Source organism: Rhodococcoides kroppenstedtii, assembly GCF_900111805.1.
Lineage (GTDB): Bacteria > Actinomycetota > Actinomycetes > Mycobacteriales > Mycobacteriaceae > Rhodococcoides > Rhodococcoides kroppenstedtii.
On record NZ_FOJN01000008.1, the window covers coordinates 115,344 to 173,014 of the forward strand.

Consider the following 57,671-nt stretch of genomic DNA (forward strand, 5'->3'; position numbering starts at 1 on the left):
GCAAGCTCGATCGGGGTGCGCTGCTCGCCAGGGTGCGCGACGCGGTGCCCACGACGGCGCCCGACGCCGCGAGCCTGCCGGCCGAAGAACCGTCCCCGGACGAAGTCACCGCCGCGCTCCAGTCGCACATCGGCACCGTGCTCGGCGAGACCGTCGGGCCGGACGACGACTTCTTCGCGCGCGGCGGAGACAGCATCCTCGCGATCCGGGTGGTGAACCTCGCGCGCGCCGCCGGCCTCGAGCTGTCACCGCGGCAGATCTTCGACCTGCGGACTCCGCGCGCACTCGCGGCGGCGATCGGCGACGGCCCCACCGAGGCTCCCGCGCCCGCTGTCGAGAGCGCGGTGGGCAGCGTGCGCAGTCTGCCTGTGGTGCACCGACTCTCCGAGTGGTCCGGCACCACCGACCGGTTCTGCCAGGCCGCGCTGCTGGTGGTGCCGCCCACCGCGGAGACCACCGTCACGGCCGTGATCGACGCGCTGGTGCAGCATCACGACAGCCTCCGTCTGCGCCGCGTGCGGCACGCTCCGGGCGTGTGGACCACCGAGGTGCGCGCCGAGGGCGTGCCGTCGTTCCACCGGGTCGACGCTCGCGGTCTCGACGACGGGGCGCTGCGCGAGGCCGTGGGACGCGAATCCGACCGTGCCACCGACGCTCTCGATCCGGACGGCGGGGCCGTCCTGTCGGTCGTGTGGTTCGACCGCGGCGACGATCCCGGCCGCCTTCTGCTGGTCGCCCACCACCTCGCCGTCGACGGTGTCTCGTGGTCGATCCTCGTCGATGACCTCGCCGTGGCCTGGGTGGCGGTCGAATCCGGTGACGCTTCCGTCCTGTCATCGGTCCGGACGTCGCTCCGCGAGTTCTCCCGACGCGTCGACGAGGACGCGCACAGTCCGCAGCGGCTCGCCGAACTGCCCTACTGGCAGGCGGTGACGGCGCCGGGCGCAGCCCTCGTCCCACCTGATATGACTGCCGATGCCACCGACGCCACCGTCGCGCACGGCGACACCCTCCGCGTGCGCGTCCCCGTCGACCTCACGTCGGCTGCGCTGGGTCCCGTCGCGGACCTGGTGCGGGGCGACGCGACGGACGTGATCGTCGCCGCGCTGCGGGTAGCGGTGTCCCGTTGGGGCGCGGACCGCGACGTGCTGATCGACCTCGAGCGCCACGGACGCCACGACGCGTTGGGCGACCTGTCCCGCACCACCGGCTGGTTCACCTCGATCGCCCCCGTCCGGACCACGCATCACGACGGCGTCGTGGCCACGCTGGCGGACGTGAAGGACCGGCTGCGTGCGGCGCCCGACGGCGGCCTCGGCTACGGCATGCTGCGCTACGGAAACGCCCGCACCGCAGGTGTTCTCGCGGGCGGCGAACGGTCCCAGATCCTGGTGAACCACCTGGGCCGGGTTCCCGCGCCCGGTACCGGGCCGTTCGAACCGGCGCCGGAATCGGACGCCTTGCGCACCGAACCGGACTCGGACATGGGCGGGCCGTATCGGCTGATCGTCAATACCGCGGTCGAGCCCGGTGCCGGCGGTGCAGAGCTCGTGGCCTCGCTGGCGTGGTCGGCGTCGCACCTGTCGCGCCGGGACGTCGACACGATCGTCGACGGATGGATGGGCGCGCTGCGCGATCTCGCCACTGCCGCAGCGTCGTCCGCGCCCGTCCTCACCCGTAGCGATGCGCCGCTGATCGACCTCACCGACGACGATCTGTCCGCCGTGGCGGACGTTCTCCCGAGCGGAGTGGAGACCGTCTGGCCGTTGACGCCGCTGCAGGAGGGGCTGTACTTCGAGGCCCTCACGGCGCCCGGGCAGGACGTCTACACCGCCCAGTTCGTGCTGGACTTCGACCATCGGGTCGACCTCGATCGCCTGCGCCGCGCGGCGGACGGTCTGGTCCGCCGCCACCCGACGCTGCGGACTGCCTTCGTGTCCCTGCCCTCGGGCGCGCCCGCGCAGGTGGTGGCCGTGCCCGACGCCGTGGTCGTCCCGATCACTGTGGTGGAGGCGGCATCCGACGGCGAGGTGAACGCCGCGCTGGCCGACGATCGGCGTACTCCGTTCGACCTCACGACGCCGACGCTGTGGCGGCTGCTGCTGGTGCGCCGGCCCGACGGCACTGATGCCCTCGCGGTCAACCGCCAGTTCCTGGTGTGGGACGGCTGGTCCAACGGTCTGGTGGTCGCCGAGCTGCTCGCTCGGTACGCCGATCCCGCGTCCGTCCCGACCACCCCGGACACCGCGTTCGCGCGGTACCTGGGATGGCTGGCCGATCGTGACGTGGACGGCGCCCGAGCGGCGTGGGCGCGGGCGATGGCGGGGCTCGACGAGCCCACGCTGCTCGCCCGGCCGGGAACCGCAGCGGGACCGGACCTTCCGGCGCGTCGCCGCGTGGAGTTCGATCGTCACGAGACGTCGACGCTGCGGGACGCGCTGCGCACCCACGGCGTCACCCTCAACGCCGTGGTGACCGCCGCGGTGGCACTGGCACTCTCGCGCAGCACCGGACGCGACGACGTGACGTTCGGCATCACCGTCGCCGGTCGTCCGACCGACGTGCCCGGCCTCGACACGGCGCCGGGCATGTTCCTCACCACGGTGCCGGCGCGGGTGACCCTGGACCCGGCGCAGACGCTGATCGGCCTCGCGCGGACCGTGCAGGACCAGCGGTGGGCACTGGCCGATCACGACCACCTCGGCCTGGCGGAGATCGGCGCGGCCACGGGCCATCGCACGTTGTTCGACACCCTGTGCGTGGTGCAGAACTTCACCGACGGCGACGAGGCGACGTCGTTGGGCGGTCAGGGGGTTCGCGGCGGCGACAGCATCGACCACACCACCTACCCGATCACCGTGGTGGTGACGCCGGGTTCGGCGATGGCGGTCACCGTCGAGTACCGCCCGGAGATGGTCGACGACGCTCGGGCGCTGCGCGTGGCCGACGACGTCGTGGCGGTGCTGCGCGCCGCGGCGAGGGAGGCCGAGCGTCCTGTCGTCGGACTGCTCGCCGACCCGACGTCGCCGGTCCGCGTGGCGGAGACGGTTCCGGATGTCACCGTCACCGAGATGCTCCTGGAGACGGCGCAGCGTCGACCCGACGCCGTCGCCCTGGTCTCGGGGGAGGTGTCCCTGACCTACCGCGAGCTCGCGGCTCGAATCGAGACACTGGCCCGCGTGCTCCGTGACCGCGGGGTGGGACCGGAACAGGTGGTGGCACTGGCGATTCCCCGCAGCGTCGACACCGTGGTGGCGCTGTTCGCAGTGTTGCGGACCGGCGCGGCCTACCTGCCGCTCGAGCTCGACCACCCGGACGCGCGGTTGAATGCCGTGATGGACGACGCCGACCCGCAGTGCCTGATCGTGGGTCCGAGCGTCGCGTCGCGGTTCGCCGGTCGCAGCGCAGTCCTCGTCCTCGACTGGGCCGCGGACCCGTTGGCGTCGGCGGCACAGACGGTGTCGAGCGGCAGGAGCGTCGACAGCACGGGGTTCGCCCCGGGGCGGCCGGGCCGGCTGGACCACCCGGCGTACGTCATCTACACGTCCGGGTCGACGGGTCGGCCGAAGGGCGTCGTGACCCCGTACCGCGGGCTGACCAACATGCAGCTGAACCACCGACGCGAGATCTTCGATCCCGTGACCCGGGCGGCGGGCGGTCGCACCCTGCGCATCGCGCACACGGTGTCGTTCGCCTTCGACATGTCGTGGGAGGAGTTGCTCTGGCTCGTCGAGGGACACGAGGTGCACGTCGCGGACGAGACGCTGCGACGTGACGCGGATGCCCTGGTGGCGTACGGCGATCGCCACGGCATCGACGTCGTCAACGTCACGCCCACCTACGCCTCGATCCTGCTCGAGCGGGGACTGCTGGACGGGTATCGGCCCGCGTTGGTCCTGCTCGGCGGCGAAGCCGTCGGCGACGACGTGTGGTCGGCTCTGCGCGCCGCGGACGGCGTGCTCGGCTACAACCTCTACGGACCCACCGAGTACACGATCAACACCCTCGGCGGGGGCACCGAGGACAGCGCGACCCCCACGGTCGGCCTGCCCATTCGCGCCACCGACGCCGTGATTCTCGACGGGTGGCTGCGGCCCGTGCCGGACGGCGTGGCCGGCGAGTTGTACGTCGCCGGAGCGGGTCTCGCGCGCGGTTACGCGAACCGGGCCGCACTCACGGCGGACCGATTCGTCGCCGGCCCGAACGGAACGCGGCGCTACCGCACGGGTGACCTGGTCCGTCGTCGCACCGATGGGTCCGGGCTGCTGGACTACCTCGGCCGCACCGACGACCAGGTGAAGATCCGTGGACACCGGGTGGAGATCGGCGAGGTGGCGTCCGCGGTCGCGGCTGTGCCGGGCGTACGGCGCAGCGCCGTCGTCGTCGGCACCGGTCCGGGTGGCCTGGCCCGGCTGATCGCCTACGTCGACGCTCCTCGGGCTGTGGACGTCCGGGACGCCTGTGCCCGCACTCTGCCGGACTATCTCGTGCCCACCGTCGTGCGGACCGACGAGTTCCCCATGACGGTGAACGGCAAGCTCGACGTGGCGGCGCTGCCGGCGCCGGAGGAGGACGAGGCGCCGATCACCCTGCCCCGCACCGAGACCGAGCGGGTGTTGGTCGACATCGTCTCGGACGTCCTCGGCGTCCCGATCGGCGTGACGGACGACTTCTTCGCCCGTGGCGGTCATTCGCTGCTCGCCACCCGCGTGATCGGCCGTGCGCGGACCGCTCTCGGGTGCGAGCTGGCGGTGCGCGACCTGTTCGACGCCCCCACCGTGGCCCGGCTCGCCGCCGTCGCCGAGAACCGGTTCGGGTCCGCGCGGCCCGCCCTTGCGCCACGCGAGCGGCCCGAGCACATCCCGATGTCGGCCGCGCAGCGGCGACTGTGGTTGGCGCACAACCTCGATCCACGCTCGACCGAGTACCACTTCCCGCTCGTGATCCCGCTGGACGGGGCGGTGGACGCCCCGGCGTTGACCGGCGCCCTGGCCGACGTGACCCAGCGTCACGAGGCGCTCCGGACGGTGTTCGACGAGGTCGACGGACTGCCGGTGCAACGCATCCTCACCGACGTGCAGCCCGCTGTGCGCGTGGTCGAGGCCGCCGAGGGTGCGGAGGTAGCGGACGCGATCGCGGATGCGCTCCGCGCACCCTTCGATCTCCGTCGCGAGATCCCGTTGCGCGCCTGCGTCGTTCGCACCGAGGAGGCCACCGTCCTGGTGGTCGTCCTGCACCACATCACCACGGACGAGTGGTCCGACCGCCCGTTCCTGGCCGATCTGCTCGCGGCCTACACCGCCCGCCTGGCCGGTGAACCGTCGCCGCTGGTGCCGCTGCCGGTGCAGTACGCCGACTACACCCTGTGGCACGCGGAGCTGCTGGGCGACGCCCGCGACGAGCGGTCCCTCGCCGCCCGCCAACTGCGCTTCTGGCGCGACACGCTGGCAGGCGCACCCGATCTCGAGGTGCCCACCGATCGACCCCGTCCGCCCCGGCCGAGTCACGCCGGAGCGGTCGTGCAGGTCGACGTCGAGCCCGCCGTGGTCCGCGGCCTGCGCGGCGTGGCGCGATCGACCGAGGCGAGTGTCTTCATGGCGCTGCACGCCGCGGCGGCCGTGTTGATGCGGGCCGTGACGGGGTCGTCGGACGTGGTGCTCGGTGCGCCGGTGGCCGGCCGGGACGAGGAGGCGTTGACGGAGCTCGTCGGGTTCTTCGTCAACACCCTGGCGCTGCGAACCGAGGTCACCGGGTCGGCGTCGCTCGCCGACACCCTCCGCACCGTGCGGGATGCGGATCTGGCGGCGTTCGCTCACGCGGACGTGCCGTTCGACGAGGTGGTCGCCCACCTGGCGCCCGAGCGCAGTGCGGCACGACACCCGCTGTTCCAGGTCATGGTCAGTCATCACACCGGTCCGCTCGTCTCACTCGCCGGAGGCGACCAGGGGGCCGCAGCCGATCGGCTGCCCGAGACGCCGGCGAAGTTCGACGTGGTGTTCAACGCCACCGAGGACACCGCGGGCGAACGGCTCACGCTCCAGCTGGAATACGCCACCGACCTGTACGACGCGGCGACGGCCCGCACGCTCGTGGATCGCTTCCTTCTCGTGCTGGCCGCGCTGGCGCGGACACCGGAGATGCGGGTCGACGATCTCGACCTGTTCCTGCCGGGGGAGCGGCACCGGGTGGTGTCCGAATTCAACGACACCGCACGGGAGGTGCCGGAGGAGACCCTCTACGCGTCGTACCGCCGGTGGGTGTCGGCGACCCCCGACGCGGTGGCCGTGGCGGACGAGCACGAGACCGTCACCTACGCCGAGCTGCACGCGCGGGTCGTCGGTCTCGCGGCGCATCTACGCGAGCGGGGCATCGGTGGCGAGGACATCGTCGGCATCGGCGTGCCGCGGTCGGTGGGCACCGTCGTCGCCATGCTCGCCGTTCTCGCCGTCGGTGCGGCGTACCTGCCGCTGGACGGCCGGCATCCCGTCGACCGTCTCGAGTTCATGCTGGACGATTCCGGGGCGGCGATGCTGCTCACCACCGAGAAGGCGTCCGGATCGATGCCCGGTGGCGTTCCGCATCTCGCGATCGACGCTCTGCCGGAACGGGATTCGGTGGACGAACCGGACGGCCCGGCCGCGCTGGACTCGGCCGCGTACGTCATCTACACCTCCGGGTCCACGGGGCGCCCGAAGGGCGTCGTCGTTCCGCACGAGGGCATCTCGTCGTTGGTGGCGACGGCCGAGGACCGGATGCGGCTGACGACGGGCTCGGTGGTGCTGCAGTTCGCGTCCATCGGGTTCGACGTGGCCGTCTTCGAACTGGCCATGGCTCTGTGCACGGGTTCTCGGCTGGTCGTGGTGCCCGACGACGCGCGGGTCGCGGGCCCGGAGCTGACGGAATTCTGTGCCCGCCATGCGGTGACGCACGCGATTCTGCCGCCGTCGCTGATGGCGGCCCTGCCGCCGGACTGCCTGCTGCCCGAGGACTGCACGGTGCTCGTGGGCACGGAAACCGTGCCGCCGGCGGTGATCTCGGCCTGGTCGGAGCGGCTGAACCTGCTCGCGGCGTACGGACTCACCGAGGCCACCGTCAACAACACGCTGTGGCAGGCGCGGCCGGGCTGGACCGCCGCGGTGCCGATCGGCGTCCCGGACCCCAACGAGCAGGCCTACGTGCTCGATGCACGGCTGCGCCCCGTGCCCATCGGGGTGGCAGGCGAGTTGTACATCGCCGGACGGGGACTCGCGCGCGGTTACCTCGGACGGCCGGATCTCACGGCGCACGGGTTCGTCGCCGATCCGCACGGCGCCGGTCGGATGTACCGCACCGGGGACCGTGCCCGGTGGCGCACGGACGGATCGCTCGACTTCCTCGGCCGCGCCGACGATCAGCTCAAGGTCCGCGGTTTCCGCATCGAGCCCGGTGAGGTGATGGCGGCTCTGGCGTCGGCGGACGGCGTCGACCAGACGGCCGTGATCGCCGTGGGCGACGGCCCTGCCACCCGGTTGGTCGGCTACGTGACCGGGGCGGACGGGCTGCGCGGCGAGGACGTCCGCGCCCACGCGGCGACCGCGCTGCCGGACTACATGGTGCCCAGTGTGGTGATGGTGCTGCCGGGATCGCTGCCGTTGACCCCCAACGGCAAGCTCGACCGCGCGGCGCTCCCGGACCCCGATCTCGGGGGCCTGCTGGGCGGTCGACCGCCGCGGACGGAGACCGAGCGCGTGGTACTCGCGGCTGCCGCGGAGGTGCTGGGGCTCGCGGATCGTCCCGGCGGTGCGGAACTCGGCATCGACGACGATTTCTTCGACGTCGGTGGACATTCCATGGCCGCCATGGGATGGGTGTCCGCCCTTCGATCGCGGCTCGGGGTCGAGGTGACCGTGCGCGACGTGTTCGACGCACCCACCGCGGCGGCGTTGGCGGAACGACTGACAGGGCGGTCGGCGTCGACGGCGCCGATGTTGACGCCACGGACGGATCGACCGGTCCGTGTGCCGCTCGCACCGATGCAGGAAGCCGTGCTGCCGCACGACGTCTCAGCGGCGCCCGCGCATCACGCCCTGCTGGTCGACCCCGGTGACCGGACCGGGGACGAGCTCGCCGCGGCGTTGGCAGCCGTCGCCGCCCGTCACGAGCCGCTGCGATCGGTGATCGCGCCCGACGCGGCGTCGGTCGTGCCCGCGTATCCGGTGGCCCTGGAGCGGGTCGTCGTCTCCGGCGACCTCGGCAGACGAGCGTTCGAGATCGCGCAGGAACCACTCGACCTGACGGCGCGGCCCGGCCTGCGGGCGGTCCTGCTCGACGACGCGGACCGTCGCGCCCTGCTGCTGGTCATGCACTACGCCGCGGTGGACGAGTGGTCGGTGGTCCCGCTGCTCACGGAGATGTTCGCGGGGACCGGCGACGACCTGCCGCTGACGTACTCCGACGTCGCGCAGTGGGCGGTGGACCGTCGCGCCGCGGCGGACGGCGCCACGCGCTACTGGCGTGAGCATCTCGCGGACGCGCCATCGCCGACCCTGCCGATCACGTTCGGCGACAACGGAACCGACGCGGTCCTCGTCGACGTCGACGCCGAGTTGCGGGCGTCGCTCGACCGGGTCGCCGCGGCCGCCGGAACGGGACTGGCCTCGGTGATGCACGCGGCGTTCGCGCTCGCGGTGGCCGACGCGGGCGGCGGCGAGGACGTCACCGTGGCAACGCTGGTGGCCGGCCGCGACGACGCCCGCACGCATCCGATGGTGGGCGGGTTCGCGGACCGGGTCCCCCTGCGGGTGAACGCCATCGGCGATCTGGCCGAGGTCACCCGAGCGGTGCGCGACGCGACCATCGACGCGCTCGATCGACCGGGCCCGTCGTACCGGGACATCGTGGACGCGGCCGGCCGACCGGACCTCCTGCGGCCGCCGCTCGCGATGGTGCACCACCGCGTCGCCGATCTCGGCGGCGTGTCGGTACTCCCGATTCCGGTGGGCCGACCCGATGCGGACCTCACGCTGAGCGTGCACGAACCACCCACGGGCTCAGCCTTGTTCGTCCAGTTGGTCGTTCCGGGCGGAACGGACAGCAAGGCGATCGGTCGGTTCGTGGACCTGCTCACGGCCCGGCTCGAGGAGGCTCGCACGCCCTAGTGGGAAAGGCAAGGCTACGCTAAGCTCGCCGGGTGCAATCGCAGCCGAAGGGGTGGACACATGACGGGTGACGACACGCTGGACGTGGTCGGTATCGGCTTCGGCCCGGCCAACCTCGCGTTGGCCATCGCGATCGAGGAACACAACCGGTCCTGCGCCCCCGGCGAGCAGGTGCGCGCGGTCTTCGTCGAGCGGCAGGATGCCTTCGGGTGGCATCCCGGCATGCTGCTCGAGGGCGCGACCATGCAGATCGCCTTCCCGAAGGACCTCGCGACGTTCCGCAACCCGAGCAGCGAGTACACCTTCTTCCAGTACCTGTTCGCGCGCGGCCGGTTGGTCGACTTCGTCAACCACCAGACGTTCTTCCCCACCCGGCTCGAGTTCCACGACTACCTGTCGTGGGCGGCAGACCGCGTGGACGCCGACGTGCGTTACGGCACGTCCGTCACCGCAGTGCGGCGCGTCGGCGACGAGCTCGTCGTGCAGTGCGACGACGGCCGGGTCCTCCATACCCGCAACGTCGCGGTCGGGGCCGGCCTGCAGCAGCGGGTGCCCGAGTGGGCGACTCTCTCGGCGCGGTGCTTCCACAATCACGACTTCCTCGGCCGGATGGCCGAGCTGCCCCGCCCCACGCACGGACGCTTCGCGGTGCTCGGCGCCGGGCAGTCCGCGGCCGAGGTGGTGCAGTACCTCCACGCGCACCACCCGCACGCGGAGGTGCACAGCATCTTCGCGCGGTACGGCTACAGCCCGGCGGACGACAGCCCCTACGCCAACCGCATCTTCGATCCCGAGGCGGTCGACGAGTTGCACCGCGCCCCGGCCGACGAGCGCGCCCGGCTGCTGGCGCTGCATCGCAGCACCAACTACTCGGTGGTGGATCTCGACCTCATCGAGGAGCTCTACCGCACCGAGTACGCCGAACGGGTGAGCGGGCACCGCAGGCTGTTCATGCGCCGCGCGTCCACGATCGACGCCGCCGTCGAGACCGCCGACGGCATCGAGGTCACCGTGCGGGACGGCATCGACGGCATCGCCGACACCCTCGTCTGCGACGCCCTGGTGCTCGCCACCGGATTCCGACCGTCGCCGCTGCGTCCCCTGCTCGGCGACCTGGCTCCCGACGACGACGCGCCGCGCGTCGTCACGCGGGACTACCGGCTGGTCGCAGATGAGGACGGTGACGACGACGGTCGTACCGCCGTCTACCTCCAGGGCGGCACGGAATCGACGCACGGGATCACGTCGTCCCTGCTCTCCAACGTCGCGGTGCGGTCCGGTGAAATTCTCCACTCCGTCCTCGTGCGACGTGGCGGGTCGGCGACGCTTGCTAGGGTCGACCGGACCGCAGACCGTCGGGATCGCCCGGCGCCGACTTTTGCAGTGAGCGAGGCAAGATGAGCACCAACCCGTTCGACGACGAAGACGGACGCTTCTACGTTCTGGTCAACGACGAGGATCAGCATTCCCTGTGGCCGACGTTCGCCGAGGTTCCGCAGGGCTGGCGCGTGGTGTTCGGCGAGGAGAGCCGCAAGGCGTGCCTCGAGTACGTCGAGCAGAACTGGACCGACATGCGCCCCCGCAGCCTGCGCGAGGCCATGGAGGAGGACGCGCGTCAGCGCGCGGAGAACCCCTCCAGCTGATCCGTCAGCGCTCTCCGTCCCACCGGCCGTCCATGGGTTTCCGGTTGCGGATGGGCAGCAGCGATCGCACGGCGTCCGGGCGCTTGATCCGTCGAGCGTCCGGACGCACCACTTTCAGAGACGGGCGACGCAGCGATCCGGCCCGCTCGACGATGCGCGGCCGGCGCAGCGTCCGCGCCCCCCATTCCCCCAGGGTGACTCCACCCGCCAGCGCACCGCCCGTTCCCAGCGCGGCCAGCAGGGCGCTCATGCCCAGCAGCGTCTGATCGCCGAGGAGGGCGAACAGCCCTCGGTAGACCGAGAGGCCGGGCAGCAGCGGCGTGATGCCCGCGACGGCCACGATCAGCGGCGGAATCAGCGCGCGACGGGCGAGCAGACCGCCGACGAAGCCGACCACCGTCGCGGCGATCGCGCTCGAGAGCACGGGGCCGAACCCCACCTGCTGCGCGATCAGGAAGAACAACGCGCCCGCGAATCCGCCGGCGAACGCCGCGGAGAGACCCCGCTGCTCCGCATAGCAGGCCAGGGCATAGAACGCCGACGCCACGGCACCCGCGAGCACCTTCGTCGGCACCTCGGTGATGTCCGGGGGAGCGACGTTGCTCAGCACGGGAAGCTCCGCGCCGAGCAGGGCGGCGAGCCGGAGCGTCGTCGCGACGCCCGCGATGATGCCGCCGGTCATCATGAGGAGTTCGAAGAACCGGGCCGCCGCGGTGATGGGAGCGCCGGTGATGGCGTCCTGCACCGAGCCCACCAGTGACAGACCCGAGAGCAGCACGGTCACTCCGGCCGCGATGATCTGCGACGGGGAGATCGAGATGCCCAGCTCGGCCTGATACGAGTAGAGCGTGATCGCCGGCGCCGAGGCGATGAACCCGCCCACCACCTGCTGGAAGAAGAACGGAAGCCCGGCGCGGTTGAGGACGCGGCCGACCCGGTCGATCACCATCGTGGTGAGGAAGCTGACCACGGCCACCAGCACTCCACCGCCGAGCAGCACCGAGATCGCCGCCGCCATCCCCGCCCAGGCGAGCGTGGCGATCCACCGGTTGTAGGGGTGGGGGGCGGTGATGATGTCGTCGAGTTCTGCCAGGGCGTCCGACGGTGTCGGTACCTGTAGGCGAATCTTGCGCGCGAGGCCGTCGACGGCGGCCAGGCGGGTGAAGTCCATCGACCGGTAGTGGACGATGCGCATGGTGCTCGCCGGCGGCAACGTGGGGCCGCGGTAGGCGCTGATGGTGATCGAGTTGTACGTGACGTCCACGTCGCAGCGGTTCAACCCGTACGTCGCGGCGACGAACTGCACCTGGGCCGCGGTGTCGATGGCGCCGGTGCCCGCCGCAAGCGTCACCTCGCCGACACGGACGGCGAGGTCGAGAACCTCGGCCACGGACGCGTCGTCCGTGAGATCGATGGGCTTGAGCGGGCTCGGAGCGCCCGCCGGGGTGTCGACGATGGCCCGTCGTTCGCCGGTCATCCGGCGCAATGTCGACGTCAGGCCCTGCAGGAACGTCATGCCTCTCTCTCGGCCGTCGAAGGGGTGTGCGGGGGTGATCGCTGAAGGTGCTCTTGCTTGGAGAAGGTACCGGCCCCGCCTGTGTGTTCCCTGGTCCGGGGCGTCGTCTCGGCGCCCGCCGTGACCCGCTCGACGGGGCGGGCTCGGTGACGGTTTCCGGTGCGAAACCCGGACCTGGTACCGAAATGGCTCGGGCCGTTGTTCCGTGTGCTTGAATCCCGAACACGAGACTGTGGTGCGGGTGCAACAGCGCGCCCGTCGGGCGCCCGCGAGGAGAACTGGTGGCGGCGTGAGCGCACTGAGGGACTGGTGGTCGGCGGCGCCCGACTACGAGTGGATCCGCGATTACCATCGCGCCCACCCACTGCTGCGTCGGGCGCCATATGTCACGGCGGCCGGGTGTTTCCTCGTCGCGATCATCGCGGTCGTCCTGGTGTTCTCGCCCGTGGCCAACGGGGCGACCGTGCAGTTGCTGATCGCTGCGGTGAGCGCCGTCGGAGCCGGGTGCTGGTGGGCGCGGGGGACGTTCCCGAGCCGTCGCGGCTCGCTCGCCTTCATCGTCTACGCCGGCGTCGCCATCCCCGTCGGCATTCTGTCCACGCCGCCGAGCACCCTCAGTCTCTACGCGGTCGCGATCATGGTGACCGTCGGCAACTACGTCACCGCAATGCACGACGCGCGGGTGTTCGTGGCGCAGGAGGCGTGGTCGCTCCTCGTGTCCGTGGTGGTCTTCGCCCGAGTGCTGTCCGCCGGTGTCGCACCGGCCCCGGAGGTGGTCGCCACATTCGTCCTGGTACTCGGTTTGCTCTTCACCGCGTCGACTCTCAACCACGTCTTCCTCACGGCGCTGCGGAACGACGCCTCCCGCGCCCTGTTCGACCAGCTGACCGGTCTTCGCAATCGACGAGGGATGCATTCCGCCGTCGAGGCCCTGATGAGGGACCACCGTCCGTCCCACCTGTCCGTCCTTTGCCTGGACCTCGACGCGTTCAAGTCCGTCAACGACCGCTTCGGCCACGCCGTCGGCGACGACGTTCTGCGCGCCACCGCCGCGCGGATCGAGGAACTCAGCCCACCCGGCGCCGTCTCCGCGCGACTGGGCGGCGAGGAGTTCGCCGTCGTGGTGCCCGGCGACGACGCCCGAGCCTTCGCGCGGTCCCTGGTCACCGAGATCCACCGGACGAACGACCGGGCCCCGGTGACGGCGTCCGTCGGCGTCGCCGTCGAGGACGTCGCCGGGTGGGAAGGCCTCTGTCCCACCATGCTCGGCCGACTGCTCGACCGCGCGGACCTCGCCATGTACCGCGCCAAGCGGGACGGGGGCAACAACGTCGTGGTCGACGGGACAGGTGCGACGGACGGGCCGTTATGATGGCCGCGTCCGGTTCGCCGGGCGCGCCTCCTTAGCTCAGTGGTAGAGCACTCGCCTTGTAAGCGAAAGGTCGTCAGTTCAATCCTGACAGGGGGCTCAAATTGCGCGGCTGTCCGAGAAGGACCAGGACCGACGTCTCGAGCTCACCGGAAACTCTCCGCATCAGCAGGTCACGCCAAGGGGCACGGGACGACAGTGGGCACATCACGATGGTAAGCGCCACCTCCAGCTGCTGTCGGCGCTCGGTCCACGTCGAGGGTCCGGTGGACGGTGCGGTCGATCATCGCCGAGGCGATGGTGGCTTCGCCGAACACGTCTCCCCAGCGGGCGAACGGCGAGTCGATCCTCCAGCGGCACCCTCATCGGCAGCACGCAGGGTCCAGGACGGCGCGAAGCGCGTCGAGCGCCTCGGGGCGCGCCGAGTAGTAGACGTTCATGCCCCGGCGTTCGGAGGCCACCATGCCCGCCCGACGCAGTTGCCCGAGGTGGTGGCTGACGGTCGACTCGGCGAGTTCCAGCGCGCCGGCGAGGTCGCACGTGCACATCGCCCCTGCGGTGTCGGTGAGCAGCAAGGACATCAACCGGATGCGCATCGGGTCCGCGAGCGCTTTCAGTCGTACGGCCACCTCGAGCGCGGCATGTTCGTCCATCGGCGCAGCGGAGACGGGTTCGCAGCACACCGGCGTGGTGGTGTCGATGATCGGCAACGTCTTGGGCACGGTCCCGACTCTACAACCTCCTTGACATATATCGAAGACGTGGCGCACCCTATGACGGACAACTATTCGACATATGTCGCAACCCTGGAGGTTCGGATGTCCCGTGCTCAGCTCGCCCTCGACGTCGACGACATCGACACCGCGATCACGTTCTACAGCAAGCTCTTCGGCGTGGCGCCGGCGAAGGTCAAGCCCGGCTACGCCAACTTCGCCATCACCGAACCGCCCTTGAAGCTGGTGCTGATCGAGAACCCCGGCCAGGGCGGCACCATCAACCATCTCGGCGTCGAGGTCGACTCGTCGGGCCGGGTGCACGAGGAGATTGCCCGCCTGACCGGCGAGGGGTTGTTCACCGACGAGGAGATCGGCACCACCTGCTGTTTCGCCACCCAGGACAAGGTGTGGGTGACGGGACCCGGTGGGGAGCGCTGGGAGATCTACACCGTTCTCGCGGACTCCGACACCTTCGGTTCGCAGCCGATCCCGGCGCCCGCACCCAGCGTTCGCGCCGATGCGGCCCCCGCAGGGGCGACGAACACCACCTGCTGCTGACACCGGTCGGCGTCCGCACGGTGCATCGCGCACCCGACACTGGCTACCGCTCAGGTCAGGGTCGAGGTGAGGTGCTCCACCGCATATCGTGCGGTGCGGCCGACGCCGATGAGTGTCGCGGATGCGGGGCCGGTCCAGTCGCCGTAGCCGAGGAAGACCATGGTGGGTTCGCCGGCGGCGTGCAGCCCGTCCATCGCGATGCCGCCGTCAGCGGTGGGCAGGTGCAACGGACGGAGATGTCGTAGCGCCGGCCGGAATCCGGTGCACCACACCACCGCATCGATCCGTTCGACGCCGCCGTCGTCGGTGACGACACCGTCGGTCGTGAGTGCGGCGAACATCGTGCGCGCCCGCAGGGCGCCGCGATCACGGGCGTCCCGCACCGACGGCACCATGACGACATCGCCCAGCCCGGCCACACCGCCGGTGTCGTCACCGGCGGCGAGTGCGCGGGCGCGCCGGGTGGCGACGTCGAACAGCACACGACCGTCGACGTCGTCGGGCAGGAACCGCGGCGGCCGGGTGGTGAACCACAGTGTGTCGGCGACGGTGGAGATCTCGGCGAGAATTTGCGCGGCGGAGTTGCCGCCCCCGACGACGGCGACCCGGCGCCCGGTGACGGTGCCGGGCCCGTCGTACTGCGCGGTGTGAATCTGGCGGCCCCGGAACGATCGCATGCCGGGGTAGGTGGGCCAGAACGGCCGGGACCAGGTGCCGGTCGCGTTGATCACCGCCTCGGCCGACCAGGATCCCGCTGTGGTGTCGATCCGGTACCCGGAACCGTTGCGGCGCACCGCGGTCACGGAGACCGGTCGCCGCACCGGCAGCTCGTAGCGTTGTTCGTACGCGCTCAGGTAACCCACGACGTGCGATCCGGGTGGGAACTCCTGTGACGACGGGGGCATCGGCCACCCGGGCAACCGGGAGTGCGCGGCGGGGGAGAACAGATGCAACGACGGCCAGTGGTCCCGCCAGGACCCACCAGCGGCCGGCTGGTCGTCGAGAATCGTGTACTCGAGGCCTGCTCGGCGTAAGTAGTACCCGGCGGCGAGGCCTGCCTGACCGCCGCCGATGACCACCACCCGGGTTCGGGCGGTGGTCATCGGGTTCGTGCCGTCGGTGTGCGGTGCGGTGATGGCGTCAGTCCCTCAGGCGGGCAGCGAGTTCGTCGACGCGGGCGGCGATGTCGTCGCGCACCAGGCGCATTCGCTCGATGCCCTCGATCCCCCGCGTCGAGGGCTCGTCGGTGTGCCAGGTCAGGTAAATCGGTCCCTCGACCGGGTCGACGGTTGCTTCGGTGCCGAGGGTGATCACGTAGTCCATCCGCGCCAGCAGGTCCGGATCGATCGGCTTGGGGTACTCGCCGGTCAGGTCGACCCCGACCTCGAGCAGCGTCTCGGCGGACAGTGCATTGACCGCGTTTCCGGGGGCGGTGCCGGCGGAATGCACCTCGACGTCATCGCCGGCGGCCTTGCGCATCAGCCCGGCGGCCATCTGCGATTTGCCGCCGTTCTTCACGCAGACGAACAGCACACTGGGTGTGTCGGACATGGGGGACTGCACCTTTCGGGTGTTCAGCGGCGGAAGTGCGTCAGGTGTGCGCAGTGCTCGGACATCACGATTCCTTGCTCTGGGATACCGGCGCGATCGGCGAGGAGGTGAAACGCCTGCGGAGAGCGAGAGAGACGTACACCAGGCCCACTAGGACAGGTACTTCGATCAACGGTCCGACGACGCCGGCGAGGGCCTGGCCGGACGTGGCGCCGTACGTGGCGATTGCGACGGCAATGGCGAGCTCGAAGTTGTTGCCCGCCGCGGTGAACGCCAGGGTGGTGGTTCGCTCGTAGCCCAGGCCCATCGCTGCGCCGAGTGCGTATCCGCCGCCCCACATCACCGCGAAGTACACCAGCAGCGGCAGTGCGATACGGACGACGTCGAGGGGCTGGGAGGTGATGCGGTCGCCCTGCAGGGCGAAGAGAACGACGATGGTGAACAGCAGCCCGTAGAGTGCCCACGGCCCGATCTTCGGGATGAACGAGGTCTCGTACCAGTCGCGGCCCTTGGCGCGTTCCCCGAAGTGGCGCGAAGCGAATCCGGCGATCAACGGGATGCCCAGGAAGATCAGGACGGACTTCGCGATCTGCCACGGCGATGCCTCGATGGTGGTCTGGTCGAGGCCGAGCCAGCCGGGGAGAACCGAGAGGTAGAACCAGCCGAGGACGGCGAACATGACCACCTGGAAGACCGAGTTGATCGCCACGAGGACGGCTGCGGCTTCGCGGTCGCCGCAGGCGAGGTCGTTCCAGATGATGACCATCGCGATGCACCGGGCGAGCCCGACGATGATGAGGCCGGTGCGGTACTCGGGCAGGTCGGGAAGGAACAGCCAGGCGAGGGCGAACATCAACGCCGGTCCCAAGATCCAGTTCAGGGCAAGGGAACCGAGCAGGAGCTTCTTGTCGCCGGTGACGGTGTCGAGCCGGTCGTAGCGGACCTTGGCCAGCACCGGGTACATCATGATCAGCAGGCCGATCGCGATGGGGAGCGAGACGCCGTCGACGGAGATGGACGACAGCGCGTCGTCCATCCCCGGAACCAAGCGACCGAGCAGCAGTCCGAGGACCATCGCGACGCCGATCCAGACCGGCAGGAAACGATCGAGCGTGGACAGCTTGCCGACGACGGCGGGGTGGACGGCGGTGTTCGCCGCGGTGCTCACGCCGTCACCAGCCCGGTGTCGGAGACGTCCGAGTCGTCCGCGGTGGGATCTGCAGCGGCGAGCACCGCCGACAACTGTTGCAGCGCAGCGGGAACGACCCAGTAGTAGACCCAGGTTCCGCGGCGCTCGCAGTCCAGGAGGCCGGCCTCGCGAAGCACCTTGAGGTGGTGGGAGATGGTCGGCTGCGACAGGTCGAACGAGCCGGAGATGTCGCAGACGCAGGCCTCGCCGTTCTCGTGGCTGGCCACCAGGCTCAATAGGCGCAGACGGGCCGGGTCGCCCAGTGCCTTGAACATCCGCGCGAGATCACCGGCCCAGTCGGTGGTCAGAGGTTCGCGGGTCAGCGGTGAACAGCATCCGCCGCTGGTCGCTGGGACGGCCACGGTTTGCTTCGACACCCGTCTATATTGACGATTGGTGAATCGACGGTCAAGTGCATCGACGCTCTCGGGCCCGAAGCCACTCGACCCGAGGGTCTTTCGTTGCCTCCGTCGATGTCCCTCGTCGCTGACGAGGCCGCACTGCTGCGCGCGACGATGACGTCGTGAACATCGTCGATCGCGACGATCCCTGCGGAGCGACAGGAGCGAAGCCCCATGGCATCGAGACGCATCGTGGTCGCCACTGCCAGCCGTCACGGCGCCACCGCCGAAATCGGTGAGCGCATCGCCCGCGTCCTCGTCGACGAGGCCAGCTCGGGTAGGCGGTTCCGCACCCCGCGTCAGCCTCGCCGCCGCAGGACGAGGTACCGCAGCCCGAACGAGCCCATGGCCACGACGAGCACCGACGCGAGCGCCACGGAGGCGGGCATGTCGAATCCGGTCAGTGACACCACGGTCGCCGCCGTTCCGGTGACGAGCAAGACGTCGGTGAACGCTCCGCTCGCCGCGCGGTCGTGCCGGACGCTCTCGATCGACCGATCGGGATCTCGCGGAGCGCCGGAGATCGTGTTCCTGTCGACCGCCACCACCCAGGCCAGGCCGGCTGCGGCCCAGCCGAAGGCGAACGCCATGGCGAGCTGTCCGACGCCGGCGGGAGTGCCGATGGAACCGGTGTCCACGACGACGACCGCGACGACCACCGCGACGACGACACCGATGGGAACCGCCAGCCACAGGGCGGACAGGTGATGGGAGCCGACCGTCGTTCGGCCCCAGCGACTTCGCGATGCGTCAGCTGTCGATGCGGTGTCGATTCCCGGATCGTCCACCGCGGTTCTCTTCGCTCGGTGTCACGTGTGCTCGACGCGTGCCGACAGGGTCGCATGTCAAGCGTGCTTGACACAAGGGGACGGCGTCGAGCTCACCGGCCCATCGTGTGGAACTCGGCGTTGGGCACGACCCCGGTCAGATGTGCGAGACGGTTCGACGCGGCGAAGAACGCCGTGATCGCACCCACGTCCCAGATCTCCTCGTTCGAGAGACCGGCTGCTCGAGCGGCGTCGACGTCGTTGTCGGAGAAGCGTTCCGGTGTCCTGGTCAGAGCGAGCGCCACATCGACGATGGCGCGCTCCCGATCGGTCAATCGCGCCTGCTCCGGATTGGTGGCGACCCGGTCGGCGATATGAGGATCCTTCGTCCGTACCCGGAGGATGGCGCCGTGGGCGACCACGCAGTACACGCATCGGTTGGCCCCGGAGGAGGCCACCACGACCAGTTCTCGCTCGGCCTTGGTGAGCGGCCCGGGCTGATCCATCAGAAGATCGTGATAGTCGAAGAATGCTCGCATCTCGTTCGGTCGGTGGCCGAGCGCGCGAAAGATGTTGGGCACGAACCCCGATTTCTCGACGATCGGGTCGATCCGCTCCCGGAGGTCCGCGGGAAGTTCGCCGATCTCGGTCAGGGGGAAACGGCTCTCGTTCATGGGACCTCCGGTGGTGCGACGTTGGGGCACTGTGTACGTGAACGGTAGAACAGCCGTCTCAGTGCTCGCCGGCATCGTCGCGTTGGCCGGCGGGGATTGCCCGCATGATCAGCCACGCGGCGCCGCCGGCCACGACCATCAGGCATGCCGCGACGGCAGACGTGAGGACCACCCCGCCGGTGAAGGCGTTCGCTGCCGAGTCGAGCAGTCCGTCGGCCCGGGCGGTCGGCAGTCGGTCCGCCACGGTGCGGGCGCCACCGAGAGTCTCACTCGCCGCCGACGTGTCCAGCCCGGCGCTGTCGGGCGTGACGACGTCGGCGCGGTACTTCGCCAACAGGATCGCGCCGAGCACCGATGTGCCGGTGACGGCGCCGATCTCGTAGGCCGTCTCCGAGATCGCGGCCGCTGCACCGGCCTTCTCCGGAGGAGCCGTCGACAGGATCATGTCGTTGGAAATGGTCTCGGCCACTCCGATACCTCCACCGAGGACAGCAAACGCGATCACGAAGGGCCACACCGCTGTCGGCTCGGCGAACACCGCGATCGTTCCGTACCCTAGCGCCGCCAGGGTCATTCCTGCGGAGATGATCACCGCCGGCCGCAGTACCCGCGCCAGGAGCACCGCCAAGAGACCGGCGGCGATCATCGCCAGAATGCCCGGCACCAGGCGAAGCCCTGCCTGCATGGGGCCCAGCCCGACGACGAGCTGGAGGTGTTGCGAAACGAAGTACAGGAATCCGACGAGCGCGAAGATCGAGAGCAGGTTGACCACCACGGCGCCGGCGAACGCGGGCACGGTGAACAGGCGGACGTCGAACATGGGGTCGGGCCGCCGGAGCTGACGGCGGACGAACAGCCACACGGCCAGCGCGCCGATCACTGCGGGCACGGCGGTTCCCGACCAACTTCCGCCGTTCGCCGAGTCCTTGATCGCGTACACGATCGGGGTCAGCGCGAGCAGGGACAGGGCGATGCTGACCGCGTCGACACGTGCGGGGTGCGGATCCTTGGATTCGGGCACCAGAGCGGGTGCGAGCAGCAACAGGGGAACGAGAAGGGGGACCGCGAACAGGAACACCGAGCCCCACCAGAAGTGCTCCAGCAGAAACCCGCCGACGACCGGTCCCATGGCGGCTCCCGCGCCGATGGAGGCGGACCAGATCGCGATGGCCAGGCGGCGCTCGGATCGATCGGTGAACAGATTGCGCAGCAGAGACAGGGTCGCGGGCATCAAGGTGGCACCGAACAGGCCGAGGCCGACGCGTGCTGCGATCAGGATCTCGGCGGACTGGGAGTAGGCCGCGACGACGGATACGGCGGCGAAGCCGGTCGCGCCGACGAGAAGCAGTCGTCGCCGTCCGATGCGATCGCCCAGGCTTCCCATCGCGACGAGGAGCCCTGCCAGAACCAGCGGGTAGGAATCGATGATCCAGAGTTGTTGCGTCCCAGTAGGTTGCGGCCGAGGACGTCCGACGGATGCGAGCGCACCCAGAGGGCGCTGCGGTCTATCACCTCCGCACCTCGACGTTCCACGACACTCCCGTCGACCGCGCCGTGGTGGCCACCATGCGCCTCAGTCAGGGGTCGAATGCGGTCGCGCAGCAGACCCTCGCGCGAATTCGGCAATCCTGGCTCGACGTGTTGAACGAGCAGATCGCCGATCCTGCCGTGGCGGAGGCCGTCCTTCTCATGGGGGACGGCCTCTACTTCGCCGCGGCCTCGACCGGACCGTACGGCCGGCCCCCCGACAACATCGACGCGCTCGTCGAGGTCGCGCAGAGGCTCGTCGACGCTCGATTCTGACGTGTGGAACGTGGACGGTCAGCTTTCGACCGAGGAGTCGACAGTCCACGACACAGGGCAGTCAGGAGCGTCAGCTGTCGAAGACGTAGGCCTCGTCGTCGGGCTTCACGAGGTCGTGATCGCGCAGGATCACCGAGAGCGCAGGGTCCGTGTCCGCGCACGCCATGTCGAAGGAGTCACGACCCAGCTCGTCGGTGTACTCGATGTCCAGGACGACATCGTAGTGCTCGGTGTAGTCGGCGCATTCCTCGAACTCGATGCAGGACTCGGTGATCGCGAAGTCGTATCCCGCGCTGCGGAGCTAGCCCGCCCGGTCGGCCGTGTTCTTCTGGGCGATGGCCAGGCCGGCCCGGTGAGCGGTGTCGGCGAACAGCCGTGCCAGGGCCAGGTTGTCGTCGGCGCTCAGCATGTCGTTCGAGCGGGTGTAGGAGTCGAGGTTGTCGATCTCCACCGCCTTGTAGCCGTCGTTCCGGCATTGCTCGATCCACGGAGCGACGACGGCCGCGAGGGCGGAACGCTTGGCGTCGGTGGAGGTGTCGTAGACGTACTCGTCCGGCCACCCGAGGTCCACCAGCGGCTCGCCGTCGACCCGCAGCACCAGATCGGGATTCGCGTCGGCGAAGGACTCGGACTCCGCCGGCTGCGTCTGGAAACCGTTGACGTAGCAGATGTCGTACCCGGCGTCCGCGGGCCGATCGGTGCGGTCGCGGGCGACCACCGTCACGCCGGGCGGCGGGGGATACCCGCCGCCGAGCTGGTAGTCGAACGCGGAGCCGGGGAGCGGCAGCGTGACACCGCCGTGGCCGACGACAGAACTGCCGGCAGTGCCGGTGGTGTCGGCGGTGACGGTGTCGTCGCCCTGTCCGGCGTCCGCGTCGTCGCCGAGGGAACACCCCGACACGGAGACGAGCAGGCAGGCGGAGACGAGCAGGACAGCACAAGAGAACGGGCGGAGCACAGCGCCTCGCATTCGGTTCGGATGCCCCGCCTCGAGCTGCTCTCTGGCGACCGGTGCAGACGCGCGGTCTGCTGGACCCTCCGATGACGGTCGGAGTTTAGCCTCCGACCGCTGCGGCGTCGCGGGATCCCGTGGTGACCGCCGAGGGGTGCCCGGTCGCGTTCGAACGGGACGAGGTGCCTGCCCGCCGTAGAGAGGCGGCGAACGCGGTGTCGAGGACCCGGTCGGGGACGAAGTTCCCCTCCGCGATCGTCGTTGCCGCACAACGCATGTGCGACGAGTTCCTCGTCCTCGTGGTCGACGCCCTCGCCGAGCGGAACGCGCAGCGCTGCGCGGCGGTGCTGCTGACCGGCGCCCACGGTGCAGGCGGTCTGGAGTCGATTTGTCAATCGTTCGATCCTGATACCTGTACCTACGCTCGACGTCAGGCGAACGCGAGCCGATCCGCGAGCCCGGCCTCGCGGAAACGCGCCACGAGGTCGTCTGCACCTTCCGTGAAGTGGCTCCACCCCTCGTAGTGCGTCGGGACGATCGTGGCGTTCGGCATCAGCGCCGCTGCCCGGGCGGCGAGTGCGCTGTCGAGCGCACAGAAGTCCCCGCGTCACGTCGGGGGCACGCGCGGTCCGAGCCGATCGCCCGATTCCGTTGCGGTGCAGGAGTGGTCCGCAGGAAGCAGCCTTCGGTGGGGACGGCAGCGTCCGGGTGACGGAGCGCACTCACTCCTGCGTGGATTCGGCGTCGTCGAAGATGGCCTCGATGGGGCACTCGAAAACGCGAGCCAGACGGAACGCCAGGGGCAGGGAGGGGTCGAAGCGACCGCGCTCGATGGAGATGACGGTCTGGCGCGAGACGCCGAGCGCGTCGGCCAACTGCTGCTGCGACCAGGTGCGCTCTCGCCGTAGTTCGGGCAGTCGGTTCCGCACCCCGCGTCAGCCTCGCCGCTGCAGAACGGCGTACCGCAGGCCGAACGAGCCCATGGCCAGGGCCACCACCGACGCGAGTGCCACGGCGGTGGGCATCTCGAATCCGGTCAGCGCCACCACCGTCGTCGCCGTACCGGTCACGAGCAGGACGTCCCCGAACGCACCGCTCGCCGCGCGGTCGTGCCAGACGCTCTCGATCGAGCGCTCGGGATCACGCGGAGCGCCGTCGAGCGTGTTCCGGTCGACCGTCAGTACCCAGGCCAGGGCGGCCGCGGCCCAACCGAAGGCGAATGCCATCGCGAGCCCTCCGACGACCGCAGGGGTGCCGGCGGTACCGGTGGCCACGACGACAGTCGCGACGACCACCGCCACGACGACGCCGATCGGAATCGCGACCAGCAGAGCGGACACGTTCTTCGTACCGACAGTCGTTCGGCCCCAACGGCTTCGCGAGACGTCAGCGGTGGACGTCGAGTCGGTTCCCGGATCGTTGTCCACGGTGGCGCCCTTCGCTCGGTGTCAAGTGTGCTTGACGCTCGCCGACAGTGTTGCATGTCAAGCGTGCTTGACACAAGGTCGTTCGGCGACCGGAATCATCCGGAACGCGGGGTCGATCCGTCGGCCGTGACCGCATCGACCACGGCGATGGCGTCGGTCGCACCCAGGCCGGCGATGACCAGGGCCACGACGGCGACATCGCGCGCCGGGTCGGCCGAGTTCCCGGCATCCGCGTCGGCGAGCAGGTCGAGTGTCGCCCCGTCGGTCAGCGTCACGATGGTGCTGGGCGGCAGGTAGGCCGGGAAGAGCCCCGACCGTTGCCCTGCTTCGACCAGGTCGAGCGACAACTCGCGGCCGGGGGCCAACAGTTCCAGCACGCGATCGTCGCCCAGTTCCTGCCGCCCGATGCCGAGCAGTGCCCGGTAGCGGCCCGCGACGGGCCAGGTGATCATGGCGAGAGCTGCGACCGCGCGATCCGGTTCCGCGGGCAGGGCCGCACGCGCCGGGATGATCGCGGTCAGGTCGGCGGCGGCCGATTCCGCGATGCCCACGATCAGATCGTGCCGAGTCGGGAAGTGGCCGTAGATGGTTCGCCGCGCTATTCCTCCTGCGGCCGCGATGTCCGCGATGCTCGCGTCGGGCTGTCTCCCCAGGACGTCGATGGCCGCGTCGATCACGATCTGCCGTTTCGACGTGGTTCCGCGCCTACCGGCGCCCGCCGTCGAGTTGTCCGTCACCACCCGATCATCCCCACTTGCACACTGTTGTGCAAGTGGCTAACTTGCACATTGCTGTGCAAGTCGATACGGAGGGAGTGCGGGATGTCCACGAACACGGAAGTCGCGACGGAGGACCGGGCGGCCGATCCACGCCGGTGGTGGGCCCTCGGGGTGCTGTGCATCAGTTTGTTGGTGGTGGTCATGGCCAACACGTCGTTGATCGTCGCCCTGCCGTCGATGACGCGCGATCTCGGGCTGGACAGCAGCGGCATGCAATGGGTGGTGGACGCGTACACCGTGCCCTGCGCTGCCTTGATGCTGCTCTGCGGAGCCGTCGGCGATCGGATCGGCCGTCGGCACGCCCTGGTCGGCGGGTTGGCGCTGTTCGGAGCCGGGGCGATCGTCGGCGCCGTCGCCGACACCACCGCGGGTGTCATCGCGGCGCGCCTGGCCATGGGTGTCGGCGCGGCCGTCATCATGCCGGCGACGCTCGCTCTACTGGTGGCGATCTTCCCCCGGCACGAACGCGCGCGGGCGATCTCGCTCTGGGCGGCGACGTCCGGACTGGCCATCGCGGTGGGCCCGTTGCTGTCCGGCGCGCTGCTCGAGGTCACCGAGTGGGGGAGCACCTTCCTGGTGAACGTGCCGATCGTGGTGGTCGCCGTCGTCGCCGCCTTCTGGCTGCTGCCCGTCAGCCGGTCCACCGCCCGGTCCCCGATCGACTGGGTCGGCGGTGCACTGTCCGTGATCACCGTCGGCGCGCTCGTCTACGCCGTCATCGACGGATTCCACTCCGGCTGGGCGGGATTGCCGACCGTTCTGTCGATCGTGGCGGCGGCCGCGGCGATCGCGTTCGTCGTCTGGGAACGCCGGCACCCTGCACCGCTGCTGAACATCCGTCGCATCACCGACAGAACCGTCGGTGGCGCGACGCTGGCCGTGCTCATGCTGTTCCTCGCGGCGTTCGGTGTCATTTACTTCGTCGCTCAGCACTTCCAGTCGGTCTTCGGGTACGGCGCGCTCGAGACCGGGCTCCGACTGCTTCCGCTGGCGTTCGCGGTCATGATCGGCTCGGTCGTCAGCAGCCCACTGACGACGCGCGTCGGGCTCCGCGTCGTGATTCCGGCCGGCATGGCACTGGCCGCGGTCGGCGCCTTCGTGCTCACGGCCGTGGACGCACAGTCGGAGTACGGGCATTTCCTGATCGCCCTGGTGGCGATGGGCCTCGGAATGGGCCTGGCGGAACCGCCGGCGACGGACGCCATCATGGGCGGCTTCGACGAATCCGACCTCGGCGCAGCGGGTGGAGTGACCGACACGTCGATCGAACTGGGCGGGTCACTCGGCATCGCCGTCATCGGGTCCGTGCTCGCGACGGAATACCGGAACGGGATGTCCGACACGGTCACCGCGGTCTCCGACGGGGCCGCGGGACAGCCACCCGAGGTCGCGGACGCTCTCAGCGGTGCCGCGTCCGCAGCGTCCGAATCGGTGGGCGCCGGATCCGCCGTCGCGACCGAACTGTCGACGGCGTCCCCCGCCCTGGCCGACGAGCTGCGGACGGCCGTCGTCGACTCGTTCGCCGCGGCGGTGGGCACCGCGAGCGCTGTGGCGGGCTCCGTTCTGATCGCCGGGTGTGTCATTGTCGCACTGACGCTTCCGGCCCGTCGGCGGCCATCGACCTCGGCCGTCGCGGGCGCCCCGGTTCGGTAGTCGACCCGGCCTCGTGGGTTTCCCGCGGGCGGTTCCTGCTCGTGCGGACGGTGCACCGTCCGCCGGTGCACGAGCGGTCCGCGGGAACGGCACACGGTCAGGAGAAGACGATCCTCTCCCGCGGCAGGCCCGCCACGCCCACCATGGCGAACGTCGTCCAGGTGTGACGCACGGCGGCGGCCAGCGCGTCGGGCGGTCGTTCGCCGGCGAGCATGGGTGCGTCCGACCAGTCGCCGCCGAAGAGGAGGGGCAGCTCGATGCAGTGCGTCGCGCCGAAGGGTGCGTTCGCGGGAGCCCATGCCACGCGGTAGGTCGCGATGCGACCGCCGGCCGTCGACCACACCCGTTCGATCTCGCTGGTAACGAACACCTTTCGGGTCACGGCGGCGACGATGCGGCGAGCGACGGCGCGTCCGACGGGGCCCAGCGAGCGCAACCGGGCGATGGCGGGAACGGCGCGGACGAAGGGCTCCGCGTCGTCCTCGGTCCGGCCGATCAGCAACTCCACCCGCGTGGCCGAGTCGCGGAGCGCCCCGTCGACGTCCGGGCCGAACGGTGCGACGCCGAACACGGGTCCGAACGGCGTGCGCCCGGCCATCCCGTACGACCGCACCGCGTCGTCGACGGCGCGCGCGGCCGCGAGGACCGCGGAGGCGGGCGCTGTGGTCGGCACGCGCCGTGCCGGGAACGAGGGGTCCGGTTCGACAGCGATGGTTGCGGGGCATCCACCGGTCATGGCAGACAACGGTCGCACCCTCACCCTCCACCTCGGTCACGACGAGCTTGTGATCCGCCGCAAGTGGGAGACCGCCAGCATCGTCAACGACGTCCTGGTCGCGTTGTGGTTCGTGATCGGCAGCGTCCTGTTCTTCTGGGAATCGACCACCACGACGGCCACGTGGTTCTTTCTGGTGGGGAGCCTGCAGTTCCTCGCCAGACCCGTGATCCGCCTGACTCGGCGTATTCATCTGCAGCGCATCGGCTCCGACGACGGAGGGACATCGGCCGACTTCTGATCGGGTGGCCGAGCAGCGCGGAGAACCGGCCTGCCTGTCCGCAGCGGAAACGCGAACAGCACGTTCAGCCGGGTTCGACCGCGGGCGGCAGGGGGCGACTGCTCCGGTCCAAGTCGTCGGGCTCGACGACGTCGAAGGGAACGTCGACGGTGACCTCACCGGCTCGTTCGAACCGGAACGTCACTGCGACAGAGGTTCCGGGCTGCAACTCGCCGTCCGCCAACTCCACCGCCACGGTGAAGGGCCGGTCCGCACCGCTGCCGTCGCCGCCCACGTTCTCCACCGGCTGCCCGGCGGCGATCGAGGTGCCCGGTTCGACGACGAGTTGCTCGGCGGTGGCGTCCAGGGTCACCGACGACGCCGCAGGAGAGGTGATCGAGACCAGGGTGTCGGATTCCGCCGGGTCGGTGTTGATCGCGGTGAAGTTCAACGTCGCACTGCCGTACGCCGACGACGGATCGTCGGGTGTCGCGCCCGTCGGTTCGGCGTCGATGCTCGTGTCGCGGATCTCCACTGCCCCGATGGACGGACCGTCGGTGTCGGCCTCGCGCGCGGTGTCGGCGGAGCACGAGGTCAGCGCGACGGCCGCGGACACGGCGGCGGCCGCGAGCAGGACGGGCCGGTGGAGACGGGGACGGCGCGGTGGCGGCATGGATCTGTTGTACCCCCGTCGGTGTCGGCCGAAGCGCTCGGTCCTTGGGTCAAGACGTGCGGGAACGTCGTCTCGAGCGGGGACGCGGTGGCCGGCTCCGTCAGGGATACGTCAAGAAGTGCCGCGGTGCGTCAGGGGCACGTGAAGGCCACCCGGCTGCGATGGGGCCAGCGCTAGACACGATGCATGACAACGAGTTTCGTCGCCGCTCCTACGGTCGCTGCGCACGGTGATCCGGTACACCGGATGCGCCGCGTCATCCCCGCTGTCGGTTGCGCCGTGTCCGCCCACGCGCTCGTCGACCGTGACGTACTGCTCTGGGTCCAGCGCAGCGCCATCACCGTTCTCGTGCTCGACGACACCGGTCTCGACCTGGTGCAGTCGGTGAGCGTGCGTCCGAATCAGGTCGTGTTCCGCACGGGCGACTGCCCGGACTCGATCCGCCGAGCGGTGCATCACGGAATCACGCGATTCATCGTGGGCAGGCAGGAGCACGTCGATCACCTGGTCGAGTACGCGCGGAGAACGACCTTCGTCTATCTCGCGCCGGGTCTCCCCACCGTGGTGCCCGCTCGCAGGATCGTTGTGGTCGGCCTCCACGGTGACATCGACGCGTGCGGGACACCCACCGAGTGGGCCGACGCTGCCGAGTACGCGCTCTGCCGGACCGCGCAGGCGAGGACCCTGGGCACTCCCGCTCACAGGATCGTGCTGAGCCGGTCCGCCGGCACCGTGGTTCCGCTCTCGGTCGAGCGGCTCGACTCGATCGTCCGCGCGGTGGACGAGGCTCTTCGCCAGGGCTGCGCTCGATGGCGACTGGCGCGCCCCGCGGTGACGATCGCTGTTCTGTAGCTCCGCGGCTCGACGGACCGGCGTCGCCCGGACGGTTCGCGAGGGATTGAGAACAGCGACGACGAGGCATTCGGTGGTCACCGCCGGGTCCGTCCTCGGCGAGATCATGGACGACAGGGAGGCGCACCGAGCGCATGAGCACCACCAACGAGTACGCAGTGCAGGACAAGGTCGTCGTCGTCACCGGCGCCGGATCGGGGATCGGACGGGCCATCGCGCGTGCCTTCCTCGCCAACGGCGCGATCGTCGTCGTCACCGGCCGCCGTCGCGAGCCACTGGAGGAGACCGTCACGGACGCCGGTGACGGGCGTGCCCTCGTCGTCGCGGGGGACGTGTCGCGTCGCGACGACGTCGAGGCGCTGCTGGCGACGGTCCTCGAGGCGTTCGGACGAATCGACGTCGTCGTCTCCAACGCCGGAGTTCACGACGGCGGTGGCGACATCACCGACCTCACCGACGAGGACTGGGCCCTGCTGCGCGGGGTGAACATCGACGGCTTTCTGCACCTCGCTCGGGCGACGCTGCCCGAGTTGGTGCGGTCGGGTGGGAATCTCGTCGCGGTCTCGTCGGTGTCGGGCATCGCCGGGGACTGGGGCCAAGCTGCCTACAACGCGTCCAAGCACGCGATGACGGGGTTCGTGCGTTCTCTCGCACTCGATTACGGCGGTCGCGGTGTGCGCGTCAACGCGGTACTGCCCGCGTTCACGCTGACCGAGATGACCGCGGGGATGGCGACGGACGAGGAGTCCCTGGCGCCGTTCGTCGACCGAATCGCCCTGGGCCGGCCCGGGGAGCCCGACGACATCGCTCCCGCCGTGCTCTTCCTGGCCTCCGACGACGCGCGGTACATCACGGGTGCTCTGCTCGCCGTCGACGGAGGCACCAGCGCCTCGACGGGTCAGCCCCACACCGAGTGAACGGAACCCGCCACGCGGAGTGAGTCTCCCGCTACTCGAACGGGTTCAGGGTGCGGCCGAGGACGTATCCGATGCGTCCGGGAATGGGACGCATGGCTGCTGCCGAGACCTTGTTGGCGACGCCCGTGTAGCAGACCGGCTTGCCGGCGCGCACGGCGTCCCAGCCCTCGCGGACGACCTCTTCCGGCTGCTGCCACAGGAATCCGGGCAGACGGTCGGCGACGTCGCGGGTGCCCATCACGTCGTGGAACTCGCTGCGCGTGAAGCCGGGGCACAACGCGGTGACGTGAATTCCGGAGGGCGAACTGCTCCTCGTTGATCGGGGCGATGGTGGGATCCGAGGAGGCGCCGGTGAACGTGAAGCAGGCGAAGGCGATGGCGATACCGCAGTAGTCCGCGCGGTCGACGCACGACCGAAGGTCATGGGTGAGGCGGTCGAGGAGTTCGGCGACGTGGTCGTCCTCACCGCCCAGTTGCGCGACCTCGCGCACGACGGCGGCGATTCGCAGGTCGATCTACGCCAGTTCGTCGTGCGCAGTCATGGAGTCATCCACCACGATCGAAGACGGCCGTACGCGTCGAGTCCGAGACGACCGACGTGTCAGCGTCCTCGGACGGACAACCGCCGGGCGACCTCGCGTCGGGCGAAGTCGGCGTAGCTGGTGGGGGTGCGGCCGAGTAGCGACGGGAGGTGCGACAGATCTCCGACGGGCAGGCCGTGGGAGTCGTAGTAGGTCATCATCTGCACGTAGTTGTCCCGTGCCTGCGGTGACCAGGTCTTGATGCCGCGGGCGTTCTGCGCTTCCTTGGCACCCTTGATCAGGTGCGAAACCCGGCGCGGTGACAGCGTCGTGATCGCGCGCGCCGCTCCGCCGACGACGGAACTTGCCGCGGACAGAGGGTTGAGCAGCACGGTCGGAGGCAGGCGGATCGCCGTCACCGGGTAGCCGAGTGCGTCCGCGAAGGCGGCGGCCATCGCGTTCCGGTCGATGGTCTCCGTCGACAGGTCGTAGGTCTTCCCGACGTGCTCGTCCGGTGAGAGGAAGACGGCGGCGGCGGCCTCGGCGACGTCCTCCACGTCGACGACACCCATGGGGCTGGTCGTCGACACGGGGTAGGGCATCAATCCACCGCGGATGAACTCCCAGAATTCGAGGTAGTTCTGCATGTAGTGCGAGGGACGCAGGATCGTCGTCGGGACGGGCTGGTCGGTCAGCAGCTTCTCGACGTTCTCCTTCTGGGTGTGGTGCGGCAACTCGGTGATCTCTGGATGGATCACGGAGTGGAAAACCAAGTGGGACAACCCGTGCCGGGTGCCCAGGTCGATGATGCGCTCGGCGATGGGGCCCTCGTCGATGATCTGCGTGGGCGCCGCGTGGTACATGCTGTCGGCGCCCTTCACCGCCTCGGCCAGGACGGAGTCCTGGCGCATGTCGCCCACCCGGATCTCGGTGGCACCGTCGCGCCGTGCGATGGCTGCCTGGGCCTGGTTCTTGACCAGAGCGCGGACGGTGACGCCCTGCGCGGCCAGCGCACGGACGAGAGGGCGGCCGACACCGCCGGCGGCGCTGGTGACGAGAACGGTCGACATAGCGGTACTCCTTCGCGAGCAGGGAAGTTCGAGAGATGAGGTGGGTCAGGTGAATCGGCGCATCGACCGGGCGAGCGAGGGCAGCAGCAGTCGATTGGGGACGATGCGTGCACCCACGGACGCGAGAGTGTTGCGGCGGCCGGAGACGACGTAGAGCGGGGGACGCCGTCGATCGAGGGCCGACAGGGCCGTCCGGGCCACCTGATCCGCCGTCTGCATCGAGCCGACTATCGCGGCGTTCTCGCCGATGACGTCGAAGAACTCGGTCTTCGTCGGGCCGGGCGCCAGAGCCATCACCCGGACGCCGTGGGGCCGGGCCTCGCACCACAGGGCCTGCGTGAAGCTCAGTACGAACGCCTTCGCCGCGGCGTACACCGCGAGGGAGGGCACCGGCTGGAACGCCGTGGTGCTGGAGACGTTGAGAATGGTGCCGGACCGGCGCGCGACCATGTCGGGGAGGAAGGCGTGACACACGTCGACCAGCGCGGCCATGTCGACGGCGATGACGCGGTCGAGGTCCTCGGCATCCGCGTCGACGAAGGCCCCCTGGGTGGCGATGCCGGCGTTGTTCACCACCAGCTCGACGTCCCCCTCGACGCGGGAGCGCAGGGTGTGGCCGGGGCGTTCGGTGGACAGGTCGTGCGCGACGACCTCGCATCGGATTCCGTGCGCCGCTTCGAGTTTCTCGGCCAGCTCCGTCAGGCGGTCCTCCCGCCGCGCGACCAGGACGAGGTCGGACCCCCGTTCGGCGAGCGTGCGCGCCAGTGCCAGTCCGATTCCTGCGCTGGCTCCGGTGACCAGAGATCGCTTCGGCGTGAAAACCATGACAGTGCCTCCAGGAGTGACGCGGCAATCGGAACCACGCAATCATGCAAAACTTGCAGTAAATACGCAATACCTCGCATTTACCGGTGGCGCGATCCGCGCCCGGCTCGTAGGTTGTCGGGCGTGGCTCGACAGTCGCGGTTCACAGCCGCCCAACGACATTCGGCGGTCCTGCGTGCGTTCGAGGGCTCCGAGGACGTCGAGTCGGTGGCCGAGGAACTGGGTGTGCATGCGGCGACGCTGTATCGCTGGGCCAAGGAGTCGCACCGGGACGCGGGCGAATCCACGCGCCTGCGGCTGATCCGCACGGCGCAGGACATGCTGCGCGATCACACGTACACGTCGGTCACCGTCGAGGCCGTCGCGGCCCGCAGCTCCGTGGCGCCGCGCACCGCGTTCCACACCTTCGCCGGGAAGGCGGATCTGTTCCAGGCCGCCGTCGACGACGCGGCGACTCAACTGATCGCCGCGATCGCCGCTGCCTCCGCGGAGGCGACCTGGCCGGCCGAGCCGGTCGGCCAACTCGGCGTGTTTCTCACCATCGCGGCCCGCTCCATCTACGCGACGTCCGCCGCCCACGTGCTGTTCCGGGACGTCGGCGTTCCGCGGCAGGGTGGGCCCGCCGAGGACTGGCACTCCGCGTTCGTCGACGCCGTGGCCGCCTTGATCTCGGCGGGGATTGCCGGTGGTGAGATCGCGGCCGACGTCGACGTGCACGCCACCGCCCGCGTGATCACCGGGGCCATGCGCGGCATCCACGCCGCCGTCTTCGACGGGGCCGATCCCGTGGTGGCCGTTCGATCGGTGGGGCGGCTGGTGGCAATGGTGGACTCGGCGGAGGGGGGCGGCCAGGCAAGTGCAAATGTGACATAGTCCGCAAAAGACCCCTATTGTTGTCGGGGTGTCACAAACCCTGAGCCGCCGCGGCGCTCTCCGCGCCGGCGGCTTCGCGTCCCTCCTCGCGGCTGCGATGGCGGCCGGAGGCGGTGCCGCCGTTGCCGAGCCGCTCGGCGGTTATCCCGATCTGCCCCCGTGGGCCGACGCCGTCCTGGATCGCTTGCTGGCGGAATCCACCGACGCGATGCGCGGCGTCGTGGTGATGATGATGCCCGCGGGTGACCCCTACTCGCTGCAGCAGGGCGTCACGGCGACGGGCCCCGGGCCGTTGGACCAGCGGTCGCCCGAGGCCTTCGGCGCACTGATCGACCGCTTCGTCCCCCATGCGGACCAGCTGCTGCGTCCCGTCGCGGTCGCGTTGATGGCCACGGCTGCCGACGTGGGTGATCCCGCGGCACGCGCCGCCGGCGGCCTTCCCGACCCCGCCGTCACCGCCGCAGTCGACCGCGCCCTCGGCTACCGCTTCACCGACAGCACGTTCCCCGCGTCGTTGCTCGCCGCCATCCTGCTCGACGTCACGGCGGTGCTGCTGGATCCGCGCACCGTGGCCGGGCCGTTCGCCTCGGCGTTCGCCAACGCGCGGTACGAGACCAAGTGTCGAGTGTTCGAGGCGCTCGAAGCACCTCTGCCGGAGCTGATCTCGATCGTCGACGAGGCGCTGCCGCAACCGCTGACGGGGAGCGCGTCCGGCGTCCTTCGCTTCTTCGGCGGGATCCTGTTGGACGGGTCCGCCTTCACTGCCTGGAGCGAACACGATCTGTGGGATCGCCGCACTCGCGTGCTCTCCGCTCGCCCGGTGGCGTGGGACATCGCCGCTTATCGGCCGAAGGGGCCGGTGGACGGACACGCGGAGTTCCTCGGGTTCCACCGGGGCATCGACAGCTTCTGACCGCGATCGCGGTCGATTCGACGAGGGGAAGTACGCGCTGTGCGTGACGTGATCGTGGTGGGTGCCGGAGGGGGCGGTCCGGTGGTGGCCGCGGAACTGGCGGGTCGAGGCTTGGACGTACTGTTGTTGGAAGGCGGTCCGCGACACGCGAATCCGGAGTCGGAATGGTCGCACCTGGAGTTCGACGCCAACGATCCGACGTCGGGTTACCTCCGCTTCGGTCCGGAGAACCGAGACAAGCCGGGGTGGTACCGGGAGTGGTCGCAGAACAGTTTCGTGTGGGAACTGTCCGGTGTCGGTGGCACCACACAGCACTACTTCGGTAACTGTCCTCGGCCATATCCCGGGGTGTTCGCCGGGTATCAGGGCGCGGACGCGGCTCTGTACGACACGGCGTACCGATTCCCCCTCACGTACGCCGAGTTGGTCCCGTACCTCGAGTGGGTGGAGGCGACGCTCCCGGTCAAGCCGGCACCGATGGGACGCAAGGAACAGGTGTTCTTCCAGGGGTGTGAAGGACTGGGTCTCCCACTCCAGACATCGAGAGACACCACGGGTTTCGCCTACCGGCCGCAACCGAACGCCATTCTTCACCCCGGTGGCAACGCCGGCCGCACCGACGACAGCTCTCTGCTCGTCTACCCCGATGCCACGGGGTGCACCTTCTGCGGACACTGCTTCCAGGGCTGCTACCTCCCACTGCGCGCACCGCGCAACCAACTCGCGCGCCGGTCCACCGACAACAGCTACGTCCCGCTCGGGCTCGCCGCGGACGCCGTGCATCCGGGCGGCCGAGCCATGGAACTGCGGGCCGACTCGTTCGTCACGCAGATCCACCACGAGACGTCCGGCGGGCGCACCCGCGCGACCGGAGTGACGTTCCGCGACAACGAAACCGGGGAGAGCTTCCGCGAGGACGCGACCGTGGTCGTCCTCGCCGCGGGAGCAGCCGAGTCGCCCCGTCTCTGGTTCAACAGCGCCCTCCCGAACCCCAACGGATGGGTGGGCCGCGGCCACACCGACCACTGGTTCGATTGGGTGGTCGGCCTGTTCGACGACGACACCGGCAATTCCCGCGGCGGCAATTCCTGCGCTCGAGTGGAATACCCGGGATACGGCGGCCTCGAGAACGCCGGACTGACACCGGGCATCCAGGCGTTCACCATGAACCTGTCCGAGAGCGGCATCCGCGGGCAGTACACGAACGGTCGCGGCAGGACGGGCGCCTGGGACGGCCCCGCCGGGCGCCTCGCCGGCGCCGAACTGCGGGAGTTCATGTCGCACGGCATCGACCGCATGCTCAACGTTCTGTGTATCACCGACGATCACGTCGATCCGGAGCAGCGCATCGTGCCGTCCTTGCTCCCGGCGGACGAGAACGGCGCCGTCGCCAAGTACGACCTGCAGTCCCGTGGACGATTGCCGGCCACCGAACGGAACCGCGAGTTCGTCGCCACGCGGGCAGCCGAACTCCTGCGCGCCGCCGGCGCCCGGTCGATCTACCGCGTCGACTGGGCACCGCTGCAATTGCACGTCCATTCCTCGATGCGCATGGGCGAGTCCGAGACGAACTCCGTCACCCGACCCACCGGTGAAGCGCGGTTCGTCGACCGACTCTTCCTGGCCGACAATTCGATGCTCGCCAACTCGCTCGGCGGACCCAATCCCACTCTCACCACCCAGGCGTTCGCGACTCGGACGGCGGAAACGATCCTCGCCACGTACTTCGGTGGCGAGGGCTGGGTGCACACGGAAGCTCCCGTGGTGACGACGGACCCGCGCATCACGGAGCGCATGGTCTCGCTGGGGCTGTGACGTCGTCGGGCCCGTCAGCCGGTCGCGTTCGCGTCGTCTCCGCGTCGTCCTCGGTGACCGCGTGCGTGGTCGTCCGCCCCGCGCGCCTTCCGGCTCTTCGAATCGTAGAGACGCTTGTCCGCCGCACGCAGGGCCGCGGTCATGGCCTCGGTGACCGCGGCCGGTGAGCGGTCGGGCAGCGGGACGTCGGCCGCTCCCGCGCTCATCGTGTAGCCGGCGACCATGGACACCCGCGTCAGGGACGCGGCCAGCTCGTCCGCCGCGCCCGGCCCGTCGGTGACCCGCGTACAGGCGAACTCGTCCCCGCCGAGCCGCGCGACCACCCACCGGCCGGCGGTCACGACGGTGAGATGACGGGCGAGGTCGGTCAGGACGGTGTCGCCGACGTGGTGACCCCACCTGTCGTTGACCGACTTGAAATCGTCGACGTCGACCACGACCGTCTCCAGGAGGGTGGTGTCGCCGTCGACGCGGTGGGCGAGGCGGAGCAGAGCGTCCTCGAGTCCGCGGCGATTGAGCAGGCCCGTCAGGGGGTCGAGGAGTGACTGTCGAGCCTGGCTGCGCAGCTCACCGAGATGCACCAGCAGGACGAACGGCGTCAGGAACACCAGCAACATCGTCAAGGTGTGTGCGGCGATGACCCACAGGCTGGCGGCCTGCCAGAGCACGGCGTTGACGGCGATCACCGCGAGAACCACGGTGCTGTAGAGCATGTGCGTCAGACAGGCGGCGAGCGGAGTCGCGATGACGGCAAATGTCGTCAGAACGGCGAAGAGTGCCGTGCCGCCGATGGCGGTGAGCCGATCCTCCTTGAGCAGCATGCACAGGGTGATGGACACGTCGGCCCAGGCCACGAAGGCGACGACGACGCGACCGCGGAACCGGTGGGTGACGCATATCCAGATTCCGACGGGCAGGCTCGTCGACGAGACGACCGCGGTCACGACGGCACCCCACCCGCTGTACTCCTCCGAGGGGGCCGACAGCAGGCCGATCACACCGATGACGATGGTGCCGATGCCGACCACGACACGGGTCAGGGTGCTCGGCCCCGACCGATCGGACGACGCAGCGGTTCCGTCGTGTTCCCCGAGCACGCTGCGGAGACGGTCGACCCACGACGCTGAAATCGTAGCCACGGGCCCCCCGCACAGCCGGATGAATGGTGGCGTTCACCCTAACAAAACGGGGAAAAGGCTCGGTTCGATTCGCACGAATCGCCCGGCTTTCGCGCCACCGTCGACCACGCCGGGTCAGGAGCGTTCGCGGAGCGCGGCCACCGGACAAGCGGCCACGGCCGACTGCACTGCAGCTACCTGATCTGCGGGGATCTCCTCGTGCTGCAGGTGCAGATCGCCGGCGTCGTCGAGTCGGAAGACCTCCGGCGCCTGGTCCTCGCACAGGCCGTGGCCCTCGCAACGGTCGTAATCGACGTCGATCCTCATGGTGTGTCTCCTTTCGCCGCCACCGGGCTGTGGGGCGGGTCGGTCGATGGGTGGACGAGGTCGTGGTGGATCAGGGAGCGTCGGAACTCCCGACGCCGGCGGTGGGAGACGTGGGTACGCGGGTGAACAACGCGGCGAGCGAGGTCCCGGCGGCCATCACCGTGCGGTCCGGCCGCACCAGTGCGGCGCTCACCCGGCCGCGGGCGAGCCATCGTCCGAGCGGGGATGCGGGGGGCACCACGACGACCACGCACCCGCGACGGTCGAGATCACGGCTCTGCTGCGCGGTCGGTGTCGCGGTCGTGACGATCGAGAATCGGTGCGCGACGGTCGAATCGAGACGCGCCCCATCGCCCTGGACCGCGTTGGGCACGAGAGTGCCGACGAGTGCGGTGCGGGTGAGACGGGAGCGCACCGGTCCGGTCCGGACGAACGGCGACGCGGACAGCGCCGGCGTCGTGCTGTCGGTGACCAGGGAGGCCAGGCCCGGCACCCTGGACAGCACGGGGAGTATGCCGCGACGAATCGTCATCGTGCGTTCGCCGCCGCCGACCATCAACCGGCCGACCATGACGGCCAGTCCGATCATGGAGCGTGCGTGCGGTTCTCGCTCCTGCTGGTAGGTCTCCCACGCCGATTCCGGGAGCAGGCCGCGGCGTACTGCCGCCACCTTCCACGCGAGGTTGCTCGCGTCGCGCAGACCCGCGCCCAGCCCCTGCCCGATGAAGGGGGGCGTCAGATGCGCCGCATCGCCGAGCAGGAACACCCGCCGGTCCCGCCACCGATCCACGACCTGGGCGCGAAACGTGTACTCCGCCGTCCGGATCAGTTCGAGGTCGTCCACCGACACGTCCGCCAGCCAGGGCCGCATCAGGGGCTCCAGCGATGCGAGGTCGGCGTAGTCGTCGGGCGACTCGTCGTCGACCAGTTCGAACTCCCACCGATGCCGGGTCGCGCCGATGCGCATGTAGGTCGCCGCGCGGTGCGGATCGCACAGCTGATGAACGCCCTCCCAGTGAGCGAGCGGCGCCTCGGTGTCGACGTCGATCACCAACCATCGTTGCGAGGGGCCGAGATCGGTCATCGACGATCCGATGGCGGTGCGCACGGCACTGTTGGCGCCGTCGCAGCCGAGGACGACGTCGGCCGTGATCGCCTCACGACGCCCGGTCTCGACGTCCCGCACGACCACGACGACGTGGTCGCCGTCGTGCACGACGTCCTCGACCTCGACACCACCGCGGAACGTGACGGACTTGGCCTTCTCCAGTCGCCGACGCAGGATGCGCTCGAGATCGGGTTGGTCGAACATGTTGGCGGGCGGGAAACCGTGCGGCCGTTCGTCCGGGTCGCGGTCGAACTGAGCCAGCGTGCGCAGCCCGGAGTCGACGAGCCGCAGGCCCTTGCCGGGGCGCGAGGCGGCGAGGAAGTCGTCGGCCGCGTCGACGCCGTCGAGGATGCGGCACACCTCGTCGTCGAGGTGGACCGCGCGAGGCTGCGGGAACACGTCCTCCCACCGATCCAGGACGAGGGTGTCGACGCCGAATCGGTCCAACAGCAGCGCGGCCACGGTGCCGGTGGGGCCGGCTCCCACCACGACAACCGGTGGCCGAGCAGTGTCTCTCGCCGGGACGGACACCTACGCCTCCCGCACCCGGGTGCGCTGGACACCGAGGTCGAGAGCGCCGTCGTCGGTGCCCACCGTCAACTCCAGAACGTCGCCGTCCTTCAGGTATTTCGGATTTCGCCCCTGCTTGCCGAAAAAGATCTTCCACTTCAGTGCCGGCGGCAGGAACGCACCCGCGATCTCGATCGGCTTCGGCGGGGCCGTCAGCGCCGTCCCGCCGGGTGTGCCGGTGAGCACGAGATCACCGGTGTCCAGGCGCTGGAAGCGTGCGAGCGCGCGCAACGCCTCCAGCGGTGGGTAGATCATGTCCGCCACGGTGCTGTTCTGGCGAACCTCTCCGTTGACACGCAGCGTCAGGCGAAGATGCTCGAATCGACGCAGATCACCGTCCTCGAGAACGCCGAGCACGGGGCCCACGGGGGTGAACGTCGGATACGACTTCGATTCGTAGAACTGGGTTTTGGGCAGCTGCACGTCTCGGGCGGACACGTCGTCGGTGACGACGAGGGCAGCGATGTGACGAGCCAGATCGCCCTCAACGACCGACGCGCCCACCTCGAGGGGTTCCCCGACGACCAGACCGATCTCCACCTCGTAGTCCAGCAGGCCCACGTGGGCGGGCTTGATCACGTCGTCCGTCGGGCCGCTGATCGACCCCGAGGCCTTCCGGAAGAAGGTGAGGGGCACGGTCTCGGGGTTCATCCCCGAATCCTTCACGTGCGAGCGGTAGTTGGTCATCTGAGCGACCACACGACAGGGCGCGGTGACGGGGGAGACGAGCTCCAGCGTGTGCACCGACACTCGCTCCGACGACGACGAGGCGGCAGTGAGAGCGGTGCGGTCGGCCAGCAGCTCGGCCGTGGTGGTGGCGGCGGTGTCGACGCGCGAGGCGCCGTCGTCGTGGCGAACCCACCAGGCATCGGCGGTACGGAGAACAGGAATCACGTGGAGGCGACTTTCATGAGACCGCGGAGGCGGTGGAGGTCGAATTCGGTGTCGTGACGCAGAGCGGACAGAATCGAGCGCGCCTCGGCGAGACCGCGGCGATCGACGGTGACCCCGAGGAAGTCGCGGCTGGCCGGTGGACCCCACTGCGCGAGGCCGGACGCGGTCATCGGTGCCCACCCGGGTTCGAGCGAGGAGTCGAAGCGGTCTCCGTCGGCGAAGTGCTCGACCAGGAACCCGTCGGGATCGCGCCAGTAGTCGAAGATCTGACTGCCCTGGATGTGGCGGCCCACGCCCCAGGAGTGCCGGTAACCACGCTCGGTGAGGTACCGGCTGCCGGCGCCGATGGCGTCGAGGTCGCACACCTGATAGGCCGAGTGCACGTACCGGTTGGACGGACCGAGTGCCATGGCGAGGGTGTGGTGGTCGGTGGGTTCGCTCCCGCGATCGCAGCGGATGAACGCCATGACCGGCCCTCGATCACGCTGCCCGTCGTAGTAGAGAAAATCGCTGACGATCAACCCGAGGTGTTCGAGATACCAGGTGAGATTCTCCAGGTAGCGGTTGCGCTGGACGACCACGTGTCCGAGCCGCTCGACCATCGCCGGCTCGCGCGGCGGTCGTTGCGTGGCGTTGACCCGGCTGATCTTCCACGGGTCGAGCGCGCCGAAGTTGTACTCGTGCACCCGTTGTCCCGGAATCTCCGGGGCCTCGTCCACCCCCGCGACCACCCGAACCGCTTGGCCGCCGGGGTCGGTGAGCGTCACGCCGATGCCGCCGAGCGCGTCCGGAAGCCGTTCCACGCGGGCGCCGGTGGCCTCGGCCAGGGTCATGACGTCGGCGGTCTCGGCGGCGCGGAAGGCTGCCGCGGTGAACGCCGTCCGGCGCCCGCGCCGAATCAGCACGCAGGGTGAGCCGGCGGCCAGGCCGCGGAGATGCAGCTCGTCGTCCGTCGCGAGGGTGACGGTGAAGCCGAAGGCCTCGGCGAATGCCCGCGCGCGAGTGAGGTCGGGCTTGGTGAACTCGAGCCAGGCGATGTCGTGCACCTTGACGATCGGATCCCGCACGCGGCCGGGGTGTTCACCGGGGCGGGCGCCCTGATCGACGTGCAGACCGCGATGCCCGTCCTCGTGGCGGTCGGTCGCGTGGCCCCCCGGCACCCGACGGTCGTGCCGTGGTGCGTCCACTACTGCCATGACGATCCCCCCTTCGGAATCTCTGACGAAATCGTCACACACGGTCGGGCTCGTCGTCAACGTTTCCGACGATGTCGTCGGTTCTGTGATGGCGTTACACTTCTGCCGATTCGGCAGACGACGCGGGTGGCGGAGGTGGCGGGCACGATGGCAGCGGACAGGCTCGAACGGCGGAAGGCTCGAACCCGGGCCGCGCTGGTACGCGCGGCGCAGACCTTCCTCGCCGACGGACGGCTGACGGCGCCCGTCCTCGAGATCACGCAGGTGGCGGACGTCGGGATGGGGTCCTTCTACAACCACTTCGCCAGCAAGGAGGAGTTGTTCGAGGCCGCGGTGGACGACGCGCTCGAAGCGCTCGGCGCCTACCTCGACACACTGACCGTCGGGATGACCGATCCGGTGGAGAAGTTCACGCAGTCCTTCCGGTTGACCGGCCGCCTCTTCCGCGCCGAGCCGAACCTCAGTCGCGTGTTCGTCAATTCCGCTGTCGCGCAGGCGATCACGACGGAACGCGGGCTCGCGCCGAGGTCCCTGCGCGACATCGAGGAGGCGGTGCGGTCCGGCCGGTTCGACGTCGAGGACACCGAGTTGGCGCTGGCGCTCGTCGCCGGCACGCTGACGGCGCTCGGAAGGGTGCTGCTGGACCGACCCGACCGCAACGCCGAGGAGGCGGTCGACAACACCGCGGTGCGCGTGCTCCGTGCCCTCGGAGTATCGGTGGACGAGGCGACGCAGCTGGTCGCTCGTCCGCTGCCCGACACCGAGAACGTCTCCGCGGCAACCGTGTTGATCACCGAGGGCTGACGGTCAGAGCGACGGGAGGTTCCGCCGACCCGCGCGACCCTCGAGTACCGGGACGGCGTCGATCGCGGCCTCCATCATCTCGATCATCCAGTCGACGACGGCGTGCGCGAGCAGGGTGCCGTCGCTCTCGAGCCACAGCACGGTCGCCTCGTCGAACGCCGTCGCCATGACCCGGCCCACGAAGATGTTCGCCTCCCGGGTCGGATCGACCTCGAGGGCGAGGGCGATCGCGGTCAGCACTCGCTCGCGCCCGCGTTCGGACGCGGCGCGCACGTCCGGATCCGGGCTGCGGCGCCCGAGGACGAGCCGAGTGGTCAGCCCGCGGTGCTGCGCCGCGTACGTCAGATGCGCGCGCAGTCCGCGACGGACCGCGTCGAGATCCGTCGTGTCCGCGCTGCCGTCGAACGCAGCATCCATCTCGTCCACGACGGCGTCGAGAACGGCCCGGTAGACACCCTTCTTGCTCTCGAAGTGGTGGAAGACGGATCCGTGGGCCACGCCGGCGCGATCGGCGATCTCGCCGACGGTGACGGCGTCGAAGTCCCGATCCTCGAAGAGCTCGCGGGCCGCGGCGAGGATCCGTGCCCGTGATGCGGCCTTGCGGGCGGCGCGCGTGGCGGGCACCGAGGAACGTCCGGTCTCCATCAGGTCGGTGTGCACACCGGGGAGCTTACTGGCGCACGTCCGCATTGGGTCACCGATTCCGAATCGTTGACCGACGGTCAACGTGGCGGCTACTGTCGGATCGAACGACAGGGACAGAGCTCGGGGGAGGACGCAGTGGCCACGTACGTGGGTCGATACGACGACGGAGATCGCGTGCTGTGGGCGGTGTCGTCGGACCGGGGGCTGACCGCGCTCACCGACTCGTATGCGACGACGGGGGACCTGCTCACGCACGGTCGCGGGGACATCGCGGCCGCCGCCCGCGGGTCGGTGACGCACCGGCCGGAGGCCGTGAGCACCCTGTCGCCGATCACGGTGCCGTGCCGAGTGATGTGTCAGGGCGCGAACTTCCGGCAGCACGCCATCGAGTCCGGGATGGATCCCGACAATCGCGCCTTCAATCTCTTCTTCGACAAGACCGACGCCTCGGTCACCGGTCCGTTCGACTCCGTGACCCGGCCGGCGCACGTCGAACTCCTCGACTACGAGATCGAGCTGGGGCTGGTGATCGGGAAAACGGTCGACGCGCCGGTCACGATCACCGACTCGACGCTGCCGTCGTACGTCGCCGCGATCACCATCGGTAACGATCTCTCCGCCCGCGACGTGCAACTGCCCCAGGGACAGTACCTGAAGGGCAAGAGCTACCGCGGTTTCTGCCCGGTCGGGCCGGTCCTCGCCGTGCTCGATGCGGACGACTACGCGGCGATCGACCGTCTGACGCTGCGTCTCGAGGTCGACGGCGAACTGCGGCAGCAGGATTCGACCGCGAACTGGCTCTACCGCCCGGCCGAGACGCTCAGCGAGCTTTCCCAGTTCTGCAACCTCGATCCGGGTGACGTCGTGCTCACGGGAACGCCTCACGGCACCGCGGCCAAGACGCCGCCGGCGATTCTCCGCCGTGTCGCCACTGCGGTACTCCCGGAACACGTGCTGTGGAAGCAGTTCATCCGACGCAGCCGTGGAGGCCCGTTCCTGCGCCCCGGCAGCGTCGTCACGGCATCGATTCGTACCGAGGACGGTCGTCTCGACCTCGGTACCCAACGCACGCCCATCGTCGCACCGGGCTCGTGAGCCCGACCCATCCCACCGACCCCACCACTCGAGGAGTGCTCGCCATGGTGTCCACCGCCGATCGTTCACCGGCCCCGGTCTCCACCGCCCTACCGCCGGATCTCCTCGCGCACTTCGTGGTCAAGACCGCACGGGCGACCGAGATGATCGAGTGGTATCGCACGGTGATGGGCGCGGTGGTGGTGCACGAGGACGAGCAGATCGCGTTCCTCACGTGGGACGAGGAGAGTCACCGGCTCGCCCTGGTGAAGATCCCGCCGCCCACCCGGTTCGTGTTCCCGCTGGCGCGCTTCAAGCGCAAGGTCTACGGGGTGGATCACCTGGCCTTCACCTATCACTCGCTGGAAAGGCTGTTGCTCAACTACGAGCGGCTCGCCGGCCTCGGCATCGAGCCGGTGTGGTCCATCAACCACGGGCCCACCACGTCCCTCTACTACGAGGATCCGGACGGCACCCGGCTCGAGTTCCAGACCGAGAACTTCCCGACGCCGGAGGAGACCGCGGCCTTCTTCAGCAGTCCCGAGTTCGCGCAGAATCCGATCGGCGTGACGTTCGACCCGTCGTACCTGCTCGAGCGTCTGCGGGCCGGGGCGCCTCTCGAATCCCTGACGCGCCGCGACGCGGGTGTCCGACCGGGTACGCGTCCGCGGGTGAACCGTCGGGCCATCACCTTCCGCACGCTGTGAGCGCCACGTCCCCGACGACGACGCCCGACCACGTCGACGTCCCCGTCGTCGTCTGCGGTGCCGGCGCGACCGGTGCCACGCTGGCTCTACTGCTCGCCCGGCGCGGAATCAGCAGTGTCGTCCTCGATCGGCGCACCACGCCGCTGACGCATCCCGCCGCTCATGTGATCAACGCTCGGACCTTCGAAATCTGGCGGGACATCGATCCGGGCTTGGCGGACGAGGTCTTCGCGCTGGCGCCGCCCATCGAGGACGTCAACCTCATTCGGTGGCAGTCGTCGTTCGCCGCGAGCCCTATCGGCCACATCGACCTCGCGTCCCGGCCCGAACAGCTCGACCGCGTTCGGTCGCACAGTGACTACCTGGTCTCCCACGTCGGGCAGCACCTGCTGATGCCGGTGCTGTGGTCGTGGCTCGATCGGGAGCCGCTCGTCGAGGTCCGGTACGGCACCTCGGTGGCGGGCATCAGCGAACGCGACGATTCCGTGGTCGTCCACACCTCCGGAGCCGGGGGTGACGGCGCCACGCTGCAGGCCCGCTTCGCGATCGGCGCCGACGGGGCCAACAGCGCCGTCCGCGACATGGTGGGCGTCGAGATGCACGGGCCGACGTTGGCCAAGATGGGTAGCGCGTTCTTCCGGTGCGACACGCTGTACCCGGCGTCGGAAAGGCCGTTGCTCACCTGGATCTACCAGCCGAATTTCGCCGGTGTGTTGATCGCGCACGCGGACCATCACTACGTGCTGATGGGAACGTATCTGCATCCGGCACAGCGGATGTCACGTGAGCCCGGCCCGTACTGGCGCGACACGTTGCCGGCGGTGCTCGGAGCCGACCACGCGTACGACGTCGTCTCGACCGGCAAGTGGGAGATGACGACTCAGACCGCCGACACCTTCCGTCGCGGTCGGGTGCTTCTCGCGGGCGATGCCGCGCATCGTTTCCCGCACACCGGGGGATACGGACTGAACAGTGGTGTGCAGGACGCGCACAACCTGGCCTGGAAGCTGGAGGCGGTGCTGTCGGGCGTCGCGAAGCCGACGCTCCTGGACACCTACGAGGTCGAACGTCGCCCCGTCGTCGACCTCTTCGCGCGACACAGCGTCGCGAACCACTTCAAACTCGACGACGTCACCCGGCACGTGGGCGCCACCAACCGGATGCTGCAGCGGGCGACCTCGGCGATGTCGCGTCCACCCTTCGCGTGGCTGCCGGGCAGCCGGGCCGCCGCGCTGGCGGATCGCGTCGTGGGACTCGGTCTCGGTCGCACGCAGGTCATCGCCGGCACGGGGCGTCGTGCGGTTCGTGCTCGGGACAAGATGGCGAGCGACATTCCGGGGCAGCTGGCGCACTTCGTGTCGACGGGTCTGGAGTTCGGCTACCGCTACGGCGGACCGCTGATCGACGGCCGGGCCGTGTCGGCGCACGACGACGGACTCGACGACGTCGTCGAGTACCGGCCGCGAACCGATCCCGTTGGGCGCCTGCCGCATTCGATTCTCTCGGCGACCGGGGAGTCGGCGCTGCGGAGCGTCGGCCGCGATCCGAACGCCCTGACGCTGGTGACGTTCGACGCCGACGCCTGGCAGGCTGCCGTCGACAAGCATCGAGACGATCTCTCGCCGCTGCGGGTGGACGTCCTCGACCTCGGGCCGGCCGCGGATGCGGCCCCGGGCACCGTGGACCTCTATCAGGTGGGGGAGCGGGGGGCCTTGCTGGTGCGAGCCGACGGGCACATCGTGTGGCGGTCCACCGCCGGGGCCGACGACGCCGCCGACGATGCCGTCGCCACCGTGCGGAGGCTGTGGGGGAGGTACTTCCCGCTCGACCGAGCCCGGTGACCTCCCCCGACGAACCGCCTCGGGTTCACCCGACCAGAGCGGGTAGCGACGGTGCGACGAACAGATCGGCGGTGGCGACGACTGGGACGACAAGCGCCCCAACACCTATGCCGAGTACGCCGACTGGCTCACTCGGTTCGCCGAGACGGTGGAGCGCTCGAGCAAGGTGACGTAGGACGGCCGTCAGGCCCCGAGCCCTGCCCCGGCCCGCGTGACGACGATCCGCGAGACCACCGCACGCGGGGACATGCGGAGGACGCCGTCGACGAGTTCGACCAGGTCGTTCACCGCGATCATGGTGTCGGGCGGGATGCGGTCGGCGATCCAGGCACTCATGTCGGTGTCGACGTAGCCGGGGGCGATGGCGGTACCGGTGATGCCGGAGCCGCTCTCCTCGGCGTTGAGGGTGTCGATCAGCGACAGCAGCGCCGCCTTCGTGGCGCCGTACGCGGCGAGGCCGGCCTCGGGGTACACCCCGGCGAGCGAGGCCAGGGCGATCACCTTGGCGCCGCGGGCGGGGTCGGCCTCGGCTGCGCTGCGCAGCAACGGCATCGACGCCTGCAGGATGCGGAACGGGGCGCGCAGGTTCACGTCCACCGTCTTGTCGAACCGCGTCGTCGGGTAGGACTCGATCGGACCGGCGGTCCCGACACCCGCGTTCAGGACGAGCGCGTCCATGGTGGGGGAGAGGTGCGCGAACTCACGCACCAGAACGTCGGCGACGTCGGGATCGGCCATGTCGCAGGCCACCGTGCGGACGGCCGCGGCGCCGTCGCCACGAACCGTGTCCGCCGCCTCGTCGAGCGTGTCCTGGCGGCGCCCGGTGAGCAGGACCGACCAGCCCTGCGACGCCAGTCGGCGCGCGACGGCCAGACCGATACCCCGCGACCCACCGGTGACCAGCGCAGCGCGCGTCATCGCGACACCCCGGCCAGCGCCTGCAACCCCGCGGCCGCGAACTCCGCCGTGGCTTCGGCTGCGGCGGTGGCGGACTCGTCGGACCCTCCGTCGGCGAGCGAGCGGTGCGTGATGCCCTCGGCGATGACGGCGATCTTGAAGTTCGCCAGCGCCAGGTAGAACGGCCAGTCGCCGAGATCCCGACCGGAGACGGCGGCGTACTCCTCGGCGAGAGCGTCGGCCGAGGGATAACGCGGCGACGTCCATGCTGCGGCCGGGACACCGAGCACGGTGTCGAAGATCGGCCGACGGTACGCACAGAGAAGGGCGACGTCGGTGATCGGGTCACCGAGCGTGGACATCTCCCAATCGACCACCGCGGCAACGCGACCGGCGTCCGACGGGTCCAGAATGACGTTGTCGACGCGGAAGTCGCCGTGCACGATCGTGGCGTCGGACCGCGCCGGCACCGTCTCGGCCAGCACCGCCTGCAGTCGGTCGATGTCGGCGAGGTCGCGGGTCTTGACCCGCTGCCACTGCCGACCCCACGTGGCCACCTGGCGGGTGACGAACCCGTCGGGTTGGCCGAATTCGCTCAGTCCGATCGCTCGATGGTCGACGGCGTGGAGGGCGGCGAGAACGCGCACGAGTTCGGTGGCGTTGGCGGCGACCTCGGCGTCGGTGAGGTCGCCCAGATCGTCGGCCGTCCGCACCACGCGGCCGGGGACGAACTCGACGACGGTCATCGGCGCGCCGAGCACCCGGCCGTCCGGATCGAACGCGACGGCGCCCGCGACGGGGACGTCCGTCGACTGCAGCGCGCTGGTGACGGCCCACTCGCGGGCCATGTCGTGTGCCGACGGGGTGAGACCGCTGGTCGGCGGCCTTCGCACGATCCAGGACGAGCGGTCGTCGTCCACGCGAAAGGTGAGGTTGGACCGTCCGCCGCTGATGCGGTCGACGCGAAGCTCGCCCGCGACCGGAACACCGTTGTCGCGCAAAAAGGTCGCGAGTGCTCCGGTGTCGACGGTCACGACTGCACCGCGGGCGAGGCGGCCGCCGCGGCCCGACGCGCGGCCCCGACGGCGCGCTTGGCGATGGCCCAGCGGTGGACCTCGGACGGGCCGTCGTAGACCCGGAACGGGCGAACCTCGCGGGAGAGTCGGGCGAGGGGGAGATCGTCGGACACCCCCATGCCGCCGCACATCTGCATGCCACGGTCGACGATGCGGAACACGGCCTCGGCGGCGAAGGTCTTGGCGATCGAGGTCTCGTTGCTCGCCGGGTTGCCGCGGTCGAGTTCGAAGCAGGCCTGCGTGAGCAGCGCGCGGGTCGCGGCGATGTCGATCTCGTTGTCCGCGATCATCTTCTGCACCATGCCGAGATCACCGAGTCGCTGGCCGAAGCCCTCGCGTTCGGCGACACGGGCCACCGCGACGTCGTGCCCGCGGCGGGCGGCGCCGAGCCAGCGCATGACATGGGTCATGCGCGCGGGGCCGAGTCGGACCTGCGCGTAGGTGAACCCCTCGTCGACGGCGCCGAGGACGTTCTCCTCGGGCACGAAGACGCCGTCGAAGGTCACCTCGCAGTGTCCGCCGATCATGGCGCGGTCGAGAGTGCCGATGTGGCGGCCCACCGTGATGCCCGGGGTGTCGGCGGGGACGAGGAACATCGTGGCGCCGCCGCGGTCGCCGGGGGCGCCCGACGTGCGGGCCATGACGATGAAGAACGCCGCGCCGTCGGCGCCGGTGATGAACCACTTGCGGCCGTCCACGGTCCAGCCGCCGCCGGTGCGGGTGGCCACGGTGGTCAGGGCCGACGGGTCGGACCCGGCGCCGGGCGCGGGCTCGGTCATCGCGAAGGCCGAGCGCACCTCGCCGCGTGCCAGCGGAGCGAGGAACTGTTCCTTCTGCGGTCCCGACGCCACGTGGGCGAGGAGGTGGACGTTGCCCTCGTCGGGTGCGCCGATGCCGCAGGCGATCGGACCGAACAGCGAATATCCGGCTTCCTCGAACACGGGCGATCGGTCGCTCATCGACAGCCCGCCGCCGCCGTACTCGACGGGGGCGTGCGGGGCGAAGACGTTCGCTTCCCTTGCGGCGCTCTGCAGTTCGCGGCGCAGGTCGTCGCCGCCGGCTGCGGTGGCGTCGCCGAGGAACTTGTCCTCGATCGGCAGTACGTGCTCGCGGGTGAACGTCCGGGTGCGGTCGATCCAGCCGCGCACGTCGGGGTCGTAGGTCAGGTCGATCGCCACGGTGGGTCGCCTCTCGTCGCCGTTCAGGGTCCCGACCGATCACTCGCTCGGTGCCTTCGAGACTTGCAGACGCGGTGGGCCGGGTCAAGGCTCGGCGACGGTCAGGGCCGGGCCGTCGCCTGCACCGTCCCTCGGGCCAGCTCGGAGTAGACGTCGACCAGGGCGGCGGGGTCGAGGCGGCCGCCCGGGCGGTACCAGGTGGCCACGCCGACGCACATCGTCGTCACGGCGCGGCTGGCGTCCAGCGGATGGGCGGTGCCGAAGACGCCGGCATCGACACCGTCCAGCACGATGCGGTCGAGCATGCGCTGCTGGGCGTCGCGTTGGCCCACGTATGCCTCACGCTCGGCGGGGTCCAGGCTCCTGATCTCCGTCGAGCAGACGAACGCCACGTCGCGACGGTGGACGTGAAAAAGCAGGAGGGACTCGACGACGGCGTCGAATCGGTCCGCCGGTGCCGGGCCGGCCTCGCTCTCGGCACGGGACGACCGATCGAGCAATTCGGCCATGGCGCTCGACGTGATGCCGACGAGCATCGCCTGCTTCGAGGGGTAGTGGTGGTACAGGCCGGGGACGGAGAGGCCTGCGCGAGAAGCGATTTCCCGTACCGAGGTGCCGTGGTAGCCCTGGTCGACGAACGCGGAGAGGGCAGCGGTGAGCACCGGGGGAAACGCCTCGCCCTCGTAGGTGCGCCAGGACCCGTCGGCAGTCATGGCGTCGAGCGTAGAGGGGTCGTGGTCGGCGGGGTCCGCCGATCGGGCGGGTTGACACCCCGACGTGTGATCCGTGACACTCAGCATCCCGAGCGAGTGATCGGTCGGGATCGGACTGTCGTCAGGCATGTCCATCGTGGGCGAGGTGAAGGGTCGGTGCGCGGATGCGGACGAACGGGACGATGATCGACGCCTGGCGTCGACGTGTGGACGCGCATCCGGACGCCGCGGCGGTGGCCTGGTTCGACGCCGTGCTCACGGCGCGCGAGGTCGACGACCTCTCCGACGGCATCGCGGTGGCGCTGGCGGACCGCGCTGTCGTGCGTGGCGACCGGGTGGCCCTCCACCTGCAGAACGTGCCCCACTACGCGCTCCTGTTCCTTGCGATCTGGAAGCTCGGTGCCGCGGCCGTGCTGGTCAACCCGATGTACCGAGGACGCGAATTGCGGGTGCTGCTGGACGACGCCGAGCCGGTGCTGCTGGTGTGCGCCGATCACGACGCCGACGCCCTGCTCGCGGAGTGCCGAGACACGACCGTGCGAGGCGTCCTTACCGTAAACGCGCGGGACTTCCAGACGCGGGACGACGAGCGCGTGTTCACCACGCCGGCATCCGAGCCGCGCGGGGACGACCTGCTGACCGCCTCGGCGTCGGATCGGCCGAGCGGACCCGATCCGGCGCCGGAGGAGGTGGCCCTGCTCGCGTACACCTCCGGGACCACGGGACCGCCCAAGGGCGCCATGGTCTCTCACGCCAACCTGCTCGCGACGGCCACCGACTTCGGCGACCGTGCGCGGGTGCGGGACGGTGCGGTGGTCTTCGCCGCCGCGCCGCTGTTCCACATCACGGGTGCCGTCCTGAACGCGGCGGTCGCGCTGGTGCGAGACACGACGTTGGTGTTCGCGGGACGGTTCGATGCGGGCGTCACCCTCGACGCCCTGGTGGGGCACCGCGTGACGTACACGATCGGCTCGATCACCGTCTTCAACGCATTGTCGGCCCACCCGGACGCGACGCGGTCCCATTTCGCTTCTCTCGAGACGGTGTATTCGGGTGGTGCGCCCATCCCACCCGCGACGGTCGCCGCATTCGAGGAGCGGTTCGGTCACTACATCCACAACGCGTACGGCATGACCGAGACGACGGCCGGCGTGATCGCGGTACCGCCGGGGGAGCGCGCACCGGTGGATCCGGGCAGCGGCTCCCTCTCGGTCGGCAAGCCCCTGCCCCGAGCGCAGGTCCGCACGGTGGACGACTCCGGCAATCCGACCCTGCCCGGAGTTCCCGGCGAGCTGGAAGTCACTGGGCCGCAGGTGGTCTCGGGATACTGGAGGAAGCCCGACGCCACCGCGTCCGCGATGCCCGACGGGCGCATGCGCACGGGCGACGTCGCCGTGATCGACGCCGACGGGTGGGTCTACCTCGTGGACCGACTGAAGGACCAGATCAACGTGTCCGGCTACAAGGTGTGGCCGCGCGAGGTGGAGGACGTGCTCTACGAGCACCCCGCCGTGTTCGAGGCCGCGGTCGTCGGGCGACCCGACGACTACCAGGGCGAGTCCGTCGTCGCGTACGTCTCCCTCCGGGCCGACGTGGCCGCGACCGGCGACGAGTTGGTCGACTTCGCCCGGTCCCGACTCGCCGCGTACAAGCGCCCGCGCACCGTTCACGTCGTCACCGACCTCCCCAAGACCCTCACAGGCAAGATTCGCCGGGCCGCACTCGCGGACCGGGCCCTCCCCACCCGCACCGGAAGCGAGTCGTCATGACCGTCAGTTCCTCGGCGCCCCCGGCGCCCACTCTCGCCTCGCGCAAGAAGTCGTTGCTGGCCAGTGCCGTCGGCAACGTGCTCGAGTGGTACGAGTGGAGTGCCTACGCCGTGTTCGCTCCGTTCATCGCCGCGGCGATGTTCGACAAGGGCGATCCCGTCTCGGCGCTGCTGTCCACCCTCGCGGTGTTCGCCGTCGGGTTCCTCATGCGGCCGCTCGGCGGCATCGTCTTCGGGCGTATCGCGGACAAGCGTGGTCGAAAGTTCGTGCTGGTCACCACGATGCTGACCATGGCGGCGGGCAGTCTGCTCATCGGCATCATGCCCACCTACGCCGCGGTCGGCGCGTGGGCGTCGGTGCTGTTGTTGCTCGCCCGCGTGATGCAGGGCTTCGCCCACGGCGGCGAATCCGCGACGGCGTACTCGTACGTCGGGGAGATCGCGCCCGCGAACCGCCGTGGGATGTGGGGCAGTGTCGCCTTCATCGCGATCTTCGGCGGATCGGTGATCGCGTACTCGCTGGGCGGTGTCATCACCTCGACCCTGTCGGAATCGGCCGTCGGACAGTGGGGTTGGCGAATCCCGTTCCTGCTCGGCGCCGTTCTCGCGCTCGTCGCGCTGTACCTGCGACGCAGCATGGACGAGTCCGACGTGTTCCACGGCGAGCAGGCGGCCACCGAGGCGACGCCGATTCCGCGTCGGACCGTGGTGCGTGCCATCGTGCTCATGATCGGTATGACGTCGGGAATCACGGCGGCGCACTACACCTGGACCTCGTACGTCTCGACCTACGCCATCACGCAGAAGGGAATGAATCCCGACACGGCGTACTGGATGTTGGTGATCGCTCAGGTGATCGCGCTGATCTCGCTGCCGTTCTTCGGTCGCCTGTCGGACTCGATCGGGCGTCGACCGATGCTCGCCGCGTTCGCCGTCGGCATGTTCGCTCTGCAGGTGCCGCTGACGATGATGATCACCGACGACGGATGGACGCTGCTGCTCGCCACCACCGCCGCCTTGTTGGTGGTCGCCGCTCCCGCATCGATCCTCTCGTCCACTTTGTCGGAGAGCTTCCCCACCCGATTGCGTACGCAGGCCATCGGTTTCGCGTACTCGTTCTCCGTGGCCGTTTTCGGTGGCACGGCGCCGTACTTGAACCAGCTGTTGCTGAACCTCGACCTGGGCTGGGTCTTCGGCGTCTACATCATGGCGCTCGCCGCTCTGACCGGCGTGGCGGCGTGGTTCATGAAGGAGACCAAGGGGGTCGCGCTCGCCGACGTGTGAGGCCTCGGAGGTACGTGGTCAACTCTACCCTCACGTGAGGGTAGAGTTGTCCTACGTGCCTTCTTCCCCCACCGCCCCGGACGTGTCCGTCCTCGGCGCGCTCCGCTCCCCACGCCGCCTGAAGACCGAGGTCCTCGGCGGCCTTGTCGTCGCGCTCGCGCTGATCCCCGAGGCCATCTCGTTCTCGATCATCGCGGGCGTCGACCCGCGGGTCGGATTGTTCGCGTCGTTCACCATGGCGGTGACCATCGCGATCGTCGGTGGCCGACCGGCGATGATCTCCGCGGCCACGGGTGCGATCGCGCTGGTGGTGGCACCGCTGGCCCGGGAGTACGGGCTCGACTACCTGATCGCCGCGGTGATCCTGGGCGGTGTCCTGCAGATCGTGCTGAGCCTGCTCGGCGTCGCCAAGCTCATGCGCTTCGTGCCCCGCAGCGTGATGGTCGGCTTCGTCAACGCCCTCGCCGTTCTGATCTTCTCGGCGCAGGTTCCCTACCTGCTGGGCGTCCCGGCGCTCGTCTACCCGATGGTGGCCGTCGGCATCGCCGTGATCGTGTTGCTGCCCCGCCTGACGACGGCGGTACCCGGCCCGTTGGTCGCGATCGTCCTGCTCACGGTGGCCACCGTCGTCTTCGCCTGGCAGGTCCCGGACGTCGGCGACCAGGGCGAGTTGCCGACGTCGTTGCCCGCCTTCCTGATTCCCGACGTGCCGTTCACGACGGGAACACTGACGATCCTCGCGCCGTACGCGGTGGCGATCGCGCTGGTCGGTCTCCTCGAGTCGATGATGACGGCGACGCTGGTCGACGACATCACCGACACGCGCTCGGACAAGACGCGCGAAGGATGGGGGCAGGGCGTCGCCAACGTCGTCACCGGTTTCACCGGCGGCATGGGCGGTTGCGCGATGATCGGCCAGACCATGATCAACGTGAAGGTGTCCGGCGCACGGACCCGCATCTCGACCTTCCTCGCCGGGACGTTCCTGCTGATTCTCGTGGTCGGACTCGGCGACGTCGTGGCCGTCATCCCCATGGCGGCGCTGGTCGCGGTCATGGTGATGGTGTCGGTCGCGACGTTCGACTGGCACAGCATCCGTCCGTCGACCCTGCGCCGCATGCCGCGCAGCGAGACCGCGGTGATGCTGGTGACCGTCGGGGTCACCGTCGCCACCCACAATCTCGCGTACGGCGTGTTCGCGGGCGTCCTCACCGCCACGGTGCTCTTCGCCCGACGCGTCGCGCACCTCACCGAGATCACCGCGCAGGACGCCGCGGACGGCACCCGCGTCTATACCGTCACCGGCGATCTCTTCTTCGCGTCGAGCAACGATCTGGTGCACCGGTTCGACTACGCGAACGACCCGGCGGAGGTCGTCATCGACCTGTCCGCCTCGCACATCTGGGACGCCTCGACCGTCGCCGCGCTCGACGCCGTCGAGGCCAAGTACGCCCGACGCGGCACCACGGTGCGCATCGTCGGTGCGAACGCCGCCTCGGCCCATCGCCACGCGCGGCTCACGGGGACGATGGGCGGATGAGCGAGCACATGCAGATCGGGGAGGTGGCCCGACGCATCGAGCTGTCCGTCCGCACGGTGCGGCACTGGGACGAGGTGGGCCTGGTGACGCCGTCGGCGCGGTCGGCCGGCGGGTTCCGCCTCTACACCGACGACGACGTCGCCCGCCTGCTGCTCGTGCGCCGCATGAAGCCGCTCGAGTTCACCCTCGCCGAGATGGCCGAGGTCCTCGCGGCGTCCGACACGCTCACCGCCGGCACGGGGGACCTCGACGCAGCCGCGGCCGTCATCACCGCGTTCCGCGAGCGGGCCGACGAACGGTGCGCGACGCTGCGGAAGCGCCTCGCCTACGCCGAGGAATTCACCGAGCTGCTGGCGCGGCTCGAGTCGCGCTGACCGACACGGTCGACCTGCGGGAGGCTCGTGCGCGGACCCGCGGGCGCATACCCCGCAGGGGTATTCCTTGTTAGGATGGAGCGATGACGGCGACCGGTCGACGACTGCGCGGAACCATCCCGCTCGCAGTTCTGACCGTGCTCACGGTGCTGGGTGTGCTCTCGATGCATTCGGTTCCGATGTTTCCGTCCGCCTCGCATCAGGCGATGGCCGCGGCCACCGCATCGACGGTGGTCACCGGTTCGGACCATCACGGCGGCGAGGCGCACGACCCCGTCGTGTCGTCCTCGGTGGTCGTCGAACCCACGCCGTGTCCCGGTGGCCATCCGATGACGCATCCCTGCATGGCGACGCCGGTGTCCTGGTCCGCGATATCGATGCCCTCGGGTGTCGTCACCGCGTTGCCGGCGTCCGATTCCCTGTCCACGCGCATGGTTGCGGTGATGGGCCGGTCGGGTCGGGCACCGCCATGGGCGGTGTCCGCATTGGACGAATCGGTACTTCTTCGGGTGTGACAGGGAGACCGGAGCCGTCGTGCTCCGGCGGATCGCACGTCGATTCACCCTGTCTTGCTTCCACCTACACACCCAGGAGTACTGCAATGCACATCACCACCCGGACTGCCACCGTTCTCGCTGCCGCGGCGATGGGTGTCGCCCTCGTCGCCGGTTGTAGTGACGACAGTTCGTCGTCGTCGATGGAGGGCCACTCGATGGGCTCGGCCACGGCGATGGAGTCGGCACAGTCCGCGGATCCCGCCGCGAATTTCTCCGACGCCGACGTCATGTTCGCGACGATGATGTATCCGCACCATGCACAGGCCGTCGAGATGGCCGACATGGTCGAGGGCCGCACGACGAACCCGGACGTAATCGCTCTGGCCGGCGAAATCTCGGCTGCCCAGCAGCCGGAGATGGATCAGCTGGCGTCGTGGCTGTCGCAGTGGGGTCAGCCGGCGCCGTCGTCGGATGCAAGTTCGATGGAGGGTATGGACCACGGGTCGGGCAGCGGCATGATGACCGCCCAGGACATGGAGTCGTTGATGACCGCGTCGGGGCCGGACTTCGACCGGCAGTGGCTGACGATGATGATCGAACACCACCGGGGCGCGGTGACCATGGCGGAGAAGGAAATCGCGGACGGTGAGAACCCCGATGCGGTCGCGTTGGCGCGCACCATCGTCGAGACCCAGAACGAGGAAATCGCCCGTATGCAGCAACTGCTGGGCTGACACCTCCCGCAGCCGACAGTCATTCGAGCGACCCGATCGACACTGCCGCCCCGCACCGTTCGGTGCGGGGCGGCAGTGCTCGGTTGCGATGACGCCAGGGCGGCGCGGGTCAGGACTCGCGAGAGCGGCCGGGTCGCAGGTCGAGTCGGCGCAGCAGTTGGGCGTTGGCGGCGACGATGATCGTCGACAGCGACATCAGAATCGCTCCGACGGACATGGGGAGGACGAACCCGATCGGGGCGAGAACGCCGGCGGCGAGGGGCACCGAGATCAGGTTGTATCCCGCTGCCCACCATAGGTTCTGCTTCATCTTGCGATACGCCGCCCGGGAGAGGTCGACCACCGACAGCACCGACCGCGGGTCGTCACTGGCGAGGATGACGCCGGCGGACGCAATCGCCACATCGGTGCCCGCTCCGATCGCAATGCCCACGTCGGCGCGGGCCAGGGCGGGGGCGTCGTTGACGCCGTCGCCGACCATGGCGACCTTCCTGCCCTCATCCTGCAGGTCCGCTACTCGCTGGGCCTTGTCCTCGGGGCGCACCCCGGCGAAGTAGCGGTCGACGCCGAGCTCGGTCGCCACCGCCTTCGCGACTGCGTCGGCGTCGCCGGTGATCATCACCACCTGCACGGAGCGGGCGTGAAGATCGCCCACCGCGTCACGAGACTCGGGTCGGATTTCGTCGGCCAGCTTCAGCGCCCCGATGACCTCGCCGTCGGCGACGACGTGCAGGATGATCGCTCCCTCCCGGCGCCAGCCGTCGACGTCGAGCTCGGCGAGGCTTTCCTCCTCGAGCATGGCCGGACCGCCCACCCGGACAGGTACGCCGTCGACGTCGGCGGACACCCCGACTGCGGGCGACGACCGAAAGTCGGTGGCGGTGCGCGCGGTGAGGTGGCGGCGGTCGGCCGCGGCAACGATGGCGCGAGCCAACGGGTGTTCGGAGTCCGCTTCGGCCGCCGCGGCGAGCGTGAGCACGTCCTCCTCACCTCGACCGTCGGCGGCACGGACGGCGGTGACGGCGGGTTCGCCGCGGGTGAGGGTGCCGGTCTTGTCGAACAGGACCGTGTCGACGGTGCGCATCGACTCCAGTGCGAGGCGGTCCTTGATCAGGACACCTCCGCGTGCGGCGCGTTCGGTGGCGATGGAGACCACCAGGGGGATCGCGAGGCCGAGCGCGTGGGGGCAGGCGATGACCAGGACGGTGATCGTGCGGACGACCGCCTCGTCGGGGGACCCGAGCACTGTCCACGCCGCCGCAGTGAGGACGGCGGCGCCCAGGGCGAACCAGAACAACCATGCGGCGGCGATGTCGGCAACGCGTTGCGCCCGCGATGTCGAGTTCTGCGCGTCGCTGACCAGCCGCCGGATGCCGGCGAGGGTGGTGTCGTCACCGGTGGCCGACACCCGTATCCGCATACCCGAGTCGGTGGCGACGGTGCCGGCGACGACGGTGTCCCCGTCGCCGCGGCGGACTGTGCGTGATTCGCCGGTGATCATCGATTCGTCCATGCTCGCGGCACCTGCGACGATCACACCGTCGGCGGGAACACGGCCGCCGGGTCGCACGACCACTACGTCTCCCACCTGCAGCTGCGCCGGGTCCACGGTGACCACGTCGCCGTCGCTGTCGACCCGTTCGGCGGCGTCGGGGAGTAGCGCCGCCAGCGAGTCGAGGGCTGACGTCGTCTGCGCGAGAGACCGCATCTCGATCCAGTGGCCCAGCAACATGATCA

At 69.8% G+C, this 57,671-nt stretch carries 51 protein-coding genes, 1 tRNA gene and 3 pseudogenes (2 of these 55 cut by a window edge); 24 read left to right on the forward strand and 31 right to left on the reverse strand.

Annotation, left to right across the window (positions count from 1 at the left end; genetic code table 11):
• The 3 genes in view from BMZ18_RS10945 to BMZ18_RS10955 are tightly spaced (at most 60 nt apart) and all read left to right on the forward strand, a layout consistent with a single transcriptional unit that may run on beyond the window.
• A protein-coding gene (locus BMZ18_RS10945) for a non-ribosomal peptide synthetase (protein ID WP_068364801.1) crosses the window boundary here: on the forward strand, positions 1–9,137 show its 3' portion. Its footprint begins 7,063 nt before the window's first position; the window shows 9,137 of its 16,200 coding nt (coding positions 7,064–16,200); the start codon falls outside the window, past its left edge; its stop codon occupies positions 9,135–9,137.
• A gap of 60 nt (positions 9,138–9,197) precedes the next feature.
• Positions 9,198–10,538, forward strand: a complete 1,341-nt coding sequence (locus tag BMZ18_RS10950) for a lysine N(6)-hydroxylase/L-ornithine N(5)-oxygenase family protein (protein ID WP_068364804.1) — start codon at positions 9,198–9,200, stop codon at positions 10,536–10,538.
• Entirely contained in the window at positions 10,535–10,780 is a 246-nt protein-coding gene (locus tag BMZ18_RS10955) for an MbtH family protein (RefSeq protein WP_068103290.1), read from the forward strand. The genes BMZ18_RS10950 and BMZ18_RS10955 overlap by 4 nt, the downstream gene beginning before the upstream one ends.
• Positions 10,781–10,784: 4 nt before the next feature.
• On the opposite strand, the gene BMZ18_RS10960 is transcribed toward BMZ18_RS10955, so the two are convergent.
• On the reverse strand, positions 10,785–12,287 hold the full coding sequence (locus BMZ18_RS10960; RefSeq protein WP_170851484.1) for a threonine/serine exporter family protein: 1,503 nt from the start codon (positions 12,285–12,287) through the stop codon (positions 10,785–10,787).
• 298 nt (positions 12,288–12,585) lie between these two features.
• Here BMZ18_RS10960 and BMZ18_RS10965 point away from each other — a divergent pair, with 298 nt between their 5' ends.
• Both BMZ18_RS10965 and BMZ18_RS10970 read left to right on the forward strand, forming a co-directional pair.
• Positions 12,586–13,668: a GGDEF domain-containing protein gene (locus BMZ18_RS10965; protein ID WP_068364807.1), complete on the forward strand. Its 1,083-nt coding sequence runs from the start codon at positions 12,586–12,588 to the stop codon at positions 13,666–13,668.
• 25 nt (positions 13,669–13,693) lie between these two features.
• A tRNA-Thr gene (locus BMZ18_RS10970) sits at positions 13,694–13,765 on the forward strand.
• Positions 13,766–13,931: 166 nt separating this feature from the next.
• Here BMZ18_RS10970 and BMZ18_RS20315 read toward each other — a convergent pair.
• Both BMZ18_RS20315 and BMZ18_RS10975 read right to left on the reverse strand, forming a co-directional pair.
• Positions 13,932–14,003 (reverse strand): annotated as a pseudogene (locus tag BMZ18_RS20315) (ATP-binding protein); the annotation flags it as partial.
• A 24-nt stretch (positions 14,004–14,027) separates the two neighbouring features.
• Positions 14,028–14,387 carry an Rv2640c family ArsR-like transcriptional regulator gene (locus BMZ18_RS10975; RefSeq protein WP_068148290.1) on the reverse strand — a complete coding sequence of 120 codons (360 nt, stop codon included), beginning with the start codon at positions 14,385–14,387 and terminating at the stop codon, positions 14,028–14,030.
• A 96-nt stretch (positions 14,388–14,483) separates the two neighbouring features.
• Here BMZ18_RS10975 and BMZ18_RS10980 point away from each other — a divergent pair, with 96 nt between their 5' ends.
• Entirely contained in the window at positions 14,484–14,939 is a 456-nt protein-coding gene (locus BMZ18_RS10980; protein ID WP_068148286.1) for an ArsI/CadI family heavy metal resistance metalloenzyme, read from the forward strand.
• 50 nt (positions 14,940–14,989) lie between these two features.
• On the opposite strand, the gene BMZ18_RS10985 is transcribed toward BMZ18_RS10980, so the two are convergent.
• The 7 genes from BMZ18_RS10985 to BMZ18_RS11015 form a co-directional block, all read right to left on the reverse strand.
• Complete coding sequence (locus tag BMZ18_RS10985) at positions 14,990–16,042, reverse strand: ArsO family NAD(P)H-dependent flavin-containing monooxygenase (protein ID WP_068364810.1); 1,053 nt, start codon at positions 16,040–16,042, stop codon at positions 14,990–14,992.
• Positions 16,043–16,079: 37 nt separating this feature from the next.
• Entirely contained in the window at positions 16,080–16,490 is a 411-nt protein-coding gene (locus tag BMZ18_RS10990; protein ID WP_068364813.1) for an arsenate-mycothiol transferase ArsC, read from the reverse strand.
• 64 nt (positions 16,491–16,554) lie between these two features.
• Positions 16,555–17,658 carry an ACR3 family arsenite efflux transporter gene (gene arsB, locus BMZ18_RS10995; protein ID WP_068364816.1) on the reverse strand — a complete coding sequence of 368 codons (1,104 nt, stop codon included), beginning with the start codon at positions 17,656–17,658 and terminating at the stop codon, positions 16,555–16,557.
• Positions 17,655–18,041 carry an ArsR/SmtB family transcription factor gene (locus BMZ18_RS11000; protein ID WP_139203925.1) on the reverse strand — a complete coding sequence of 129 codons (387 nt, stop codon included), beginning with the start codon at positions 18,039–18,041 and terminating at the stop codon, positions 17,655–17,657. Before BMZ18_RS11000 ends, arsB begins: the two co-directional genes overlap by 4 nt.
• A gap of 338 nt (positions 18,042–18,379) precedes the next feature.
• A complete protein-coding gene (locus BMZ18_RS11005; protein WP_082895124.1) occupies positions 18,380–18,868 on the reverse strand; it encodes a hypothetical protein in 489 nt (162 codons plus the stop codon).
• A gap of 92 nt (positions 18,869–18,960) precedes the next feature.
• Positions 18,961–19,521 (reverse strand): peroxidase-related enzyme, encoded by a 561-nt coding sequence (locus BMZ18_RS11010; protein ID WP_068148171.1) that lies wholly within the window; start codon positions 19,519–19,521, stop codon positions 18,961–18,963.
• Between the two features lie 58 nt (positions 19,522–19,579).
• Positions 19,580–21,013: an MFS transporter gene (locus BMZ18_RS11015; protein WP_082895125.1), complete on the reverse strand. Its 1,434-nt coding sequence runs from the start codon at positions 21,011–21,013 to the stop codon at positions 19,580–19,582.
• Between BMZ18_RS11015 and BMZ18_RS11020 the strand changes: the two genes are divergently transcribed.
• The gene (locus BMZ18_RS11020; protein ID WP_068364825.1) at positions 20,998–21,324 is read left to right on the forward strand and encodes a hypothetical protein; all 327 of its coding nucleotides are present in this window, start codon (positions 20,998–21,000) and stop codon (positions 21,322–21,324) included. The genes BMZ18_RS11015 and BMZ18_RS11020 overlap by 16 nt on opposite strands.
• Before the next feature lie 70 nt (positions 21,325–21,394).
• Here the strand turns inward: BMZ18_RS11020 and BMZ18_RS11025 are convergent.
• The 5 genes and pseudogenes from BMZ18_RS11025 to BMZ18_RS11040 form a co-directional block, all read right to left on the reverse strand.
• Positions 21,395–22,294 (reverse strand): annotated as a pseudogene (locus BMZ18_RS11025) (endo alpha-1,4 polygalactosaminidase).
• 412 nt (positions 22,295–22,706) lie between these two features.
• Positions 22,707–22,829 (reverse strand): hypothetical protein, encoded by a 123-nt coding sequence (locus tag BMZ18_RS20185; protein WP_261777241.1) that lies wholly within the window; start codon positions 22,827–22,829, stop codon positions 22,707–22,709.
• Positions 22,830–22,998: 169 nt separating this feature from the next.
• Positions 22,999–23,205: a helix-turn-helix transcriptional regulator gene (locus BMZ18_RS11030; protein ID WP_068364828.1), complete on the reverse strand. Its 207-nt coding sequence runs from the start codon at positions 23,203–23,205 to the stop codon at positions 22,999–23,001.
• 6 nt (positions 23,206–23,211) lie between these two features.
• Entirely contained in the window at positions 23,212–23,616 is a 405-nt protein-coding gene (locus tag BMZ18_RS11035) for a hypothetical protein (RefSeq protein ID WP_139203926.1), read from the reverse strand.
• A gap of 182 nt (positions 23,617–23,798) precedes the next feature.
• Entirely contained in the window at positions 23,799–24,440 is a 642-nt protein-coding gene (locus tag BMZ18_RS11040; RefSeq protein ID WP_169817740.1) for a TetR family transcriptional regulator, read from the reverse strand.
• Between the two features lie 84 nt (positions 24,441–24,524).
• Between BMZ18_RS11040 and BMZ18_RS11045 the strand changes: the two genes are divergently transcribed.
• Positions 24,525–26,135, forward strand: coding sequence for an MFS transporter (locus BMZ18_RS11045; RefSeq protein ID WP_074922178.1), 1,611 nt, complete (start codon positions 24,525–24,527; stop codon positions 26,133–26,135).
• Positions 26,136–26,232: 97 nt separating this feature from the next.
• Here BMZ18_RS11045 and BMZ18_RS11050 read toward each other — a convergent pair whose 3' ends face one another.
• The gene (locus tag BMZ18_RS11050) at positions 26,233–26,808 is read right to left on the reverse strand and encodes a carboxylesterase/lipase family protein (protein WP_068366149.1); all 576 of its coding nucleotides are present in this window, start codon (positions 26,806–26,808) and stop codon (positions 26,233–26,235) included.
• A gap of 61 nt (positions 26,809–26,869) precedes the next feature.
• On the opposite strand from BMZ18_RS11050, the gene BMZ18_RS11055 reads away from it, so the two are divergent.
• On the forward strand, positions 26,870–27,151 hold the full coding sequence (locus BMZ18_RS11055) for a YrhK family protein (protein ID WP_068366152.1): 282 nt from the start codon (positions 26,870–26,872) through the stop codon (positions 27,149–27,151).
• Positions 27,152–27,215: 64 nt separating this feature from the next.
• On the opposite strand, the gene BMZ18_RS11060 is transcribed toward BMZ18_RS11055, so the two are convergent.
• Complete coding sequence (locus BMZ18_RS11060) at positions 27,216–27,803, reverse strand: copper chaperone PCu(A)C domain-containing protein (protein WP_068366155.1); 588 nt, start codon at positions 27,801–27,803, stop codon at positions 27,216–27,218.
• Between the two features lie 186 nt (positions 27,804–27,989).
• Between BMZ18_RS11060 and BMZ18_RS11065 the strand changes: the two genes are divergently transcribed.
• Entirely contained in the window at positions 27,990–28,655 is a 666-nt protein-coding gene (locus tag BMZ18_RS11065) for a hypothetical protein (RefSeq protein WP_139203927.1), read from the forward strand.
• Positions 28,656–28,789: 134 nt separating this feature from the next.
• On the forward strand, positions 28,790–29,572 hold the full coding sequence (budC, locus tag BMZ18_RS11070) for a meso-2,3-butanediol dehydrogenase (RefSeq protein ID WP_068366161.1): 783 nt from the start codon (positions 28,790–28,792) through the stop codon (positions 29,570–29,572).
• A 31-nt stretch (positions 29,573–29,603) separates the two neighbouring features.
• On the opposite strand, the pseudogene BMZ18_RS11075 reads toward budC, so the two are convergent.
• The 3 genes and pseudogenes from BMZ18_RS11075 to BMZ18_RS11090 form a co-directional block, all read right to left on the reverse strand.
• Positions 29,604–29,873, reverse strand: a pseudogene (locus BMZ18_RS11075) (SDR family NAD(P)-dependent oxidoreductase); the annotation flags it as partial.
• A 300-nt stretch (positions 29,874–30,173) separates the two neighbouring features.
• A complete protein-coding gene (locus BMZ18_RS11085) occupies positions 30,174–31,163 on the reverse strand; it encodes an SDR family oxidoreductase (RefSeq protein WP_068366170.1) in 990 nt (329 codons plus the stop codon).
• A gap of 45 nt (positions 31,164–31,208) precedes the next feature.
• Positions 31,209–31,988: an SDR family NAD(P)-dependent oxidoreductase gene (locus BMZ18_RS11090; protein ID WP_068366173.1), complete on the reverse strand. Its 780-nt coding sequence runs from the start codon at positions 31,986–31,988 to the stop codon at positions 31,209–31,211.
• Positions 31,989–32,111: 123 nt separating this feature from the next.
• Between BMZ18_RS11090 and BMZ18_RS11095 the strand changes: the two genes are divergently transcribed.
• From BMZ18_RS11095 to BMZ18_RS11105, 3 genes are read left to right on the forward strand one after another with little or no spacing between them, the layout of a single operon-like run.
• Positions 32,112–32,861 (forward strand): transposase, encoded by a 750-nt coding sequence (locus tag BMZ18_RS11095; RefSeq protein WP_068366176.1) that lies wholly within the window; start codon positions 32,112–32,114, stop codon positions 32,859–32,861.
• Between the two features lie 28 nt (positions 32,862–32,889).
• On the forward strand, positions 32,890–33,774 hold the full coding sequence (locus tag BMZ18_RS11100) for a hypothetical protein (protein ID WP_068366180.1): 885 nt from the start codon (positions 32,890–32,892) through the stop codon (positions 33,772–33,774).
• A 39-nt stretch (positions 33,775–33,813) separates the two neighbouring features.
• On the forward strand, positions 33,814–35,589 hold the full coding sequence (locus BMZ18_RS11105; RefSeq protein WP_068366183.1) for a GMC family oxidoreductase N-terminal domain-containing protein: 1,776 nt from the start codon (positions 33,814–33,816) through the stop codon (positions 35,587–35,589).
• A 14-nt stretch (positions 35,590–35,603) separates the two neighbouring features.
• On the opposite strand, the gene BMZ18_RS11110 is transcribed toward BMZ18_RS11105, so the two are convergent.
• From BMZ18_RS11110 to BMZ18_RS11130, 5 genes are all read right to left on the reverse strand, one after another.
• Complete coding sequence (locus BMZ18_RS11110; protein WP_139203928.1) at positions 35,604–36,728, reverse strand: GGDEF domain-containing protein; 1,125 nt, start codon at positions 36,726–36,728, stop codon at positions 35,604–35,606.
• Positions 36,729–36,842: 114 nt separating this feature from the next.
• Positions 36,843–37,034, reverse strand: a complete 192-nt coding sequence (locus BMZ18_RS11115) for a ferredoxin (RefSeq protein ID WP_068103131.1) — start codon at positions 37,032–37,034, stop codon at positions 36,843–36,845.
• Between the two features lie 70 nt (positions 37,035–37,104).
• Positions 37,105–38,673, reverse strand: a complete 1,569-nt coding sequence (mhpA, locus tag BMZ18_RS11120) for a bifunctional 3-(3-hydroxy-phenyl)propionate/3-hydroxycinnamic acid hydroxylase MhpA (protein ID WP_068366189.1) — start codon at positions 38,671–38,673, stop codon at positions 37,105–37,107.
• On the reverse strand, positions 38,674–39,606 hold the full coding sequence (locus tag BMZ18_RS11125) for a fumarylacetoacetate hydrolase family protein (protein ID WP_068366192.1): 933 nt from the start codon (positions 39,604–39,606) through the stop codon (positions 38,674–38,676).
• A complete protein-coding gene (locus tag BMZ18_RS11130; RefSeq protein WP_082895266.1) occupies positions 39,603–40,802 on the reverse strand; it encodes a VOC family protein in 1,200 nt (399 codons plus the stop codon). Before BMZ18_RS11130 ends, BMZ18_RS11125 begins: the two co-directional genes overlap by 4 nt.
• A gap of 147 nt (positions 40,803–40,949) precedes the next feature.
• Here BMZ18_RS11130 and BMZ18_RS11135 point away from each other — a divergent pair, with 147 nt between their 5' ends.
• Entirely contained in the window at positions 40,950–41,606 is a 657-nt protein-coding gene (locus tag BMZ18_RS11135; protein WP_068366239.1) for a TetR/AcrR family transcriptional regulator, read from the forward strand.
• Positions 41,607–41,609: 3 nt separating this feature from the next.
• On the opposite strand, the gene BMZ18_RS11140 is transcribed toward BMZ18_RS11135, so the two are convergent.
• A complete protein-coding gene (locus BMZ18_RS11140) occupies positions 41,610–42,266 on the reverse strand; it encodes a TetR/AcrR family transcriptional regulator (protein ID WP_169817767.1) in 657 nt (218 codons plus the stop codon).
• Between the two features lie 120 nt (positions 42,267–42,386).
• Between BMZ18_RS11140 and BMZ18_RS11145 the strand changes: the two genes are divergently transcribed.
• The 3 genes from BMZ18_RS11145 to BMZ18_RS11155 are packed head-to-tail and all read left to right on the forward strand — an operon-like array spanning position 42,387 to position 45,873.
• A complete protein-coding gene (locus tag BMZ18_RS11145) occupies positions 42,387–43,346 on the forward strand; it encodes a fumarylacetoacetate hydrolase family protein (protein ID WP_068366199.1) in 960 nt (319 codons plus the stop codon).
• The gene (locus BMZ18_RS11150; RefSeq protein WP_308127625.1) at positions 43,343–44,032 is read left to right on the forward strand and encodes a VOC family protein; all 690 of its coding nucleotides are present in this window, start codon (positions 43,343–43,345) and stop codon (positions 44,030–44,032) included. Before BMZ18_RS11145 ends, BMZ18_RS11150 begins: the two co-directional genes overlap by 4 nt.
• On the forward strand, positions 44,029–45,873 hold the full coding sequence (locus tag BMZ18_RS11155; RefSeq protein WP_068366203.1) for an FAD-dependent monooxygenase: 1,845 nt from the start codon (positions 44,029–44,031) through the stop codon (positions 45,871–45,873). The genes BMZ18_RS11150 and BMZ18_RS11155 overlap by 4 nt, the downstream gene beginning before the upstream one ends.
• Positions 45,874–46,056: 183 nt before the next feature.
• Here BMZ18_RS11155 and BMZ18_RS11160 read toward each other — a convergent pair whose 3' ends face one another.
• The 4 genes from BMZ18_RS11160 to BMZ18_RS11175 form a co-directional block, all read right to left on the reverse strand.
• The gene (locus tag BMZ18_RS11160; protein ID WP_068366206.1) at positions 46,057–46,791 is read right to left on the reverse strand and encodes an SDR family NAD(P)-dependent oxidoreductase; all 735 of its coding nucleotides are present in this window, start codon (positions 46,789–46,791) and stop codon (positions 46,057–46,059) included.
• The gene (locus BMZ18_RS11165; RefSeq protein WP_068366210.1) at positions 46,788–47,804 is read right to left on the reverse strand and encodes a phosphotransferase family protein; all 1,017 of its coding nucleotides are present in this window, start codon (positions 47,802–47,804) and stop codon (positions 46,788–46,790) included. The genes BMZ18_RS11160 and BMZ18_RS11165 overlap by 4 nt, the downstream gene beginning before the upstream one ends.
• Positions 47,801–49,024 (reverse strand): acyl-CoA dehydrogenase family protein, encoded by a 1,224-nt coding sequence (locus BMZ18_RS11170; RefSeq protein ID WP_068366212.1) that lies wholly within the window; start codon positions 49,022–49,024, stop codon positions 47,801–47,803. The genes BMZ18_RS11165 and BMZ18_RS11170 overlap by 4 nt, the downstream gene beginning before the upstream one ends.
• 101 nt (positions 49,025–49,125) lie before the next feature.
• The gene (locus BMZ18_RS11175) at positions 49,126–49,737 is read right to left on the reverse strand and encodes a TetR/AcrR family transcriptional regulator (protein WP_068103102.1); all 612 of its coding nucleotides are present in this window, start codon (positions 49,735–49,737) and stop codon (positions 49,126–49,128) included.
• A 164-nt stretch (positions 49,738–49,901) separates the two neighbouring features.
• On the opposite strand from BMZ18_RS11175, the gene BMZ18_RS11180 reads away from it, so the two are divergent.
• The 6 genes from BMZ18_RS11180 (at position 49,902) to BMZ18_RS11205 (ending at position 55,934) form a co-directional block, all read left to right on the forward strand.
• Positions 49,902–51,506, forward strand: a complete 1,605-nt coding sequence (locus tag BMZ18_RS11180; protein WP_068366215.1) for a class I adenylate-forming enzyme family protein — start codon at positions 49,902–49,904, stop codon at positions 51,504–51,506.
• The gene (locus BMZ18_RS11185; protein ID WP_068103098.1) at positions 51,503–52,789 is read left to right on the forward strand and encodes an MFS transporter; all 1,287 of its coding nucleotides are present in this window, start codon (positions 51,503–51,505) and stop codon (positions 52,787–52,789) included. The genes BMZ18_RS11180 and BMZ18_RS11185 overlap by 4 nt, the downstream gene beginning before the upstream one ends.
• Positions 52,790–52,844: 55 nt before the next feature.
• Entirely contained in the window at positions 52,845–54,329 is a 1,485-nt protein-coding gene (locus BMZ18_RS11190) for a SulP family inorganic anion transporter (RefSeq protein ID WP_074922179.1), read from the forward strand.
• Positions 54,326–54,703, forward strand: coding sequence for a MerR family transcriptional regulator (locus tag BMZ18_RS11195; RefSeq protein ID WP_068103086.1), 378 nt, complete (start codon positions 54,326–54,328; stop codon positions 54,701–54,703). The genes BMZ18_RS11190 and BMZ18_RS11195 overlap by 4 nt, the downstream gene beginning before the upstream one ends.
• Before the next feature lie 83 nt (positions 54,704–54,786).
• Positions 54,787–55,218 carry a DUF6153 family protein gene (locus BMZ18_RS11200; RefSeq protein WP_068366221.1) on the forward strand — a complete coding sequence of 144 codons (432 nt, stop codon included), beginning with the start codon at positions 54,787–54,789 and terminating at the stop codon, positions 55,216–55,218.
• Positions 55,219–55,304: 86 nt separating this feature from the next.
• Complete coding sequence (locus BMZ18_RS11205) at positions 55,305–55,934, forward strand: DUF305 domain-containing protein (RefSeq protein ID WP_068366224.1); 630 nt, start codon at positions 55,305–55,307, stop codon at positions 55,932–55,934.
• 109 nt (positions 55,935–56,043) lie between these two features.
• Here BMZ18_RS11205 and BMZ18_RS11210 read toward each other — a convergent pair whose 3' ends face one another.
• Positions 56,044–57,671, reverse strand: partial view of a heavy metal translocating P-type ATPase gene (locus BMZ18_RS11210; RefSeq protein ID WP_082895268.1) — the 3' portion only. The gene runs 418 nt beyond the window's last position; the window shows 1,628 of its 2,046 coding nt (coding positions 419–2,046); its start codon lies beyond the right edge, outside the window; its stop codon occupies positions 56,044–56,046.

Excerpts from the sequence above, each read along its gene's own strand:
- BMZ18_RS11060 (WP_068366155.1), bottom strand. The coding sequence starts at position 27,803 with ATGCCGCCACCGCGCCGTCCCCGTCTCCACCGGCCCGTCCTGCTCGCG.
- BMZ18_RS11055 (WP_068366152.1), top strand. The coding sequence starts at position 26,870 with ATGGCAGACAACGGTCGCACCCTCACCCTCCACCTCGGTCACGACGAG.
- BMZ18_RS11135 (WP_068366239.1), top strand. The coding sequence starts at position 40,950 with ATGGCAGCGGACAGGCTCGAACGGCGGAAGGCTCGAACCCGGGCCGCG.
- BMZ18_RS11195 (WP_068103086.1), top strand. The coding sequence starts at position 54,326 with ATGAGCGAGCACATGCAGATCGGGGAGGTGGCCCGACGCATCGAGCTG.
- BMZ18_RS11130 (WP_082895266.1), bottom strand. The coding sequence starts at position 40,802 with ATGGCAGTAGTGGACGCACCACGGCACGACCGTCGGGTGCCGGGGGGC.
- BMZ18_RS10955 (WP_068103290.1), top strand. The coding sequence starts at position 10,535 with ATGAGCACCAACCCGTTCGACGACGAAGACGGACGCTTCTACGTTCTG.
- BMZ18_RS11045 (WP_074922178.1), top strand. The coding sequence starts at position 24,525 with ATGTCCACGAACACGGAAGTCGCGACGGAGGACCGGGCGGCCGATCCA.
- BMZ18_RS11180 (WP_068366215.1), top strand. The coding sequence starts at position 49,902 with ATGCGGACGAACGGGACGATGATCGACGCCTGGCGTCGACGTGTGGAC.
- BMZ18_RS11065 (WP_139203927.1), top strand. The coding sequence starts at position 27,990 with ATGACAACGAGTTTCGTCGCCGCTCCTACGGTCGCTGCGCACGGTGAT.
- BMZ18_RS20185 (WP_261777241.1), bottom strand. The coding sequence starts at position 22,829 with ATGCCGAACGCCACGATCGTCCCGACGCACTACGAGGGGTGGAGCCAC.
- BMZ18_RS11010 (WP_068148171.1), bottom strand. The coding sequence starts at position 19,521 with ATGAACGAGAGCCGTTTCCCCCTGACCGAGATCGGCGAACTTCCCGCG.
- BMZ18_RS11115 (WP_068103131.1), bottom strand. The coding sequence starts at position 37,034 with ATGAGGATCGACGTCGATTACGACCGTTGCGAGGGCCACGGCCTGTGC.
- BMZ18_RS11200 (WP_068366221.1), top strand. The coding sequence starts at position 54,787 with ATGACGGCGACCGGTCGACGACTGCGCGGAACCATCCCGCTCGCAGTT.
- BMZ18_RS11090 (WP_068366173.1), bottom strand. The coding sequence starts at position 31,988 with ATGGTTTTCACGCCGAAGCGATCTCTGGTCACCGGAGCCAGCGCAGGA.
- BMZ18_RS11085 (WP_068366170.1), bottom strand. The coding sequence starts at position 31,163 with ATGTCGACCGTTCTCGTCACCAGCGCCGCCGGCGGTGTCGGCCGCCCT.
- BMZ18_RS10950 (WP_068364804.1), top strand. The coding sequence starts at position 9,198 with ATGACGGGTGACGACACGCTGGACGTGGTCGGTATCGGCTTCGGCCCG.
- BMZ18_RS11185 (WP_068103098.1), top strand. The coding sequence starts at position 51,503 with ATGACCGTCAGTTCCTCGGCGCCCCCGGCGCCCACTCTCGCCTCGCGC.
- BMZ18_RS10980 (WP_068148286.1), top strand. The coding sequence starts at position 14,484 with ATGTCCCGTGCTCAGCTCGCCCTCGACGTCGACGACATCGACACCGCG.
- BMZ18_RS11160 (WP_068366206.1), bottom strand. The coding sequence starts at position 46,791 with ATGACGCGCGCTGCGCTGGTCACCGGTGGGTCGCGGGGTATCGGTCTG.
- budC (WP_068366161.1), top strand. The coding sequence starts at position 28,790 with ATGAGCACCACCAACGAGTACGCAGTGCAGGACAAGGTCGTCGTCGTC.
- BMZ18_RS11020 (WP_068364825.1), top strand. The coding sequence starts at position 20,998 with ATGCGAGCGCACCCAGAGGGCGCTGCGGTCTATCACCTCCGCACCTCG.
- BMZ18_RS10990 (WP_068364813.1), bottom strand. The coding sequence starts at position 16,490 with ATGTCCGACACACCCAGTGTGCTGTTCGTCTGCGTGAAGAACGGCGGC.
- BMZ18_RS11205 (WP_068366224.1), top strand. The coding sequence starts at position 55,305 with ATGCACATCACCACCCGGACTGCCACCGTTCTCGCTGCCGCGGCGATG.
- BMZ18_RS11175 (WP_068103102.1), bottom strand. The coding sequence starts at position 49,737 with ATGACTGCCGACGGGTCCTGGCGCACCTACGAGGGCGAGGCGTTTCCC.
- BMZ18_RS10985 (WP_068364810.1), bottom strand. The coding sequence starts at position 16,042 with ATGACCACCGCCCGAACCCGGGTGGTGGTCATCGGCGGCGGTCAGGCA.